Here is a 43,920-nt window from a genome sequence, read left to right on the forward strand (position 1 = left end):
CTTTTGGTTGACCCCGTAGCGCTTCGCCAGCGCCCTCAGGCTCTCTTGACTATGCTGTATCGCTCGACGGACCGCCTCTGTCGTCGTGGCGCTCCCATGAAGAACCTGGCCCATAGCGCATCCCTTGATTCGGAGGACAAGGATGCCCCATCAAAATCTGGGATCAAACATTTAGGCCTTGCCTACGCGACTGGAAAGGTAGCGAGATTGCCGGCGTAGGATCGCATCTGCCGACGCCGGTCCTGGTATTTTCCGCGGTAGTTGAACAGCGCCAGGAGCTGCATCTCAAGGAGCCATTGCGAGGCATCCCAGGCGTCGAAGATGTCCATGCCGTAATTGAAGGGCGACGAATGCGTGACACCGTTCCGAAATTCGGTCAGCAATGAGAATCCGTCGCGAGCCGGCTGCCCCTTCCTGGCTTTCAAGCGTTTGCGAAGGAGTTCGGATTGATCGGCCGGATCGCCCTCGATTTTGAGCAGGCGCGTACAGGCTCTGATTTGTTCGGCAAGACTGACATTGCGCAACATCCAAACGCTCCACCCCCCGCGGGTCCCCAGAACATAGGCTGCGAGCGTTTCCAGGCCGGCCGCCGACATGATGATCGCCGTTTCCACTGAATCGTAGCGGGATAGGTTGGCTATCTGGTAGTAGGCCAGCGCCCGCCCAAAGCCGCGCTTAGCCTCCGGAGTCTGAAAGATGGTCATGTAGCTGGTAAACAGCGCAGGCATGTCGTCGGTCATCGCCCAATGAAACCAGTTTTTCGGCGCCTCCAGCTTGTCGGCCCGGGTAAATCCCAGACATCGGAACCCGTTGTGAGCAGCATTGCGAACTTGGCCGTATCCAACCCGCGTCCCTTTTATGAATCCGAGGAAGGAGCATATTTGACCGAGGAATTCATAAACCTTAGCGGCCTTCAGGGGCTTGCCATCCAGGGAGCGAAGCAGCGCCCTGTGCGAAATAGTTCGCATCAGCGGCAGTCGGACACCCCCACCGCCGAGGGCGAGGAAGTGGTCAAATGGCTGGACGGTCACTGCCAGATTGTCGAAATCCAGCGTGATCCCAACCTTCTTAGGGTGGATTGCCGGACCGCACAGAATGACGGCCTCCGCCAATCCCTTGGATTTTCCGGCGATATCCAGAGGCGATAATTGCGACGTCGCTGAGAATTCTTCATGCCCGACAAAGTGATACTTATGGGAAAGCATCAGGAACTCAGCTACCGTACCACCTTCGAAGGTGACCTTGAGATCCTGATCAATCCTGACCATCCCGGGCCTGAGAGGCCCTGTCCATCTGAGTTGGAGGTCAAGGTGTTCATCGAGCCGCAGCGAAACATCCCTGAACTCACAGGGCTTGCCGTCAAGATGGATAGCAACAACCGTGTCGGCGAGTTCAATAGGACCATGCGGTTTCCCCTCATAGAAGGAGCCTGGAGATTCTGCCGTCACTGGCCCCTCCTTGACAGACTCGGGGAGAGCGAGGCTGCCTCACTGTCAGGTTCCATTTGTCGCTTCATATCGGCACTTTCGAACACAAGGCCTATAAACGTCGTGCGCTCATAAAATCGAAGTAGCCAGGCCGATTCCATTCCGGGAGTGTCGTCGACCCGCCCGTAGCGATAGTCGAGAACGTCTGGCTCCGCGTGCGCACTCTTAAGCCCTATGGCGAGGTTGTCAGGTACATCGACTGTCAGCACGTTGACGAACACCTGGTCGTCCGCGACGGCTGACCTGAGGCCATGATAGTGACTCAAGCCCCGAATAATTTTGCGGAGCGTGCGCAGGATCCTCGGGTCCCGTCCCGGATAGACCATGTAGCGATTCTCGCCCACGTGGGGGGCCGGCCGCATCAATGCAGCCATGTCCAGCGCCCGGCGCCGCCCATCGACCTGTTTGAGACTGCGCGTGATCGCGCCATCCCAGAGCTCTCCTGAACCGCCTCGTTCGCGTCCCCGGCAATGGTGACGACGTTGCGGAAATGCGCGTCATCGTCCGACGTGCCGTTGTTGCAGCTCGCGCAGGCCGGGATAACGATGCGCTGCACGCGGCTATCGGCCTTCGAATCCGGATAAAGCCGCGCGGCACCACGTGTTCCCGCGTGACCAGTCGCAGGTCTCCGCACAGCGCACAGCGAGCCGGGCGCCTTTTGCCCATGTGTCAGCTCCTCGGTGCCTCCTTGGTCATTCCGTCTTGGCTCAAGATCGAATCAGTAGCCGCCGCAGACCCCCAAGCACATGGTCACACAGATCATGTTAACGGCACAATCTGGTCCCCTCCCCTAGCTCTACCTGGCGGCGTGCAAACCGGCCCACCAGGTCCGGCTGGGAGAGCGTTCGCCAATCCCCGTTATTGGGAACAAAGCCGCGATGGCGTTGAGCCCTAGCGAGATCTTCGGTGCCGCACGGGTGGCTTGGGGGTCGGTGTCGTGGTTGAGGCCAGTGGCGTGCTGCGTCTTCAATGGCATTCCGGTGGATGGTCTGCCCGGAGCGAGTGACGGTTTGTGTGTAGACGCGGCCGCCTTGTCCCGATCCTGCCCGCTCCATTCGCTGCGCTCCCGTGTTGGGGACAAGCCATCCCTGGACGTCGCCCCCTTTGGAACCGTCCTCCGGGACAGAAACCAACCAACCAAAGGAGAATGATCATGAAAACCGACAGCAACACCCCAAAGGCCAAGAAGACCGAGTCGAAATCCCCGACCTACCTGGCCTACACCGTGCGCGACGCCCGGGAAGTGGGCCAGAAGGGCTTCTGGACGCGCATCGGCGCCTTCTTCGCCCACGAAGACGTGGAGGTCGCAGACAACGGTGTCGGCATGACGCCAGAAGTCCTGCGCAAAGCAAAGACGCCCTTCTTTTCGACCCGTGCCGGGAATCACGTCGGCCTCGGCCTCACCGGCTGTTCCCAGATGGTCGCCACACTCAATGGGAGGCTTTTCATCGATAGCAAACCCGGAGCGGGCACTGTCGTCAAGGTCCGCATTCCAATCGGTGGATAATGATTGGCCTCATGGGGCGCCGGCGGCTCAGAAGAGCTCAGAGTCTAACGCCCAGTTTTAATGAGGCAGGTTGTGTTAGTAACATAGATCTGTATGACCGAGACTTAAAATATCTACTGCTGAAATACTGATCGGTTGCATCTTGGACTATGATCAAAAAGACTTTTAGGTAGTAGATTCAGATCTTGCAATACGCAAAAATAATAACTTTGACCGAAGAAAGCGGCGTAATATTATTTGGAACTTTCATCTTAAGTTTCGATGAAGTCATCAGTTTGCAGTAAACAATATACCGTGCGCCAATGCCGTACAGCGTTGGCTAAATGGACTTTCGATGACGTTCTTTCTGGCCGCTGTTATACTGGACAAAGGCGCGCTGGCGGTTCGCCGCTGACAGTTTGAAGGGTTGCCCCACTCTCACCCAGCTGCCTCCGGAAACGCGAACCGTTGCGGGCTCCTAGATAAGCCTCCTCGGTCGCTCCATCGCGGTAATAGGCCGAGCCAAACCAGCTTTAAGCCCCTCGGTCACGACCGTCTCGCTCTTGGCGAAGTGACGAACACGGAAGATGTGTATCGGAGGTGGGTTGGCTCACCATCGCAAGCTGCCATGGCAGGCCGAATGTCCGCGAGGGGCCGGACCGCATTCATGTCGCTGACAGCCTCTCACGATTGAATTCCTCCTCAGCCTGCAGCTCGGCCAGCCACGCACGTCCGACAGCCTGGCGTCAAAGAAGCTTATCACGAGCCCCCCAAGAAGCGTAAGGAACCGCTGGCAGCCCGCTCGACCATACCAGCGGCGCTCCCTAGGGCATCAACCCAGGTTTCGGTATCCAACTGGCAATAGTCCTGCAAGAAACGCAGCGACCGTAGGTGCTGCACTGCCACAAGCCACCGCAGGGAATTGCCTAGCTCGGCGTCGCCTTTCGCCCGACCATAACCAGTGAGGAACGCTCGCCACAACTCGGCGGCGCCGTCGGCCGGGTGCCAGTTCCAGCCACCAGCCGACGATGGCCAGATCGAGCCACTGTGGGCCAAGGCAACAATCATCAAAGTCGAACATCACAATTCGGTCGACAGTCCTGTGCAGGTTGGCCAGCCGAAAATCGCCGTGGCAGAACCCTGCAGGCCCGTCCGCCCGGTTCATCCCTTGACCCCGCAGATCGGCCACTGCAGCCGTCAGCCGGCGCGCTCAGTGGCGAAGCCCTCGCCAATCCGGGCGATGGTCCTATCAACCTCCTCCTCGGCCACCAGCTCGCGTCGGCGCGAGCGCGGCCAGCTGCGTCTGCTCATGCAGGTCGGCCAATGCCGCGCCGGCAGGACGTGCGCGCACCGGCTCGCCCGCCGCCACCTGAAACACGGCCATTGGCCGGGTGCCGGACCCCGGCACCTCCAGCTGCGTCAGCAGTTGCCCCTTCTGATTAGCCACGGCCCTTGCCACGTCCAGTCGATCGGTGGCCACTACCGCATCGAGCACCGCAAGCTCGGCCGCTATCTCGGCCTTGGACCGACCTTCGCGCCGGTACAGGCGAACATAGGCCACTGGCGCTCCGCCCGGCCCTGCAGCAAGCGTCCAGTTGACGCCACGCACGACCGTGCGGACCTCGGCCGAAAGGCGGTAGTCCGCCTCCAAAGCGGCCGCAACGACCCGTTCCACTACTGCCCTATCGTCGGTCGCCATCATCATGTCACTTGCCGCACAAATCGTTCCAGCCACAGGAAGAACGCCAGCGGCGCGCAGGGCGCTTCCGCGACCCCGTCGAATAATTCAACAGGACGACGTACTTCGTTGCAGTCGCATGCTTCATTTGTGCGATATGTACGCCATTGGCGAATGAGACTTTCGCACCGGGCCAGCGGGGCGCTCGACCAGGATGCTTCTTCGTGGCGGGCGGTCGTTGCAGTGAGTTTCAGGAGTGCCTGGCCCAGTTCTTCATCGGCTTCCGTAAGGCGATGGTGAAGGCGATGATAGTCCGTCCAGGTTGGGGTCCGATATGACTCGACCCATCGTGATGGCTGCTGAACATCGCGCGTGAGTGTCCATTGCCGAGCACCGACGCGGCTGTGCACATAGCGGCGCTTCTGCATGATTTCCAGGAATTGATCTACGTCTTGCTCAAGGATCGCGTATTCGGTGGTGACAAGAATGGACCCGCTCCTTGGTTTCAGATCAAGCGCGACCGCCGGCGCGCAGAAGCCACCCGACGGCTCGAGCTCCGACGCGGAACGGTTGCTGATCGGCAGTTTGAACCCGAGTGCTGCGACGGCCAGCGTTGCTAGAGCGGACCAAGCCATCGCCGAGGGCAGCGAGTAGTTTTGGACGATAACGCCCCAAAACCAGCTGCCGGCGGCGATGCCGCCGTAGGTGAACGCGCTATAGATCGAGATCGTTCGGCCAACGATCCAGCGTGTTGCCAGTTGCACGTTCACGCCAAGTCCTGACCATGCCGTTACCCATCCTGCACCGCCAACGGCAAGGCAGACCGTTGTGACTGCAAGGGAGGACGTGAGCGCAAGGGAAACCTCACATATGGCGCATGCGATACAGGCAAGAACCACCAGCCATTCCTGGGTCAGTGTCCGCCTGAGCGTCGGGTTCATCAGTCCGGCCGCAAGTGCGCCGGCGCCAAAGCCGCCCATCATAATACCGTAGCCGACCGGACCGCCCCTCAAGATGTCGCGGGCAAGCAGCGGCAGCAGCGCCAATGTGGAGGTGCTTGCAAAGCCAAACAGGGTGCCGCGGACGATCATGACCATGCGGCGGCTATAATTGTCCGCAATGGCGCCAACGAACACTGCCAGAAAGAACGCCGGCAACGTCGACGAGGCCTGGACCAGCGCAACCAGGACGTCCGAGCTGGAGACCGTGGCCATGAGCCAGCCAAGCGCCACCGTTTGCATCAGCCAGCCCAGGCTCGAAAGCTGCGAAGCCAGAAAGATCGAACGAAATGTCGGGTTCTTTAGGGGCGCCAGCAACCCTGTGGATGCATTTTCGTCGGTCGAAGGCATGACGATCAGTCTCTTCTCGACAAGGAGATCAAGCTCCGGTCGCGGGGCATCCGATTCCAAGTAGTGTTTGGGCAGTTCGGGTTCGCTTTTAACGTCGCTTGTTGCGGCTCGAAAATGGACCAGAGGAGAAAATCGTGTGAACGCCACGCAGGCCGATCGCGCCTGTTTTCGATCGGCGTCACTTCCTCAAAAACGGCTGAAACGCGCGTGAAGCGAGCGGCGCATCATTGATGCGAAGCTTCGCGAAGCTACGGGACGGTCACAGCTTCGAAGCCGGTGGAAATGCACCTCAGGTCGGGCCGGGAATCCGAACCGACGGCGCTCCCGCGCAGTTCGGCGCGACAGCCCTGGTGCTGACGACCGGGAATCCAAAAGACGCAAAGCTCAGTTGGTCCGGGCTTCGCTCTGGGGACAGCAGATTGCAAAGCCCCCGGGGCCGCGAACAGCACGTGACGGTGCCTCGATTGCGAAGCCGGACCTCCATTTTTGGCCGGCGAGCCGTGAACCGGCCGTTTCGTAGCGTCGGTCTTGTGATTGCGGCATTGCCATTGTCCTCTTTCAGCCGGCTGACCCTCCTGACCGCCGGCCGTTGATGATCATCCCTCTGGAGAATGGCTGTGTGAGCGTGGCGGTCTGAGCCGCCTTAACGCTGGGCACCGCTTCCCAACGGCACTAACTGGGCTGCGGAGTTTATAGCCAGATGTGAGCTGGCGGGGCGACTAGCTCCATTGTTCCTTCTGAGCTTTCGACTGCCATCCTACCTCGCAATGCGCGTCGCAAATACGACAGAAGACCCACAATAATCCGGTTTAGGCGAAGGGCTTTTCAGCGGGTCTCAAAAAAGGGAAACGGCAGTCCTTCCCGCCGTGAATGGTGCTCTTTCAGACGAACTCACGGACGCGACATAAAGGGCACAGGCTGAACTTGCCTGTCGGAGGCGGTGCTTGTCGATCGCTCGATCGAAAGTGTCAGACGAGGAGGACATTCACCGACCTGCAGAGCGGCAAGGCGCTCGCCCAGTTCCCTGTCAGCCACGGTCAGCCGATGGTTCAGACGAAGATAATCCGTCCAGGCGGAATGTCTCGGTCCACAGCGCCGGATTCAGAAGGTTTCGCTGGAGCGTCCAGTTGCGCGCACCGGCACGGCTCTGGACGCGCCGCCTTTGCCGCGTGCAATGCAGGAAAGCCTCGATGTTGGCCTCGGGAATCGAATACTCCAGCTTGACCACGATCGGACCACTCCTCGGCCTGACAGTGAGTGCCAGTTCCGGTGGAGTGAAGTCGGAAGCGCCCTGATCCGATTCTTCCCAAAGTCTAATGGGCAATATCTTTCCCGCTGCTGCGACCAGCAGCAACGCCACTGCAGCGCCTTCCAAGGCCCAGGTGATGGAATAGTTCTGCGCAACCGCACCCCAGACCCAACTGCCGGCTGCCATGCCGCCATAGGTCAAAGCGTAGTAGATCGATAGAGTGCGACCAACGACCCACCTGGGGCTTGCCAGCTGCACGCACACGTCGGTTCCGGTCCAGGTCACAACCCAGCCTCCGCCGCCGATGGCGAGCGCGATCGCCGCGACAGCCACCGATGAGGTGAGAGCAAGCAAAAGGCAGCAGGTTGCGCAGCCTATGCACGCGAGCGCGATCAACATTTCTTGCGAAGCGATGCGCCTCAGATAGTCATTGCTAAGACCTGCAACAAAGGCGCCAGCGCCGAAGCCGGCCAATAGGACGCCGTAAACAATGGGGCCGCCCGCGAGCTTGTCGCGGACCAAAAGCGGGAGCAGAGCAAGAATCGAGATGCTTGACAGCCCGAACAGGGTTGCACGCGCAATCGCCACTCTGATCTCCGACGAAATTGCCGTGAAGCGCATGCCATCATGGATGGCAGTCGTCATCCGCTCGCGGGGCAGAGGCGAAGAGCGCACCCGCCATTTCGAGCGCAGGACAGCGCTCAACGGGACCAGGTCGCTCAGCGCCGCAAAGGCGAAAGCCGTGAGAGGTCCCAGCAACGCCAAAATCACACCGCCCAGCGCCGGTCCTATGCTTCGAACAACATTGTAACCCACCGACATCAGCGTCACTGCAGCCGGTATATCGCGCTTTTCCAGGATGTCCCCGACGGAGGCATGCCAGGCTGGATCATTCAAGGCGAAACCGCATCCGGCCAAGAAGCTGAGTCCCAGGATCAGCCATGGATTGGCAAAGCCGAGCCCCACCGAGACAGCCAGCGTCATGGATGCCAGTGCGATCAGGCAGTGTCCGGCAAGCATCACCCCGCGACGGCTAAAACTGTCGGCAATAGCTCCAGCAAGGATCGACAAGAAGAAGGCCGGCAGTGTCGACGCAGCCTGAACGAGCGCGACCATCAGGTCGGAGGCTGAAGTCGTCGCCATGAGCCAGCTGATAGCCACGCTCTGAACGAGCCAGCCGAGGCTGGAAATCTGCGTGGCAGTCCAGATCGAACGAAAGACCGGGTTCTGAAGAGGCATCAGTGTGGCTGCCGCGAAGGGCGAGGAATTTTCGGGCCGCATGACCTCTCACCTCCATCAAATGCTTCTTCGCTCACCTGCTGACAGCTGGGCCTTTGGGCACAGCTGCGTCACAACCAAGTTCCGTTATCGCGCTCTCAAACAGAGATATTGCATCACCAAGCTGATGCGCGATGGGGCGCCGAATTGGGTGTAAGCTGCGTCGGGGTCGCAGCCCGAAGGGCTGTTCAGTTCTGCCTTGCGACTTTCAGCGTTGGATCGTGCTACAGCCACGAAGGCCGGCTTGTCAAACCGCCCGGAGCGAACCACCCTAGGCTTTCCAGCGTCAGTTTAATGCCGGCCGGTCCGCCACTAGAACGCGGCCAACAGGGCGCCCAGTTTTGATGTCCTATCAATAACGTCCCTCATAATATGCGAAACACAAACGCCTCTTGGTGACAGGTAGGATGGTCGAGACGGAAACGATCGGTGAAGCCTGTTGCCGTTGCGCTAGAACCGGAGTGACATGCAGGAGAGCCACGCGTCGAGCTTCCCAACCTCCGACATGCCCTCGCCGCGCGGCTTGCCAGGTCGCGAATATACATGCTTCCGACCCCCGTGGTGATTTTGGAACATCGTCCGGCTTTGACCCCCGCCACCCGGGACACGATTCCAACGGATCCGTCTTCCCGCGCCTTCCAAGCCATTTGGAACGGCCACCGTTGGCCTGCCAGTACACAGACGCAATCAGCGCATGCCTTTACACGAGCAGGCTTGGCACCTATCCCTCCCGCTCTCGTGGGACCGTCTGGCGAGCAGAGGGCGACGCCGCCGGTTCACTCTCGTTCAGAGAACAACTCCTTACAACCGGTTGTCACCATCCAGTTCGCCCGATCGAGATGGCTTCGCGCTGCTTTCCGCGCGCGCACCGGTTCTTCCGCCGGATCGATGCCGAGGATGAGCTGCGCCATCTCCTCATAGCTGGCATTGTCGCCGGATGCATCCAAGAACCTCAAGTAGGTCGTGAAGTGCTCGCGGTCATAGGTAGTCAGGCTTTCGGACCACGGCACTTCTTCTTGTAGACCTCGTTCAACCTATGGATACTGCATGGTAATCGGGCTCCCGGAAATAGGTCGAAGATTTCGCTACGAGAGACTACCCGAACCGGAAGGAAACATCGTCCCTAAGATGACATTCCGATCATCATCCGCCAGTGTCCGCTCGAAGCTGTCAGCGCTCCTTTTGCATATGCAACTTCAGGTTAGGGCCGAATCGCAAAGAGCTCAAGACCGTTCGGCTGGCCAGCGGCGTGTGCTCCAAATTGGCAATGGAAGCGAACAGCGTTTCCCTTGGACGCCGAAGAACAGCATCTAATACTTTCATCGTGAGACCGGTAATTTGTCTGGGGTCAGGCGGCGCGCAGGAGAGGCGGTTTGGGCTTGAATAGTGGTGGCACGTTCGGCTCTGGCAGTCGGAACGGTGCCCGCAATTGATCGCGAAGCTCACCGTTCAGATCTGCCGTCCGGACCTGCATGAGCATGTGAGCGCCGTGGAGCGACCAGCGCATCCGCTGTTTCTTGACCATCCGCTTGCCCACGAGTGAATTCACCGCTGACTCAGCCAGGGTCGTTGCGACCCGGAGCCCGGCACGGTAGCGTTTGCCATAGTTGACGATCGCGCCGCGGTTCGATCTGACATAGGTCAGGAGCTGGGAGCCGAGGCTGTGAAGACGGGCGATCGAGAACTCGCCGTCTCCTTGCGAAGCCTTCAGTCTCGCCAGGAATTGCCCCAGGTCGCGGATCGCGCGATCAACCCGCCCATGCCACAGACGCCACTTCACCGCTTTGATGTCCCGGCCGATGGTGGGAAGCGCTTCAGAGAGACCGGACCGGGATCGCACGAAGTGATCGGCGATCTGCTGCATCGGCTGGATCTTGATGGCGATGTGGAACCAGTCGATGATGTGGGCCGTCGGCTTTGGCATGGCGCGGGGCAGCCGCTTCAGGATTTCGGCGCCATCCGAGATCACGGTGACGTCGCCAAAGCCGCAATATCCTTCTTGCTGAAGCGCATGGAGCGCTCGATCCCGGATTGCCCGTTGGTCGGTGCTGCTGGTCGCGAAATAGCGACCGCCGCCTTCGCCACGCCCGCCGCGGCCGCATCTGGCTACGACGAGTTCGAAGTTTCGCGCTGAATTGGAATCGGCGCTGCGAACATGCGCCGTATCGATGCTGATGACGAACTCTTTGCGGCGATCGCCGGGAAGCTGCATTTCAAGCTGGCGTCGTTCGCCCGTTTGCGCCCTTGCGGCGCAATTCTTCCTCTGCAACTTGATCGTCGAGCCGTTCGCCAATCCTGATGGTTCGCTTGCGCACGGTGGCATGCGTCTCGGTCGGCTCGACGGGCAGGAATTCGGGAAGCACTCTCGCCGCCTGCCGGTATGGCATCATGCTGCCCAGCCGCGCCGTCAGTTCCATCAACTCGGATGTCGCTCGATCCGGGCAGATCTCCCGCAGCGGCGCAAAGGCAACGACCGTGCCTGGGTAACAATCCCGACACAGCATCCAGCGAGGATTGCGCACCTCCACGATGCCAAAGACAGTCCGGATCCGTCGCGTCGTGTAGTCCTTAACCGGCCGAAACCTGTGGCAATCCGGGCAGACTCGGCGAAAAAGGGAATACGTTTCCGCCTCGGGGTTCACGACAGCCCTCTACAGCGCCGTCATGATCGTCTTACCGTCCTCGATCGACAGGCCAAGGTCGCCGACAGACAGACGTTCCCAGCTCTTGTCGATATGGACCGCCTTCCGGCAAACGTCACCGAACTCGTTCCTGCCCTCGATCGTGATCGTCCATTCTACCGCCATCGCTTTCCCCCCGAACAAAGCGACGCTCATGGACTACGCGGACCTAACAATCCGTATCCGACCCCAGACAAATTACCGGTCTCCTCCACTATCATCGAGATGAACGGTGAGAGCTATCGTAAGCGAGCTGCCGTCGCCCGCGGCGCCGGCACGCAAAACGCCAAGGACGAACCCGAGAACCCGCCCAATCGTTCATCGTAATGGCCGCTGACGACAATTACTCGCCGCAGATCGGCGGCCGAGGCCGCCCGTCACAATGCCCCAGCGACAACTACAACTCCGATAATTGTCGCTGGCCAGTTGCCAGACAACCCACCCGGTGATACCTAAATCACACCACTCGGCGCCGCCCTTCCACCGGCCTTCATAATCGCCGCCGACCGGTCTCCCTAATCGTCGCGCTACATATCCGCCTCATCTGGGAGCAGTCAGGCGATGCAATGCGCGCTCTCACGTTGATTGCCGCGCCGCACAGCGGGTTGGATCGGCCCAATCGCCCTTCCTGGGCTTGTTTCATCCAGATGAACAAGTGGTTCGCGTTCATGTCGTGACGCCGCGCCACAACCGACACCGGATCACCGGACTCCTGCACCTCACGCACGATCGCCAGCTTCTGCTCGACCGTCCAGGAGCGGCGCGTCCGCTGTCGGCCCGCACCCGGCGGCAGCGGCACAGCCGCAGGCGTGCTCGCTTCCACCGTCGACGGCTGCTCCATAGCCAGATACTTCATTCGCCAAGCGTCCACTTAAATCTAAGCGGACACTAATGCCTCAAGGTAGGTGTCAGTAGGCGGCCTTCGTCGCATGCGTACGATATCGTCAAGGCCCAGCCGATCGGGCGATCGGCCAAAATAGCGGCTAAACTTTGCGACTGCATAAAGGTAGGATTGCTGCGTGGCCGGAGATAGATTGCGGACTGTCATGTCCTCGATCATCCGGCGACGCAGAGGGCTCATCTCAGCCATCTGGATCTCCTGTCTGAAGGATGGGTTTGCAACACCCAAATCCTCTCAGACAGGAGGCGTCTCTCAAAGCGGGCACCAATTGCCGCGACTAGCGGCTTAGTTCAATCCGCACAAGGGTGAAGGGATGATCCCGACCGACAATCTGACTGAGCTATTGACTCGTTTTGACACGAGGAATCCAGAGGCCGACCGAGATTGTCGATGCGCCGCATGCGCGCATGCGCGTATCACCAAGCTGGCGTTGGCCGAAAAGGTCGGCCAGTCGCCGACACAGTGCTGGGCATAGTTTCGGGCTATCACCCCAGCTTGGCCCTCCGTTTGATCCCGTTGCCACGCTGCTGCGGCGGCGGCACCTGGTCAAAGGCTCGCTCGAACGCCAGATCGGCACCGTCTGAAACGCCGCGTCTTCCACTCAGTCGTCGATCCCCAAGTCGCTATTAATCGCTTCGCGGCGAGCATTATCAGCAGCCAAAGCCCTTCACTTGGACCGCCGATCCCAACAACACCATTCAAGCGCGGGCACCAAGCGGAAGATTCCATCTACTGGAGCGCGTCGTACCTACTTGCGTTAGCTTTCGATTCAGACCGAGTCGCTTTCATCACGGGCTCAGCCTAATAACGCCGATATCGTTCTCGATGGTGATCTTCGTCCCAAATGGGTTCGAGAGCTTCTGTAGACGCTTTAGAATGGCCTTTGCCTGTGACTCGGTTGCCAGCCGCGGGATACCGCGGTTGGCAAATCTCTTGGAGAAGCCAAGTTCAATTGGATAGAGCCGCAACTCAGCGAGCTGGTTTTGCTCAAACCGACTCACGGCGATCACGCTCTCATAGTAGATCGGTACTCCGTAAGCGCCAACAAAGCCGTCGGGCGTCGGGTATCCTTTTGCCTCCTCGTCGACGGTCACCTCGGCATCCGTGTCGACGAGCGGGTCCTTGCCATAGGCATCGAACATGTCGAGTCCCACGGGCGTCCGCAGGTCATCGTACAAGAAGTTCCCAAGGCTATAAAAGATAGGCCGACCGTTGTAAATTTCGATACCTCGAACCAGATGGGGACCGTGTCCAATGTATGCGTCGGCTCCGGCATCTATCATCTCACGCGCAAAAGATTGCTCATAATCCGATGGTTCCTGGCTAACCAACTCACTCCAGTGAGGCTCGTGACCATGGTTGGTGATGATGCAGAAATCTGAGAACTGCTTGCCTCGGCGTACATTTCGCCGAATAGTGGCGACATCGCGCGTGTCGGCTTCGTAGCTAAAGCTGGGCTTATCCGCTGCTTTGAAGGTCTGTCCAAGGAGCACGACCTGACTTTGGTTTCTTTCACCAACGTTATGGCCGGGCAAGACATCACGGACCCGCCTCACGCATTCAAGCACGTCCGAAGGAACCGCGATATTTTGTGTCAAACGAAGGGCGTTAACTCCTGGTCTGCCAGGTGCCTCGCCAGCAGGATCGCATGCTCGAGACATTGGCGTGAAGGTTGTGGCAAGCGACACCAACGCCACCCGACCTCTGGCGGTCTCCAGGAAGCGAGAGGCGCCGGCTTGTGAAAGATTCTCCCCCACACCCGCATGAACTATGCCGTTCTCGTCGAGCACACGGCTTGTTTCTCTCATGCCTTCGACACCCCAATCAAGCGAATGGTTATTTGCGCGGCTCACCAGATTGAAACCCATCGACCTCAAATCTGGGCCTAACTCCGGCACACTGATGTGATACGCGCCGCCGTATTCAGCCTGCGGACTTCCTTTGAACGACCGGATGTCGAAGATGAGCGTTTCCATGTTGCCGAAGGTGGCATCGGCATCACCAAGGATTTTGACGATGTCGTCAAAGCCAGGATGATTGCCTTTGGTCAGCGGCCGCGACGCGATGAGGTCGCCAACTGCTACCATCGTGAAGCCGTCCGCAACGTTCGTTGCAATCGACCCAACCGTATCGTAGTTGCTGCCCTGCTGGACCGGATGAGAACCGCTCTCGTGTGAAGATTTCTCCATAGGCTTCTCCTTTAACTTTTATGGATGACATCACGGGGCATGGCCCCTAACGGGTAAAATCTTAGGTGAGGCAACGAATCTGCGCGGTAACAATTTCCTTGGGGCAAGGCGACACGTCAGCGTCCTGTAGGGTCTTGAGGACGTCGTCAAAGCCGGGATGTTGGTATTTTGCTCAGGACGCGACACGATAAGGTCGCCCATGGCAACCAACGTGAAGCCACCGTACAGTAACCTCCTTTTCCTCAAATGGATTGAGGGCGAAGAAACCCGTCCTTGGCTCAGCCAATCTCTGAGAAACAGCACAGCTGCGCCATTTGCCGGAAGTTTGTGCACGCGCAAGCTACTCGCGCATCATCCGCCCTAGTGCTGACATTTGCGGGTTGGTGATTATGTCGCCGGCCACGGAGGACGCGACGGGATGTGACGCAAAGCGGGCGACCACCATCTCCGCAGCCGGTGCAATATAAAGACGCTGCCCGTGGATGCCCCGAGCTTCCACGGCGCCCAGTTCGTTATGTGTGACCCACCACTGGCTGCGATAAGAGTAGCCATCTGGGAGCTTGGCGGGGTGGTTGCCCTTTTGCAGGTCCTGCATGGCGGCCGCGGGAATGAGTTGTTTACCGTTCCACTCGCCTTCGCGCCGCATCAACTCGCCGAAGCGCGCGAAGTCGCGCAGGCTCGTGCTTAATCCGCCGCCCGCCATTGGCATGCCGGCGCTATCGACGATGACATAGGCGTCGTCTTCGCAACCAAGCGGTGCCCACAGGCGCTCCTGTAATAGCTGCGCGAACGACTGCCCCGTTACGCGCGCCATCGCCCACGCCAGTACTTCGGTGTTGACGGTTAGATAATCACAGGTACCGCCATGCGCGCCCTTCTTGCGCACGCTTTGCAGATAGTCGCACAAGGTCTGCGGCCCGTCATGATCGGCCAATTTCGGCCGAAAGCCGCATGCGCGCGCATATCCCCACAAGTCTGAGTTCTCGTCGGCATAGTCCTCAGTGTGAGCCAGACCAGTCTGCATGTCCATCACCTGACGCAGCATGGCGTCTTCCCAGGCCGATCCTTGCATTTCGGGCAGTAGTGCGGGATCGCCTTGCTGTCATCGAGAACACCCTCGTGCACGAACGCTGCCGCGAGCGTCCCCGCGTATGACTTTGTAACTGAATGACCCGAGTGAGGCAGATGCCGCTCGAGCGCGCCGAAGTAGCGCTCGTAAACGATGCGTCCACGATGCAATACCAGGATGCCATCGGCGTAAGTATCAAACAGCGCCTCTTCGAAGCCGCGCGAGCGGCCGTTTGCGTCTGTAAACGCCAACGAGTCAATCTCGCTCGTCCTGTCAAGGCGATCCATATTCGAAGGCGCGCCGGGCCCGCGCCGTACGTTCACCGTGGCCGTCAGCTCGCGCATATGTGACAGCGACCACCGGATCTGTGGGAAGGTGCGAAAGCAGTCACTCTCGAATGTGATGCGCTTATCGGCGGGCGGCGGCGCACCACGCATCCAGCCGAGTTCGCACGGATCGGACGCGTGGCCGTCAAGATAGCGTTGCCCATCGAATTCAAGCGTGCCCATTTAAACAGCCTCCTTCCATCAGTTATTGGGGCGGCGCCAAACCTTCGGCACCGGAACATTCTCGCTTCCAGTCCAGTTTTGGACGCGGAGTAACAAACCATTGGCTTGTCACGTTTGAGCAGTGGTCCCACATCGCGCCGCCAAGTTGCTCGATCATCAAGAGGCGGACCGGTCTGAAAATGTTGCGATATCCTTCTACGAATTCGATCGGCGGCATTAGGATCGCGTTGCCGTCTGCATTAATGCGACTGGCTCGGCAATGAGCGTACCATGCTGGCCTTCCATTTCTATTTCCCAGTAATCGCGGAGGTTGGCATAACCGAACTGGCGACCCGGAGCGCTCGCACGGGCGAGTTCCATGATCCGCCCCTGATCAGACGCAACGCGATGCGCGATATGCTCCACGACGTCGTGGTCATGCGAGATGAAGACGAAGGCGACTAGAAGAATCTCGCTTGCACGAAGACGTCAAGTGCTGACATCGCTTCGTCGGCGATATGCGGAGGGTTAAGCGACAGGGCGCGTGCAATGTCGAGCCGCTGCCGCTGACCGCCCGATGGTTCGGACGGGAGCCTGTGCATCGTGTTCGGCGCATGGCTTGAAATGTCCTGTGATAGTACCGCCTGGGTGACCAGACGAAATGAAACTGGGCGCATTGGCCGGCCGGTCGGCGACGTGCGCTTCGTCGTGATTAAAAGTTCCGCCCCGGCGCAGCAACTAGTGACATCCGATTTCACGGTCGTACGGTCACGCGACGGGATTCTCGTGCTCGCGTCCACTACGCCAATCTTGATTGGTGAGCCTATAAAGAACTTGTCGTCGCAGGGGATCATCGACTGCCCTGAGAGGGTGGTCGAAGTCGTCCCGCGGATCATGAGACATGCCTATTCGCTCCATAACCCGTCGCGATGCAATGTTTTCCACTGCAGCATTCGCTACGATCTGATTCAACTCAAGATCTTCTAAGCCGAACGCGACTATGGCAGCGGCCGCCTCAGTTGCATATCCATGCCCCCAGTGATCCGGGTGTACCCGCCAAGAGATCTCAACCGCCGGTGTGAAATGCGCTTGATAGCCTACGTTGATCAACCCGCAGAAGCCGATGAACCCGGTAGCCTCCAAACGCTCCAAAGCAAAAAGGCCATAGCCATGTCGTTTGAAGTACTCTCGTTCGGCCTCTATCCAAGCGTCAATCTTTTGTCGATCAGAAAATCTCGCCAGGTACTTTCCAACTCGTGGATCGCCAACTAGCTGAGCGATCAGTTCGACATCTTCATCTCTCCATTCCCGCAGAAGCAGGCGTTCTGTTCGCAGTTCCATTATTGGCTTCCCATTGCGACGGAGGGGTTATACGGCGCTGCTGTTGAACAGCTTGATGGCAGCCGCGCGAATAGCGTTGGATCCCCGCTTGCGGATCGGCCTCGGACTCTGGCTGGGAACACAGGCGTGGGCGTGTTCAAATCAATCATCTATGGCACCGAGGAATGCCACAAGGTTGTCGCCAAGCTCGGCGCTTGGATAGCCGCCTTCCTGCAGCATGGCGACAGGCCCGCCGAAGCAGTTGATGGTGCTGGCAGCTTTTCGAAACCCGTCCGTGCTGACGTCTAACACACTGAGAGGATCGCCGCGATAGGCATCGAGGCCTAGCGATATCAAGAGGACGTCAGGTCCGAAGTCGCTTATCTTCTGCATGCCCGCCGCTATTGCTTCCACGAAAGCCGCATCGTCGCTGCCATGCATCAGCGGGATATTGACGTTGAAGCCTTCGCCGGCGCCGCAGCCAATTTCGTCTGTATAACCGCTGAAGAACACCGGAAAGCTATCCGGATCGGCGTGAACTGATACCGTCAGAACATCAGGACGTTCATAAAAAATTTGCTGTGTTCCGTTCCCGTGGTGGATATCGATGTCGAGAATCGCGATGCGATCGGCTCCGTTCAGCCGTAGCGATTCTGCGAGCGTCGCAACATTGTTTAGATAGCAAAAACCCCAAGCCATTTCCGTACAAGCGTGATGGCCCGGTGGGCGGCAAAGTCCATACGTCCGACGCTGGCCGCTCGCAATCAGGTCACCAACATTGAGGGCGATATCGATGCTAGATCGCGCCGCTGACCAAGTCCCGCGGCCGATGGGGCAAGCTGTGTCGGCCTGGTGGAATCCAGCACGCGCGACGATGTGACTGGCGTAGCGTGATGCAAAGCGGTTCGGGTGGGTGTTGGGCACAATTTCGGGGGCGGCGTGGGGCAGCGCAAGCCATTCATTAATGCCATTCTCAAGAAAGTCGAGATAACGGGCAGTGTGAACCCGCGCTAGTACCGAACCGTCCTTGTGTTTCGCTTCGAGCGCCTCATGGCCAGCAGCAGTTGCTGATGTGAGCAAGATATCAGCGCGCTCCGGCCGCTCGGGGCTGGGTACAAGCTTTCCGCGATGAATGAATGTTTGCGGGTCGTGACTGCGATGGCCTTCCGAGTAGACGATTTTCATTATGCAGCTCTCTTGAGGTCTAAACCGTCGCGCCCAAGACCCAAGGCGCGAACTCGGCTGCACCAAAGTCGAACTCCTCGCTCTTCGTGCGTTCCCCTGAAGCGACGCGCAGGATCAGATCAAAGATTCGCTTGCCGCATTCCTCGACGCTCTCGCCTCCGCTCAGGATCTCGCCGCAGTTGACATCCATATCGTCTTTCATTCGCTCGTACATAGCAGTGTTGGAAGCCAGTTTGATTGAAGGTGTAGGCTTACAGCCAAACACGCTTCCACGCCCTGTCGTAAAGCAGATCAGATTTGCGCCGCCTGCAACCTGGCCGGTCGCCGACACGGGGTCGTAACCAGGGGTGTCCATGAAAACCAGGCCTGGGCCCTTGACACTTTCGCCATATTTGACAACGTCGACTAAATTCGTTGTACCGCCTTTTGCCATTGCTCCCAATGACTTCTCAACGATGGTGCTGATCCCGCCAGCCATATTTCCGGGGGAGCGGTTGTCGTTCATGACTGCGCCTTCGCGCTTGAAGTAAGTATCCCACCACTCCATCAGAGCGATGAGCTTCTCGCCCACTTCGCGCGACTCGGCCCGACGCGTAAGCAGATGCTCGGCGCCATAGGTTTCAGGTGTTTCTGACAGGATGACCGTGCCGCCGTGGCGCACCAGAATGTCGCTCGCCGCTCCCAGAGCCGGGTTCGCCGTCACGCCCGACAGACCGTCCGAACCGCCACATTGCAGTCCGACGATGAGTTCGCTCGCTGGAATAGGTTGCCGTGATACGTGGTTAGATTCCTGGAGCACATCTCGCACGAACTCGACTGCGGCTTCCGTGGTCCTCCTGGCGCCGCCCATGGTCTGGATGTCCATGCTACGGACCCGGCCTGCCAAATGCTGGTCTTCAAGCAGGCCACCGATTTGATTGACTTCGCAGCCAAGCCCTAAAACGATCACATGACTGAAATTAACGTGCCGAGCGTAACCGCCCAGCGTGCGGCGCAGCACGTTTAAGGGCTCGCCCCCTGTCATGCCGCACCCTGTCTTATGGGTGAGCGCAACCACACCATCCACGTTCGAGAATTCAGCCAACGGGTCAATGCCCATGAAAGGATTTCTCTTGAAGACATCGGCTACAACATTTGCGACGTGACTGCTACAATTCACGCTGCTAAGCACTCCCACGTAGTTGCGTGTTGCGGCCCGACCATCCGAGCGACGAATTCCCAAGAATGTCGCTGGAGTCTCGACATAATCGGTCTGGCGAGCAGCCGCGCCGAAGGCATAATCTTTTTCGAACTCACCGAGCGCCATGTTTTGCAGGTGAACATGCAGCCCGGGCTCTATGTCTTTCGTGGCAAAGCCGATGATCTGACCGTAGCGCAGGATTGGCTCGCGCGATCTGATCGTCCTGATTGAGATTTTATGTCCCGCGGGGACAGCGCTCTTCGCGACTATAGCCCCATCTACGGTCTGCCCCGGCGTGATCGCACGTCGCGCGATCGCGATATTGTCGTTGGTGTTCAGAACAAGTACCGAACTTTGCTCGGATAGTATCATCACGTCGGCCTGCATCGTTGCGTGCTGCCCCTTCGTAGGCGGGGATTCGAACCATTCTGCGAGCCCTTTGATACTCTCGGGCCTTAGTCGAGACGTACGCTCGTGGTCTCCATCAAGCGAATATCACCTTATTCTCGGTCGGTTAAGCTGCTCGGGAATAACGCTCGCTCAAAGAGGCAATCGTCTGATTGATGATCGACACCACCCGCTCACGCTCTTCCCCGACCAACGGCAGTCGCGGCGCGCGTGTCCATTCTGGCGCTCCGCAGACAAGATGCTCGGCCAGCTTGATGTACTGCACTAGTTTTACGCTGGTATCCAAGTGGAAGGCAGGTGTCATGATGCGATACAATTCGCGGGCCTCCGCAAACTTCTCGGTGCGACCCAGATCGAAGATGCGGACGCACTCCTCAGGCCAGGCATTCGTCATGCCGGAAACCCAACCCGTGACGCCCAACGCTAGGCTCTCGAGGATCAGGTCGTCCACGCCGCAAAAGACCGCGAAACGATCGCCGAACGCGTTATAGAGGTCTGTAACGCGGCGAATATCACCGGTCTCCTCCTTAATACAAACGATCTGATCAACGTCCTCAAGCGTTCGCAGAATCTCTGGGGTCACATCGACCCCGTAGGCAATCGGATTATTGTAAATCATGATCGGGAGATCGCAGCCGGCTGCGAGGTTGCGATACCACGCGGAGGTTTCACGCGCGTCTGATTTGTACGCAATACTCGGGAAGGCCATCAATCCTTCTGCACCAAAGCTCTGAAATTTTCTCGCTGTCTGAACAGCCGAATCTGAGGAGATTTCGGCAAGGCCCGAGAGCAACGGCACACGCCCATCCACAACTTCTCGAGCAGCTCGGATAACCCTCTCCTTTTCATCGACTGTCAGAGAGGCATTCTCCCCCAACATAGGAAGAACAATAATACCGGAGACGCCACTTCGGATCAGTCGGTCAATGCTGCTTTGTGTTGCGGGAAGATCTAAATCACCTCTCTCATTCAGCTTAGTCGTCACTGCCGGAAAAACGCCAGTCCAGTTCGCCATCACTTCCAACCTTTTCGCTAAGCCCTGATCGAGGGCCCTTAAAAGCTACGATATTCTTCCTAGAACACTGTTCTAATAGTGTATTTGGCTAATGTCAACTGATCGGATGGAAACTTATCGATCAATTACGGTGAGGTGAGGCGGCCGCGTATGAGATCCGCCGCCCGTTCAGCGACAGCAATCGCGCTAGCGTTCATTCCGCCTGATAATGGTCGCGGGAATACTGAATTGTCGACAACCCTCAGCCCGGATACGCCGCGTACCCGCAGCGACGTGTCCGTTACGCTGCTCTCATCTGAGCCCATTCGGCACGTCCCAGTATAGTGGGCGGCGGTGGTTCCAACGCGTCGTGCGAAGTCCAGAAGCTCTTCTTCGGTGATCACGCTGGGGCCCGGCACCGTTTCTCCAATGCTCCATCTCTTCAGGGCGTCCATCTCAAATACCTGCCGAGCGGTGCGTAATCCGACCAGAAGCCGTGGCCAGTCAGTCGGCGCACTGAGATAGTTTGGACTGATAGCCGGCGGCTCTTGCGGATTTGAGTTTCGAGCCAGCACGGTACCCGCACTGTCGGGACAGGTAACGAACACTCCGATCGTCATCCCGCCTTCGCGCTCCAGAATTCCTGGACTAGACGGTGAGAAACTCACCGGCGCAAACATGAGTTGTAGGTCGTCGAATATCGCCTTTGGTGAGCTCCTGCAAAACAACGAGGCCATACTTGCGCCTAGCGTGAGGAGCCCGCTATTCTTGACGAGATAATTCACTGTTTCTTTCGCAATGGTCAGGGCATTATTCATCTCATTGATGGTCAGGATTCCACTCGTACGGTGAGACATTCTGACAATGAATTGGTCACGGAAGTTTTGGCCAACTGCCGGCAAGGCGTGAACGACAGGGACACCAATCTGCCTGAGATGCTCCGGGCTTCCAATCCCGCTCAGCTGTAGCAACTGCGGTGAGCGGAGGGTGCCACATGAGACGATCAGCTCGCGCCGTATCCTTACACGTCTGACGCGGCCGTTCTGCACGAACTCAAGGCCGTCCACCTGCTTTCCGGCGAAGAGAATCCGAGCGCAGATCGCGTTTGTCTCGATCCGTAGGTTGCGCGCCTTTTTTTGAGCTGGCCGAAGATATGCTGACGCGGTGCTGGCCCTGAAACGTCCGTTGCGATTCTGTTGGAAGAGACTCGCCCCAGTTCTATCTGGGGCATTCATGTCGACAACCTTGCTATATCCGGCCTGAGTCGCAGCCTCGACAAAATCCCGTGCAAGCGGGTGTATCGTACGGAACGAAGCGACCTTTACGGGACCGAAGCTGCCGCGAAATTGAGACCCATCGCCTTCGAAGCTCTCTGCCTTTCTGAAATATGGAAGTAATCCTGCATAATCCCAACCGTGGCATCCAAACTCACTTGCCCACCAGTCATATTCAGCCGCCTGCCCTCGCGTAAATAAGATGCCATTGATAGAGCTACTTCCCCCTAATCCTCTTCCTGCGGGAGCAGCAATACGTCTGCCGAATATATGTGGGCTAGCCTCGGTTTCGTACATCCAGTTGAAACGGCGATCTTTGAGCAGATAGAAATATCCAGCAGGAATGTGTATGAACGGATTCCAGTCGCGGGGCCCTGCCTCCAACAACAATACGGAATTGTCATCTTCGGATAAGCGACTTGCGACGACGCTCCCGGCGGACCCGGCCCCGGCAACGCAATAGTCGGTCTCAAAATCCCATGCCGTAGCCATTACAGTCCTGTGATCATCTGCTAACGACGCTGCGCTGACGATGGACATGCCAGGTACAATCCGCTTCGCACGCACTCAGTTCCGGATACATCCGTTGGATCGGCCGGCCGCAGAAAGGGGCTTCAGCCAGCTGCCAAGTGTTTCACGACGGTTTGCCTTTGCCGCCCTAACCCGTCTGCGCCGAGCTCGACAACGTCACCAACCTTAAGAAACGTCGGCGGCTTCATGCCCAGTCCCACGCCATGGGGTGTGCCGGTTGTAATGACGTCACCAGGTTCAAGCGCCATAAACTTCGAGATGTATGAAATGAGGTGCTTGAACGGGAAGATCATTTTTGCGGTCGATCCAGATTGTCGCTGCTCCCCATTTACCGACAGCCAGAGCTTGATATTCTGCGGATCCATTATTTCATCCGGGGTGACCAGCCAGGGACCTAGTGGCCCGAAACTCGGGGCAGACTTCCCTTTGATCCACTGCCCTCCTCGATGGATCTGGAATTCACGCTCCGAAACGTCGTGGCATAGGAGATATCCAGCGACCACGGAAAGCGAATGTTCTTCCGGTATTTCGAACGCGCGATCTCCGATAACCACAGCCACTTCTACTTCCCAGTCGAGCCTCTGCGAGTCTCGGGGCATCACGATATCGTCGTCTGGACCGACAATGCATGATGGTGCCTTTGAAAAGATGACGGGCTCGGCGGGGATTGGCGTGTCCGTTTCCAGAGCGTGATCGGTGTAATTCAGTCCAACCGCGATGAAATGACGAACATGTGCGACAGGCGGTCCCAAACGAACACCCTGGTCCACCACTGGTAGGGCAGAGGGATCCAGCGCGCGTAATTCGGCGAGTCCTTTTCGGGTTAATGTCAGTCGGTCGATGTCAGCAACGATACCACTCAAGTCACGGATTATCCCGCGGGCATCTATCAGCCCTGGGCGCTCTGAGCCTGGGGCTCCATATCTCAGAAGTTTCATGTAGGCATCCCGTCATTAGCCAGCCGAACTATCAGTCTTCAGTCTGGTATATTCGTGCAGGTATCGACCCACCTGTGGATCTCGTACAGCATCGTGGGCAAGGATCGCCCGAACCGGTTCCTTCAAAGCATCGAGTGCGCACGCCTCAAGGAGAATAAACCAGTTGGGAGGTGGGTCGTAATCGCTCCTTCCCTCATGCTCGGCAGTGCGAACCCCGGTTGCATCTTCATCTGCTTTGCCGAGGTGGACGCCTGTGATTAGGGGGTATTCCAAGAAGCCATTGATCAAGCGTGTCAAATTCTCGGCTATTTCGCCTTCGCGACCAGCCGACGATTTGAAGCGCACTGTAGCGAGTACCCCGCCGGGTCCTGGCCCCTTCGAGCTCAGCACTCTGGCCAGCCCGCGAGAGGTATTCAGGAAGTGGGAAGTGGCCTTTCGCGTCCATACCGTCGGGTTGTTAAGTCTTTGGGCATATTCTGGCCCGGTAATCACCTCGAACTCTTCCACCTCATACAGGGTGAAAAATTCTGGATGGGTATCGTCGTCAGCCGCCCGGTATCGCCGTCCGCGCAAAAAGCCCGGGATAGCTGTGCGTTCTGGCATGTGCTCATGAATATGCCATTGATAAAAATTGAGGCGCCCTTCATCCGCAATTCCATTCCAAATGGCTATTATGCCATTACCACAAAGCATTGTTTTCTCCAGAATCCTGTAAAGGGCTGAACGTCACTGAGACAGAGGCGAACCCTTCGAATAGCGCCTGCACAACGTCGCCCGGCCTCGCCGTATGAAAGCCTGTGAAACTGCCCGTGGTGACGACATCGCCCGCTTTGAGATGCTCACCGCGTGTCAGAAGGTCATTTGCAAGCATTGTCAGCAAGCTAATGAGGTTGCCGTCTGAATGACCGCCCTTTGTGCGGGAGACCGTATGCCCGTTGATAGTCAGTTGCGCCGAGAGATCACGAAACGAAACGCTCTGCCAATCGTTTTTGAAGCTGCCGACCACGAGGGCGCCATTCGACAAGAGATCCGCGACCATGGCGTTGCGGGGTATAGGCGCAGGCAAGTCCCATCGAGTGTCGACGACCTCTATTGCGGCGCAAGCGCCGTCGATCGCGTCGAAGACAGCCGCTTCGCTGATACCCGAAGCGCCTGCTGCCGGCTGCCTGGAAAACCTAAATGCAATCTCGCACTCTACACCGCCATGTCCGTACACAGCTGGCGTGAGGATGGCCGGGCTCCGGGCGAAACGGCGATGTACAATCGGAGCCGAAATAACGTCTCCGTCGGCTAGGGCGGCCACCTTCCAGCCGACAACAGGCGGTTGCAACTTGGCGACTTCGCTTTGCATGCGCAATGCTTGCACCCGCGTCAGGGCTAGCAGGTCGGGTAGCGGCGCAGATACTCGGCCACCGGTACTATGCGCAGTCACCAGGCTGTGGGTGAGTTGATCGGACAATTTGCTTGCAAGCTCTGACATGACATACTAATTGGAACAATGTTCTATCAGGAATTATCTGCTTCTGCGGTGAGGGTCAACCGGGTTGCAGGGGTATTTTTTGAAGTTTAGACTTTGGAGGTGAAAATGGGCCGGCGGGATAATGGGACGAAGGGCGAAATTACGGCGGACGTGATTGTAGTCGGTGGTGGGGGATCGGGACTCTTTGCGGCTATCGAGGCTGCGGAGATGGGAAGCCGCGTGCTCGTGCTTGAGAAGAACCCTAGCCCGGGTGGCACCACCAATTGGGCAATCGGTTCACTCTCGTCCAGCGCTTCACCCATGCAGGCAGCCATCGGCGTAACCGATACACCGGACGCTCATTTCGAGGACATGGCTCTTTTTCATGGCAAGCTTTTGCTCCGTGACAATCCCGAGTTGCGCCAAGCCTTCGTCGACAACGTACCCGAAACGTTGCGGAAACTTTTGAATATGGGAGTTGTCTTTTTCGGGCCGATGCCGGAACCCCCTCACCGCGTTCCGCGGATGCACAACGTCCTGCCTAACTCGCGCGCGTATGCCCATGCGCTATATCGCAGGACTCGCCAACTGGGGGTCGACGTCCGGTTCAACCATCGCGTTCGGCGCCTTATTACTGACCAAGGGAAGATCATCGGGCTGGAAGCCGACGCAAATGGCTCATCGCAGCGTTTCTTGGCCCGGCGCGGCGTTGTACTTGCGGGCGGCGATTTCAGCGCCAACAGCGAAATGAAAAGGGAATATGCGGGTGATGTGATCGCTCAGGTTGACGCGCTGGTGAAAACGAGCACCGGAGACGCAATCCAACTGGGGCTCGATGTCGGCGGCGAAATCGTGAATGGCGATATCGTGAGCGGTCCCCAGCTCAGATTTGTGCCCCCAAAAACCAATGTGATGACCATGCTGCCACCCAGTCGCTTCCTCGCATTAACGATGCGGTGGGCAATGGCGAAATTGCCCCCTTCTCTGATCCGCCCCTTTATCATGATGTTCCTGACAACTGTTCTTGAGCCGCAACGCAAATTATACGAAAGCGGCGCGATTCTGGTGAACAAGGATGGTGTGAGGTTCACCGATGAATGTGGAGAACCACATCTAGTGGTTCCTCTGCAGAAGGGCAAAGAAGCCCACATAATCTTGGACGGCCAATTAGCAAAAGCATTCAGCGCGTGGCCAAACTACATCTCGACGGCGCCAGGTGTCGCTTATGCCTATCTCCCTGACTATAGGCGCAACCGGAAAGACATCTATCACAGCGCGAACTCGCTTGTTGCACTAGCAAAAAAAATTGCCGTCTCGCCAACAGCGCTCGAAAAATCGGTAGCAGATTACAATCGCAGCCCACGGCAAGGATGCCGCGGGTTGCTCGAGCCGCCGTTCATAGCACTGGGTCCGGTCCGGAGCTGGGTCTTAACTGAGGGGGGGTTACGCATTTCGCCGAAAATGGAGGTGCTTTCGGAGGGTGGGCGACCAATCCCGGGGCTATTCGCGGCCGGAGCAACAGGCCAAGGAGGCATTATCCTCGAAGGCCACGGTCACCATCTGGGCTGGGCGTTCACCTCAGGCCGGCTGGCGGGCCGTGGCGCAGCTCTCCGCGACCCTATCTGACCTTCTATCCGAGACGCACTGCCGGTCAATCCGCACTGAAATTTACGGCTGAGGAAAACGCATGACACAGCCCAACAGAAATTCAGCAACTGCTTGTAATGGTCCGGTCCAAAGCTGGGTCTTACTGAGGTGGTCTACGGATTTCGCCGAAATGAAGATGCTTTCGGCCGGTGGGCGACGAATCTCGGGGCTGTTCGCGCCGGCAACAGGCCAAAGAGGCACCATCCTCCAAGGCTAACAGAGACGGTGTCGGCTTGGCAATCACCTCGGCCCGGCTGGTTTGCATATCGCACGTGCGAAAACGTTACCTGGGTGTAAGCATCGACATTGTCTCGAAAGATCCACAAATCGTTGCCATAGCTGGCGGCTGTAGAGATTAATGGTGCTGGTCATTTGCTCTCCTTTGCGTTGTTGCAAGGACGGCAGAATACTATGCCGAGCGAGCGCGGCCGTTCTTATCGAAGTCCCGTGGCTTACGCAGCTTAATCGGCATTGGACTAACCCGCTCCGCGACCGCGGAGCGGCAAGGGTGTGTGCCGACCGCGTGATCTGATGGCGTCGTCTGTCGCGCTGGTGATGTGTCCACAACAAGCTCCGACTGCGTCAGCATGGGGTGGCTGCTTGCAGCCCATTCCATCGGACAAAGGAGCTTGTCATGACCCAACTCCGCTAGCGCATGAGCGAAGACATGGAGGTGCGCAACTTCGCGCTCAACACCCAGCTGTCGTATCTGCAACAGGTGTCGCTATTCGCCCTCCACTTCAGCAAGTCGCCGGACTTGCTCGAGCGAGAGGATCTTCGGACCTATCAGGTCTATCTGACCAACGAGAAGAAGCTGTCGCCCGGCTCAATCCACACCGCCATTGCGGCGCTGCGCTTTCTCTACAGTGTGACGCTCGAAAGGGACTGGGCGCCTGAAGAGGTCCTGCCGGTTCCCAAGAAGCCGCAGAAGTTGCCGATCATCCTCAGTCCTGAGGAAGTTCAGCGGTTCCTCGGTTGCGTCCTCGACGTCAAACACCACGCCATACTGACCACCTGCTATGCCGCCGGCTTGCGCATCTCGGAAGCAGTGCACCTGAAGCCTACGAACATCGACAGCCAGAGAATGGTCATCCGCATCGAGCAGGGCAAAGGTCAGGAGGACCGCTATGTGATGCTGTCGCCAAGCTGCTCGAGATTCTGCGCGACTATTGGAAGATGCGGCGGCCAAAGGTGTGGCTCTTCCCCGGCGATCGCGCCGGCCAGCCGATCACCAGGGATGCGGTGGGACAAGCCTGCGCGAAAGCGCGCGACCTCTCCGGATTGTCCAAACCGGTCACGCCACACAATTTGCGGCACGCCTTCGCCGTGCATCTGTTGGAGGCCGGCGCCGACGTGCGCACCATTCAACTGCTGCTCGGTCACCGCAGCCTCGCGACCACCGCCCATTACCTGCGGATTGCCACCAACAAGGTCTGCGCCACATCGAGTCCCTTCGAGCTCTTGCCGCGTCCGGCGCCCACCGTGCCGCCGCCCGCCAAGCTGCAATACTTCTGAGCGGCGCGGCAATGGCCCGCTCGGGGCCGGAAGTGGCGGATATCTTCCGCTGCTACGGCGAAGCCTATCCCGCCCAGCATGATGCGTCGCTGTCGACCGCCCAGCGCCGCGTCATGACGGCGATCGAACTGTGTCGGACCGCCGCGCTCGGCGGGCACGTCGAAGCATGCGATCAATGCGGCCACCGGCGCATCGCCTTCAACAGCTGCCGCGACAGGCATTGCCCCCGCTGCCAATCGCTGGCCCGCGCACAATGGCTGGAGGATCGTCGCGCCGAGCTTCTCGACACCCAGTACTTTCACGTCGTCTTCACGCTGCCGGAGCCCATTGCCGCCATTGCCTATCAGAACAAGGCACTCGCCTACGGCCTGCTCTTCCGCGCCACCGCCGAGACCCTGCGCATCATCGCCGGCGATCCCAAGCACCTGGGCGCCGAGATCGGTTTCTTCGCCGTGCTGCACACCTGGGGCCAGAACCTGCTTCATCATCCGCATCTGCACTGCGTCGTCACCGGCGGAGGCTTGTCTCGCGCCGGCCATCGGTGGATCGCCTGCAAGCCCGGCTTCCTCTTGCCCGTCCGGGTTCTCTCGCGGCTGTTCCGACGATTGTTTCTGGAACATCTTCGGAAAGCCTTCGACGCCGGCCGGTTGAAGTTCTTCTCTGGATTGCAGCACCTGAGCGAGCGCGACGCTTCCTGCGTTATTTGGTGCCGCTACGAAGGGCTGAGTGGGTCGTCTTTGCCAAGGCGCCCTTCGCCGGACCGGAGCAGGTCCTCGACTACGACGGCCGCTATACGCACCGCGTCGCCATTTCCAACAATCGCCTCATCGACATCGAGGACAACGCCGTGCGTTTCCGCTGGAAAGACTAACGGCACGGCAATCGGCAGAAGGTCATGACCGTTGCGTCCGACGAGTTCATTCGCCGCTTCTTGTTGCACGTCCTGCCCGAGGGCTTCCATCGCATCCGCTACTACGGTTTTCTGGCAATCGCTACCGGGCGCAAAAGCTCGCCCACTGCCGCGACCTGCTCGGCATGCCGGTTCCCGAGCCGTCGGACAGCCGACCCGCAAAGGACTATCGCGACCGCTACGAGGATCTCACCGGTCATTCCCTCAGGCAATGCCCCGCCTGTCGTCAAGGACAGATGATCATCATCGAAATCTTCGACGGTGCCACTGGACCCCCGCCATACTGGGATACGTCATGAAAGAACCGATCCGCTTTCGCCGTCACCGCATCGCACGAGCCGTTCGGCCAGAAAACCGAACCGGTCCCGCGAAGGTGCGCGCCGTCACCCCCGGCTGCCTCTGCCGGCAGGGGGCGACGCCGGTCCTCACTTTGCCGAAACCCATATCCGTGCCGCTTCGGCGCACGCGACCCCTTCCAATCGCGGCGTCCACGACCGCATCCGCGCCCGCGCCATGCCTGTTCATGGGCACGGCGTCAATTGAATGCCCATAGCGGCCACCCGTGCCGGCGGCTTAGTCCAACACGTTTTTAGCTCACCGTCGCGATCCACCTCAGCGCGCTTTCGCCACCCGCCGTTCTGCGTGCTCCTCCGCATTATGGGGACCTCGTGATTATGCAGAGCGTTTTTAGCTTGGCGTTGCGGCTTGATCGGCGGATTTTCGCCGTTTTCGGATCGGCTTGCTTTGCATTATTCCGTGCCGAACCTCTGCGGGTCGACCAACAGAGGACCAGCCAATGCCGGATAGCCGTCACGAACTATTGCCGCACTCAATTCCTCGCTTCTCAGTCAGCGATACAGCCCGGTCGTGGCGAGGAGCTACTGCACCTACGCATCTGGGTTTCTCGATTATCTGGGGCAGCGGGGTATCTTGATCGCGGACGTGATCGACGTGCAGGTAGAGCAATACCTGCAGCACGCAATCGTAATGTTCGAAAAGGAGCGTTGTCGACGTCCCAGCGCGCGTTGGCACGAGGTTCCGCGCTCCGGAACTCATGCCCTGTTGCGGCTTGCTCACGGTCAATGGCCACCAGCTATCGAGCCTATCTGCGCGGGCGATGTGGCCCGATTTGCAACTTGCGACGAATACGAAATTTGGCTGCGTGAGGAACGCGGGTTGGCTTGCTCCAGCGTCGCAGCGTTGATGTGGGAAGCACGGAACTTCCTTGCCTGGCAGACCGATAGCGGCATCGACGGGTGGACGGGCCTCAGCATTAATGACGTTGACCGCTATATGGATTTGCGCGCGCCGAAACTGACGCGCTGCTCACTGAAGGCTGTAGCAGAGCGGCTTCGCTCGCTGCTGCGTTATCTCCACATCACAGGTCGCGTCACGATGGACCTGTCAGGGCACGTCATAGCCCCGACGCTTTATGCATACGAAGGAATACCGTCAGTTCTGGACCGCGGCCAGATAGCCGCTGTGCTGGAGAGTGCCAAGAAGGACAAGACATCGGCGGGGTTGCGAGACCATGCGATCCTGCAACTCCTTGCAGCCTACGGTCTACGGTCTGGAGAGATCCGCCATCCACGGATCGAGGACATCGATTGACGAACGGAAGCCATCCATGTTCGACACTACAAGACGCGAGCCACCACATTCCTGCCCCTGCTTGAGCCGGTCGGCGAAGCGGTGCTCGCCTATCTGCGTTCCGGACGGCCCGTGACCGATGCCAGGGAGATCTTCATCCGCACGCGCGCGCCCTATCGCAAGCTCGACAAGCTTTACAGCGTGGTTCGCCGGCGGCTCCGTGACGCTGGCGTCCAACCGCCTGGTAAGGGTGGACCTCATATCTTCCGTCATGCGCACGCGGTCGAAATGCTGCGGGCCGCGCCGCAGCGGTGCCTCAAAAGGTCATCGGCGACCTCCTGGGACACCGTTCGACAGGATCGACGGCTCCCTACCTCAAGCTTGCTACCGAGGACCTCAGGACTATCGCGCTTGACGTGCCGGGCATGGAGGTGCTGGCATGACCGCCCGCTGGCCCGATCCCGACCGCGCGAACATCGGCCGCTATGTCGCGAGCCTTGATCTGCGCAGCATGAAAAGCCGAACCTGTTATCGGCAGGTCTTGCATGGCTTCCAGGATGTCGCCGAACGTTACGAGGCACTCGGTCAAGAAGTGCTGCTGGCCTGGCTACGAGAATCAGCCATTCGCCGGGCGGCATCCACGCTCTTGCACCGCACCCGCATCATTGACCGGTTCCTCGAACGCCTGGTGGAAATCGGCGCGATCGAACGCAATCCCGTCGCCGCTCTGAGCGATGAGTGCAATATCAAGCAGAGCATGCCGATCTGGCGGGCATTGGCGTCGCGGGATCCGGAACAGGCTCTTGCCGAACTGCGCCAGCCTAGGCCGTTCGGCAGCGTACTGAGAAAATGATGGCCGAGCATGTCGCGATGATGCGGCGCAGAGGATACAAATACACTTCGCAGCCCCTGTTGCTCTTGCGTCGACCGGTTCCTGCAGTCGCATCCGGGACCGGAAACCGAACCGCTGAGCGCCATGATCGATCGATGGGCGGCAACGAATGGCACGCGTTACCACGCGTAGGAATGCGAAAAGCTCAAGCGCGTCTTGGCGAAAATCCTTCGTCACCGCGACCCGTCGATGCCTGAGCGGCGACCGGACCCGAGACCGAGGAAGCAGGCCGCCAGGCAATGGCGAAAGCCCCATATCTACTCGCCTGCCGACATGCGACGGATGCTCGACGTCGCACGTGCGTATCCGTCGCCACGGGTGCCGCTTCGACCGCGGAGCATGTACACGATCCTGCTGCTGGCTTATTGCGCAGGCTTACGGCGCGGCGAGCTTGCCCGTCTCGATCTTGGTGACGTCGACCTGCAGGACGGTACGATAACCATCCGGCAGACCAAAGTTCTTCAAGACCCGGATTCTGCCGCTACCCGACAGCGTTGTAGTCGAGCTTCGGGCCTACATCGATGCGCGGCGGCGTGCCGGTGGATCACGGGGCGCGCGCTCCGGCCTGTTCTGGCACGAGCGAGGCGACGGCCATTACACGCCGGAAATGATCACCTGGCTGCTTGCCGACGGATCGAAGAGCTCGGACTTGGGCGTGGCGAAGAAGTTCTTCATCAGCTGGAATGCTGACACTGGTACTGCCATCCCTGGACGCCATTCTGTTTGTTAAGCCGCTATGCGGCTCTGATTGGTTTCCCTGGGTTTCGGCGCGCAATTTTAATTTTGACCCTGAGGCGGGGAATCGGCGTGCAATTTGACAGTCTGGACGTGCAACATGCCCGAAGGTTGTGTCCAACTTTCGGGGTCAGTTCACATCAGCCGGGCCTCCTTCCATTTGCACGGCTCGGACGACTTTCAGCGCGCCTCGGAAGCTGCAGACTTCGTGCCAACGCGGGCGAGTTCCTAAATCAGTTCGCCGTTTCCTCTTTAGTACGCGGCCAACTTTCGTTTTCTGAAATCCTTGATGATTTCTCTCGCCGCGTTATGGCCTGGTACGCCTGTAACACCTCCGCCGGGATGCGAGCCGGATCCACACATGTAAAGATTGCGCAGCGGACCCCGATATTGAGCGTATCCGGCGGCTGGGCGCAGAGCCCAGAGTTGGTCGAGTTGAAGTGCTCCATGGAAGATGTCGCCCCCCACGAGCCCGAATTCGCGCTCAAGATCGAGAGGACTGAGCACCTGGCGGCCCAGGATGCTTGAGGTGAAGTTAGGTGCATATCGGTTCACCGTCGCTATTATGTGGTCGGCCACGATCTCTCTGACATCGTCCCATGTCTGACCGTCCGCAAGCTGAGGATTGAAGTGCTGGCAGAACAGGCTTGCAACATGTCGACCTTCCGGCGCGAGACTATCGTCGCATAGGCTCGGAATTATCATGGACACCAGCGGATCCTTGGACCAGGCACCCCTTTTTGCGTCGTCATATGCCCGCTCAAGATAATCAAGCGACGGGCAGATATGGATCCCACCGTTCAGCGGCTGGGCAACATGCGAAATCCGATCCAAACCGTGGAAACGCGGGAGTTCCGACAAGGCCACATTCATCCGGAAGGTACCTGAACGGCACCGCCACCCCTCCATCTGGCGGAGGAAATCAGAATCGAGCGCGGAGCGATCGATCAGCTTCAGGTACAGTAACTTCGGCCCCACGTTGGCGGCGACGGCCTTCGCCCGCACGATGCTTCCATCGCTGAGCACAACACCACGCGCAATACCCTTCTCTACGATAACTTCGCGAACCGGCGAGTTGACTCGAATCTCAGCCCCTGTCGCTTCAGCCGAGCGGGCCATTGCTTGCGTTATAACGCCCATACCGCCCCGCGCGTGCCCCCAGACGCCCTTCTTGCCGTGCGTCTCTCCAATCACGTGGTGGATTAGAACATAGGCGGAGCCCGGGTGATATGGGCTGACCATATTGCCTACAATACTATCCCAGCTCAGATGACCCTTTAACGGATCCCCTTCGAACCACTCGTCCAGGTAGTCGCCGATACTCATCGTCATCAGATCAATGAAGCTCCGCTGCTTCGTCCGGTCCAGTTTCCGGAAGCGATTGCCCATTTTAATTACCGACAATAAGTCACCAAAGCCACCAGCGAGGTTGGGCGGTGTCTCCAACAACGTGTCTCGGATAACGTCCGCGGCCGATTGGAGTTCTTCGTGAAATGCACGATAACGTTCGGCATCCTGGGCAGAAAAGCGCCTGATTTCGCGTTCTGTATCTTCAATCTTCGGCGAGATAAACATTGAGTCGCCGGCTGGCAGCGGCAGAAATGTCGTTCCAGTCCTTTCGATAATGTCTAACCCGTATTCGTTAAGTTGGAGGTCCTTAATAACCTTTGGATGGAGGAGGCCCACGACGTACGAGCAGACGGAGTTGCGAAAACCAGGATGAAACTCTTCGGTCACGGCCGCGCCGCCTACTATACCGCGCCGTTCGAGCACTACCGTCTTAATGCCCGCACGGGAGAGATACCCGGCTGTTGCCAACCCGTTGTGCCCGCCGCCAATTACAACTACATCGTACTCAGCCTGGCTTGCCATGACGTAGAAACTCCTTACTGCATGTAACGTCGTTCTATCTAGAACGACGTAACAAATTTCGCCAGCCGTGTCCATCTGCGCATCCTAGATAACTTCAAGCGCCTCGCTTGAACGCAGGAGTCCAGGGTGCTAGAATGACGTTCTTGATGGAACGGAGCCACCTAGTGAGAGTTGTCAATTCCCTCGTCGAGCGGTGTTTTGCTGTCATCGAACTGCTTGCAAATGAAGCTTCAGCAATGCGCTTGGGCGAGATAGCGGAGAAACTGGACCTCCAGAAAAGCGCCGCTCACCGGATGCTAAACGTGTTATGCGAAATCGGCTGGGTAGAACAGGAGCAAGTTACGGGTTTCTACAAGCTGTCTCTGCGTCTTGCTATTCTAGGACAGCGGTTCTTAACAGCGACGCGGCTTACCGACGTTTGCCAGCCCGTGCTTGAGGAGCTTGCCACAGATAGCTCCGAGCTCGTCAGAATGGCGGTTGTTCAGGGAGAGACGTTGACCTGGATATCACAAGTTCAAGGTGCCAAGAATGGACTAAAATATCAGCCGGAAATGGTCGCTCGCGTTCGCTTGGCGACCACCGCAAACGGAAAGGCATATCTCTCAACATTGAACTCCAAGGACGCGCTTCGCATTGCTATCAGCGGCGGCGACGAGGGCCAAAACGGCACGATTTCGTCAGTGGAAGATTTCATGGAAGAGTTAAAGCTTACCCGAAAACGCGGCTGGGCAATCTCTGATGAGGAGGCTGAATCTGGTGTGGTCGCAATTGCGGCACCGATCTCCTTAACTGGAGGAGCCACAGTCGGCACAGTGAGCGTCGCTGGCCCTAGCTCGCGACTGGCCGTGGAACACCACGAGAAAACGGCGGCGGCCGTTGTGAGGGCCGCCGCTAAGCTCGCTGAACTATGGCCCCTTAGACAACTGGGTAACCAAACAGAATAGGTTCAGACAGCGCAGTTCAAACCCGCGTGGCTAAAATCGATAAACGCCGAGCTTCTCGAATGTTGAGTAAATACGGTTCGCATATTCGGTGAACTGCGGATATTCACCGAGATGCGCTGGCCGCGGACGCGGCAGGTCTATCACGATCTCATCGACGATCCGCCCCGGCGACTGCGACATGACAAGGACTCTATCGGACAGCCCAATTGCTTCATCAATTGAGTGGGTTATGAACATTACGGTCATTCGCTTTTCCAGCCACAACAGCTCTAGATCGTGCCTAATCTGAGTGCGACTGATCGCGTCAAGCGCGCCAAACGGCTCGTCCATAAGAAGCATCGACGGCTGATGCACCAATGCACGCGCGATCGAGACACGCTGGCGCATTCCACCAGACAACTGCGCAGGATAGCGATCCTGAGCGCCCTTCAAACCCAATTTCGTGAATAGCACTTCGGCATCCTCACGAACCCGCTGTTTGTTGAGGCCGCGTATCTGCTGCTGCAGCATGACATTGGCCATCGCAGTGCGAAACTCGAGCAGCAGATGATTCTGGAACACGATTCCGATGTCGGTAATTGGTCCAGCAAGCGGCTTGTCGTCTATCGCGACCGTTCCGGACGAGCGCTGAAGCAAGCCAGCTACCATGAGCATGGTGGTGCTCTTGCCACAGCCCGACGGACCAATTACACTGACAAATTCGCCTCTTTTGAGATGCAAGTCGATCGGCCCCACCGCCGGGACTGTTCCTCCAGGAACATGAAATACTTTTGTAAGCCCGGTTGCTGTAATTGAGGCGCCTGTGCCGGCAGCATCTTCCATAGCGGTTTTCAGTTTCACAACGTGCATGAACCGTCCCCTGTTTTGTAACATTGGGTTTTGCTTTGATCAGCGTTTGATGCGGGTCCAGGGTGTGAAAACATGCTCAAGGGCCGCGAGTGCATAAAAAAAGATGAGACCCTGAACCGTGACAGCAACGATCGACGCAAACATTCCTTCGAGATCCATGAAGGTAGACGCCTGGATAATCAGATACCCAAGCCCGCGCGTTGCGCCAATGAATTCGGCCAAGAGCTCCCCGCCTACGGCGTAAACGCTGGCAATTTTCATGCCCGAGAATATGAAAGGGAGTGCCGCTGGCACCTGCACACGTATGAAGGTCTGCCAACGAGTAGCGCCCATCGAGCGGGTGATATCGTACAGTTGAGGATTTATGGCCCGCAGACCCGAAACGGTGTCGACCAGGATTGGAAAGAAGGTCAACAGTGCTGTCAACCCAACCTTCGAACCTACCCCTATCCCAAACCAGACGATCAACACCGGGGCGATGATGGTTTTCGGTATCATCTCGGAAAATGCCAACACTGGGTATAGCCCGCGCTCAAGCGCGGGGAAGGTTGCAATGAGCAGGGCCAAGGGGATAGCTACGAACGCCGCCAACGCGAAGCCTTGTATGACCATCGAGGCTGTGAAACCAAAGTGCGTCCACATCTCGGGCCAATCGTGGAGCAGTCTGCTGATGATGGCTGTCGGCGTGGGCAGGAGAAATTCGGGAATTGAGAAAAGCCGGCTGGCGTATTCCCAAGTGAGACCAAAGAGAGCTATCGTCACCACCGGCAGAAACCAAGTCATCACAGGGTCAGCCAGAGCCCATATTCGCATCGTGGTGAGCCGGGGCACGAGTGAGTTCATCTGCGTTCCTTATCACAACCGCCGTGGCTGATGTGAGCGTCCGCGCGTCTACGCGGACGCTCGTGTTGTATTGCTAGGGGCACGATGGTGCGTTGGCCGGGAGATAATCACGGGTATAGTATTCAGCGATCGGCTTTGTCGTTGGTAGCTCAAGGTACTTGGTCAAAAGCTCGTAGTTCAAATTCCAGTTTGCCTCTGGCACGTCACCCAAAGTTTTAGCGCCCTGGATACAGAGTGCGGGGATGATAAGCGTTTTCGCCGACCACAGAATCGCGTCCTTACTATTAGCTTTAGGGTACATTTCAAGGAGAGCATCCGCTGCGGCATCCGGATCTTGGCGGGCAGCATCCCATCCTTTGAGCGTGGCATCGAGGAACCGCTTGTAGAGATCGGGATTTGCCTCCAGCTTGTCCTGTCGTGCAATCAGGCTGAGACCGATGGTAGGAACACCATTGTCACGGTACATGATGGCGGTGGTATCGATTCCACGGTCCCGAAGCGGAGCACTAATGCTGCCGGGATCGGACAGAACCACGTCAACTTGCTTTTCGGTTAGGAGTCCGATGAATGCCGCCCCGTCAACATTGATGACCTCCAAATCGGACCGTTCAAGGCCGTTGGCCTTTAGAAGCGGCTCCAAAAGCGCTGCCTGCGAACATCCGTTGCATACGGCTATTTTCTTGCCTTTCATGTCTTTCATAGAGGTGATGCCCGCCTCCTTGAGAGAGATCGCAGCGGAAGTGTTACCCTCAAGAATAGGCGCGATTATCCTAAAGTTTGCTCCTTTCGCGGCGACGCTCAAGGCAGCAGGAGCATCAGCATAGCCGACATCAGTTTGACCGGTCGCCACAAGTTGGGAGGTGATCGAGGATCCCCTGCCCTCTTCGAACTCAATGTCGATGCCGGCCTTCTCGTAAAATCCAAGCTTCTTCGCCAGGATGAACCCGAGGTCGCCCTCGTCGGCAGTCCAGTTAAAAGTCAGTTTCATCTTATCAGCCGCAACCGATAGCGAGCTGCTTGATCCCAACGAAATCGCAGCGATCAACAGAACTCGGCCAGCTTTCTTCAGAATACGTCCATGCGCATAGTTCATTTCATTCCCCTTTTTTATCAGCTTTAAGGTCTTTCCAAGTGGCGCACCCAAGGCATCAACGCACTTTCGGCGTAACGAATTCCGTAGTTGAGAACTATTCCAACCAACGCAGCGCAGAATAGCAGCGCGAATACCAAGGGTATATCGCTCACGCGTACAGCGCGCAGGACCAAATACCCTATACCGTTGTTTGATCCTATGTATTCAGCGATAATAACCGACGTGACCGACAGAACGATGCTTACCTTGACTCCTGAAAAAATGTGAGGCAAGGCCGCAGGCAGCCGGATCAGGAAGAGCGTTTGCCACCAGCTGGCACCCATGGAGCGGGAGATATAGAAAATATCCCGGTCGACCGATTTGAAACCGGCAAGGCTGTCGACCAAAATGGGGAATACTACGAACATAACCGTCAGCGTGATGGCCGAGGTGTGCCCGAAACCCAACCAGATTATTAGAAGCGGCAAGAACGCGATTTTGGGCGCGATTTGGAAAAGCAAGATCAGAGGATACAAGCTACGCTCGAGAAAGGGACTCACTGAAATGATGAAGGCCAGTGGGATCGCTACTGCTGCGCCGATTGTAAAACCGATGCCGATCAACAACAAGCTATCCAGCAAGTTGGGCCAAATAAATCCGCTTTCATGAATTATCCGCGCAAATATCTGTGAGGGCCTCGGCACCAAATAGTCAGAAATTCCTACCACATCTAAAGACACTTCCCAGATAACGAACAGGGCAGCGAACCATAAAATTGGCGTCATCCACGGCAGTGAGGTGACGCTGCTCCGTCGCGAAAGGGAGTCATCAGTGGTTAGACCGTGCACCATCTTAAGCAACCTAGAGGCTTAGTTGTTCGGACCTGTTAACTCTTAGCCTTATGTCGGCCGAGCCGATATAGGTGGAACGATGTTCCATCTGTAACTCTCTCGCTGTTCGCTGTCAACGAGAATCTCAGATCGATTTGGTGCGCTTGGCACCCGTGCGGATTCCGACGATTTACCCGGACGGCATACCGGGTCGCGCGTACTCCTCCGGTGAATGCCGCCTTGTAGGCTGAGGGCGAACGTCGGAAGTCCTAGGGATAATCCTAGGAGTAGCTCTATGACGATGCCGCGGGTTGAGGTGATCACGTCGGTTGAGAGGCGCCGGCGCTGGTCGCTGGAGAAGAAGGAGCGTCTGGTCGCGGCCTCCTTCGAACCTGGAACCTCGACCTCGGAAGTCGCGCGATCGGCAGGCATTCACGTCAGCCAGCTCTTTCGATGGCGCAAGGACCTGCGCGATAGGGTCGATGCCGCTTCATCGCAATTGATCCCGTCGAGATCGCTGCTGCTGTTGCCGCGCCAGCTGTTGAGGCGCCGACGCCATCGGTGTCTCCCGGTCGACGTCGCCGTAAGAGCGGCATCATCGAGATCGAGCTTGGCGGTGGGCAGCGGGTCCGGGTAGATCGTGATGTCGATGTCGATGTCGATGTCGATGTCGAGGCGCTGCGGCGCGTTCTGGACTCGCTTGGGTCCAGATGATTCCGGTTCCAAGCGGCGTGCGGGTGTGGCTGGCGACCGGCCACACCGACATGACATGAGGAAGGGCTTTCCGGGCTTGGCGCTGGTGGTGCAGGAGACGCTGAAGCGTGATCCGCACAATGGTCACCTGTTCGTCTTCCGCGGCCGGCGCGGCGATCTGATCAAAAACGCTCTGCATTATCCGTTGCACAAGATAAGGCACATGCGCGGCGCAAGTTCTTCGTGCTCGCGGACATCGCCGCCAATGCGCGTCGGGGAAAGACCGCGCCGCCGATCTCGCCGATCGCCTTCGAAGCCGTCAAACGCATTGATCTCCTGTTCGACATCGAGCGCGATATCAATGGACTGGCCGCAGAACAGCGCCTCGCCGTCAGGTCAGATAGGAGGGCGCTGCTCGTCGCCGAACTGGAAGACTGGATGCGCGGCGAGCGAGCAAAACTCTCGCGCCACGCCCCGGTCGCCCAGGCGATCGACTACATGCTCAAACGCTGGTCCGGCTTCACGCGCTTCCTTGATGACGGGCGCGTCTGCCTGACGAACAATGCTGCCGAGCGGGCGCCGCAAGGCGTGGCTCTTCGCCGGTTCGGACCGTGGCGCCGAGCGCGCTGCCGTCATGTACACCCTGATTGGCACGGCAAAGCTCAACGACGTCGATCCTCAGGCCTGGCTCGCCGACGTGCTCGCCCGCATCGCCGACACGCCGCAGAGCCGGCTGTCCGAACTCCTGCCGTGGAACTGGACGGCGCAATCTGCAAGATTGGCGGCATGAGCCACGCCGATCGTATCGCCCGCATCAGGATCCAGCTCGATGACTGGCAGCCCGCCATCTGGCGGCGCGCCGAGGTGCCGCTGACGGCAACGCTCAACGCCTTGCACGACGTCATTCAAGCGGCCGTGCGGTTCGACGACTATCACCTGTTCGAGTTCCGGGCCGACGGAAAGCGCTACGCTATCCCCGATCCCGAATGGGATAGCCTGCGCGACAAAACCTACTCGGCGAAGACCACGCGGCTCGGCACGCTGGTCGATCGCGGCATCACGCAATTGGCCTACACCTACGACTTCGGCGACGACTGGCGGCACACGGTCACAATCGAGGAGATCGCCAGCGCCGATCCAGCTGCCGAGTATCCCCGTTACATTTGACGGCGCAGGCCGCGCTCCGCCCGAGGACCATGTCGGCGGCATCCCCGACTTCGAACTGTTCCTCGACGCCATCGCCGATCCAAAGCACGAGCAGCATCGCGAACTCAAACGCTGGCACGGCCGCCCGTTCGATCCCGAACATGCCGCTGATGAGGAAATCCAACCCCGGATCGGAAAGCTCGCCAGACGCCGTGCTCTCGGCAAGGCCGGCTTCGAGAAGAGCCGCAGCCAGACACGCTGAAGATCGCGAGGGGCCGCGGCCCTCACCGGAGGCTTACGGTCGCGCAGGATTGCTAACCTGCGCTTCGGCGGACAGTTCGTATGCATACGACGAAGGCCGCCTACTGACGCGTACCTTGAGGCGTTAGTGTCCGCTTAGATTAAGTGGACGCTTGGCGAATGAAGTATCTGGCTATGGAGCAGCCGTCGACGGTGGAAGCGAGCACGTCCGCGGCTCTGCCACTGCCGCCAGGTGCGAGCCGACAGCGGACGCGCCGTAAGCGGTGCGCCAAGGCACCTTGCAAAGGCTGATAAACATGGAGCTTTCGCGCCATGACATTGGAACATGCGAGGGGCGATATGGTCGCCGAGATCAGCGGCGGCGCGCCGGCCGAAGATTGTGCAGCGCTGCCCGGGCGCGTGCGGCAACGAAGGCTGTGGAGTTGCACCGAGAAGCGCGCGTTGGTCGACCTGGCGAGCGCGGCGGGGTCGTCGGTGACCGAGGTCGCGGAGGCGTTCGGCGTAGCTCCGTCACAGCTTTATGCCTGGCGCAAGCAGATGGCCGGCGGCGAACTCGAGGCCGATCGGGCGATGGCAACTTTCCCGCGGATCGAAGTGAACGATCTGCCCGAGGTCGAGCGTCGTCCCGTCGCCGATTGCCCGGACTCGGCCGGCAGGATCGTCGTGGCCTTTCCGAACGGCGCGCGATTGCGGATCGACGGGACCATCGATCCGACGGCGCTGCGTATCGTACTGGCGGAGTTGACCAGGTGATCACGTTGGTGCCGACCGACCGGATTTACTTGTGCTGCGGTGAGACCGATATGCGCCGCGGGATCAACAGCCTGGCGCGGATGGTGCAGCAGGTGCTCGCGCTCAACCCGCATTCCGGCGCGATCTTCTGCTTCCGTGGACGCAAGGGTCATATCATCAAGATTTTGGCGCATGACGACCAGGGGTTTTGCCTTTTTACAAACGCCTTTCCGATGGGTGTTTCGCCTGGCCAACCACCAAGGATCAGGTGACCGTGTCGCTCACCAAGGCACAGCTTTCGCTACTTTTGGACGGGATCGATTGGCGCCGGCCGAACAAGATTTATCGACCGCGTCTGGCCGGCTAACTTCGGTCGTTTCTTATTGATTTTGTATAGATTTTGCTTCCGTAGACGAGGTCTTTCGGGTATGTAATTTGGGTGTCGGAACAAGCTCCCTCCATCGCTGATTTCATCGCTCGGATCGCCTTTCTGGAGGCGGCCGTTTCCGCCCGTGACACCGCCATTGCCGAACGGGATGAGCAACTGCGAAGAGAGCGCGCCGAGGCCGCGCTTCGCATCCAGCGCCTGCAGCTGCGGATCGATCGCTTCAACCGCAAGGCCTTCGGCCGCTCGTCCGAGAAGCTAGGCCAGATGCGGCTCGAACTCGAAGATCTCGAGACCGATTTCGCCGCCAACGTGCCCGACATCGAGCTGCCCATCGTTGCTGACACCGACAAGGTCCGGGTGTTGCCGGTGCGCAAGCTCAACCCCAACCTGCCGCGCAATCGGATCGTTCGCGAGCCCTCTTGCGCATGCTGCCCGGGCTGCGGTGGCGACATGCGCGCCATGGGCGAAGATAGCGAGGAGATGCTCGATCTGGCCGCCCAGGCCTGGCAGGTGATCGAGACCATTAGACCCAAGTACAGCTGCCGGACCTGCGATAAAATCATCCAGGCGCCGGCGCCAGCCAGGGCCATTGCACGCGGCAAGCTCAGCTATGCCGCACTTGCCCATATCATGATGGCGAAGTGGGGTTATTATCTGCCCTACTACCGTCAGGTACAGATGATGGCCGCCAAGGGTGTCGATATCGAGCGATCCACGCTTGCGCGCAGCGCCGGCTACGCCGTCGCCTTGCTCGATCCGATCTACAACCGCATCCGTGAGATCGGCCTTACTCGCAGCAAGATTCACACCGACGACACGCGGCTTCCGATCCTGGCGCCCAGCACCGGCAAGACACACAAGGGCGCGCACTGGGTCTACGTCGCCGACGACCGCAACTCGGGTTCGCAGGAGCCGCCGATCGCCTGGTATCGCGCCACCATGGGCCGCGCCGGCGAGAGCGTGATGACCGAGCTCGCCGGATTTGCCGGCACCCTCCAGGCCGACGGATTCAGTGGCTACAATCAGCTCTACAAGGGCGGCGCCATTCGAGAAGCTGCCTGCCTGGCCCATCTGCGTCGCAAGATATTCGACGTTCACGAAAGCCAGCCGACCGAGCTCAGCACGACGGCGATGGCCGGTATCCAGGCGATCTACCAGATCGAGGAAGAGATACGGGGGCTGCCGCCCGCCGAGCGATTGGCCGCACGACGAAGGCGAACCCGACCACTGGTACGCGCGCTGCGACGATTGTCGGGCTCGAGCTGGCCATCTTAGAGGAAGCGATTGAACGCGCGCCATCGCTGGAGGCCTGGATGGCCGTCAAGACCAACCCCCGCCCGCTGGTGCGGACGCGATGTCGGCGCTGGATGGCTTCGTAACGGCGGCGGTCACCGGGCCGCGGTTCGCGGACCCGCAAGACTGGATGTGCCCGCTCATGGGGTTGCGGCGCGACGTCGTGGCCAAAGGCTCTGCAGCCGATCACGCCGTGTTTGCCAGCGTCGCCAGGATCCACAACCGGATCAACGAGACGCTCTTCGACAGACCGCAGGATTATGCGCCCCGATTCGCCACCAAGCCCACCGGCGGCATCGACCCGCGAACGTGGTGCCAGGGATTTTACGCGGCCATCAATCTCAACAGCAAAAATGGAAATCGCTACTCGACCTCAACAACCCCAACCACGGCCTGCTGCTGCCGATCCTGATCTACTGCGTCGACAAAAAGGGCAGGCCCGTCCTCGGCAAGCCCAGGCCGGGGCCTGAGACCGCGCGCTTCATCGGTAAGCGATGTTCTCAGGCCACTGCGCTGAGTTCGTGAGCCTGGATGTAGGCCCATGGCAAGAGGTCGTCGATCTGG

The 43,920-nt window shown here is 58.6% G+C and carries 34 protein-coding genes and 14 pseudogenes; 18 read left to right on the plus strand and 30 right to left on the minus strand.

Annotated elements, in window-relative coordinates:
- The 4 genes and pseudogenes from AC0L2U_RS31620 to AC0L2U_RS31635 all read right to left on the minus strand — a co-directional run.
- Positions 1 to 114, minus strand: a pseudogene (locus AC0L2U_RS31620) (IS481 family transposase); the annotation flags it as partial.
- A 68-nt stretch (positions 115 to 182) separates the two neighbouring features.
- The gene (locus tag AC0L2U_RS31625; protein ID WP_473603272.1) at positions 183 to 1,448 is read right to left on the minus strand and encodes a hypothetical protein; all 1,266 of its coding nucleotides are present in this window, start codon (positions 1,446 to 1,448) and stop codon (positions 183 to 185) included.
- Positions 1,445 to 1,861: a hypothetical protein gene (locus tag AC0L2U_RS31630; RefSeq protein WP_473603273.1), complete on the minus strand. Its 417-nt coding sequence runs from the start codon at positions 1,859 to 1,861 to the stop codon at positions 1,445 to 1,447. Before AC0L2U_RS31630 ends, AC0L2U_RS31625 begins: the two co-directional genes overlap by 4 nt.
- A complete protein-coding gene (locus AC0L2U_RS31635; protein ID WP_473603274.1) occupies positions 1,849 to 2,043 on the minus strand; it encodes a hypothetical protein in 195 nt (64 codons plus the stop codon). The genes AC0L2U_RS31630 and AC0L2U_RS31635 overlap by 13 nt, the downstream gene beginning before the upstream one ends.
- A gap of 597 nt (positions 2,044 to 2,640) precedes the next feature.
- Between AC0L2U_RS31635 and AC0L2U_RS31640 the strand changes: the two genes are divergently transcribed.
- A complete protein-coding gene (locus tag AC0L2U_RS31640) occupies positions 2,641 to 2,994 on the plus strand; it encodes an ATP-binding protein (protein WP_473603275.1) in 354 nt (117 codons plus the stop codon).
- Between the two features lie 811 nt (positions 2,995 to 3,805).
- Here AC0L2U_RS31640 and AC0L2U_RS31645 read toward each other — a convergent pair.
- The 8 genes and pseudogenes from AC0L2U_RS31645 to AC0L2U_RS31680 all read right to left on the minus strand — a co-directional run.
- Complete coding sequence (locus AC0L2U_RS31645; protein ID WP_473603276.1) at positions 3,806 to 4,138, minus strand: phosphotransferase; 333 nt, start codon at positions 4,136 to 4,138, stop codon at positions 3,806 to 3,808.
- A gap of 84 nt (positions 4,139 to 4,222) precedes the next feature.
- On the minus strand, positions 4,223 to 4,678 hold the full coding sequence (locus AC0L2U_RS31650; protein WP_473603277.1) for a hypothetical protein: 456 nt from the start codon (positions 4,676 to 4,678) through the stop codon (positions 4,223 to 4,225).
- 117 nt (positions 4,679 to 4,795) lie between these two features.
- A pseudogene (locus tag AC0L2U_RS31655) lies at positions 4,796 to 6,000 on the minus strand (MFS transporter).
- 891 nt (positions 6,001 to 6,891) lie between these two features.
- Positions 6,892 to 8,530, minus strand: a pseudogene (locus tag AC0L2U_RS31660) (MFS transporter).
- 773 nt (positions 8,531 to 9,303) lie between these two features.
- Positions 9,304 to 9,537 carry a methyltransferase domain-containing protein gene (locus AC0L2U_RS31665; protein WP_473603278.1) on the minus strand — a complete coding sequence of 78 codons (234 nt, stop codon included), beginning with the start codon at positions 9,535 to 9,537 and terminating at the stop codon, positions 9,304 to 9,306.
- A 338-nt stretch (positions 9,538 to 9,875) separates the two neighbouring features.
- Positions 9,876 to 11,334 (minus strand): annotated as a pseudogene (locus AC0L2U_RS31670) (ISKra4 family transposase).
- A 364-nt stretch (positions 11,335 to 11,698) separates the two neighbouring features.
- Positions 11,699 to 12,064: a transposase gene (locus tag AC0L2U_RS31675; RefSeq protein ID WP_473603279.1), complete on the minus strand. Its 366-nt coding sequence runs from the start codon at positions 12,062 to 12,064 to the stop codon at positions 11,699 to 11,701.
- Positions 12,065 to 12,145: 81 nt separating this feature from the next.
- Positions 12,146 to 12,298, minus strand: a pseudogene (locus AC0L2U_RS31680) (phage integrase N-terminal SAM-like domain-containing protein); the annotation flags it as partial.
- 382 nt (positions 12,299 to 12,680) lie between these two features.
- Between AC0L2U_RS31680 and AC0L2U_RS31685 the strand changes: the two are divergent.
- Positions 12,681 to 12,839, plus strand: a pseudogene (locus tag AC0L2U_RS31685) (IS630 family transposase); the annotation flags it as partial.
- A gap of 58 nt (positions 12,840 to 12,897) precedes the next feature.
- Here AC0L2U_RS31685 and AC0L2U_RS31690 read toward each other — a convergent pair.
- The 12 genes and pseudogenes from AC0L2U_RS31690 to AC0L2U_RS31745 all read right to left on the minus strand — a co-directional run bounded on the left by AC0L2U_RS31690 (position 12,898) and on the right by AC0L2U_RS31745 (position 25,036).
- Complete coding sequence (locus AC0L2U_RS31690) at positions 12,898 to 14,298, minus strand: CapA family protein (RefSeq protein WP_473603280.1); 1,401 nt, start codon at positions 14,296 to 14,298, stop codon at positions 12,898 to 12,900.
- A 340-nt stretch (positions 14,299 to 14,638) separates the two neighbouring features.
- The gene (locus AC0L2U_RS31695) at positions 14,639 to 15,343 is read right to left on the minus strand and encodes a serine hydrolase domain-containing protein (RefSeq protein WP_473603281.1); all 705 of its coding nucleotides are present in this window, start codon (positions 15,341 to 15,343) and stop codon (positions 14,639 to 14,641) included.
- Positions 15,328 to 15,876, minus strand: a complete 549-nt coding sequence (locus AC0L2U_RS31700) for a hypothetical protein (RefSeq protein WP_473603282.1) — start codon at positions 15,874 to 15,876, stop codon at positions 15,328 to 15,330. Before AC0L2U_RS31700 ends, AC0L2U_RS31695 begins: the two co-directional genes overlap by 16 nt.
- 336 nt (positions 15,877 to 16,212) lie before the next feature.
- Positions 16,213 to 16,469: pseudogene (locus AC0L2U_RS31705) on the minus strand (oligopeptide ABC transporter ATP-binding protein); the annotation flags it as partial.
- Between the two features lie 154 nt (positions 16,470 to 16,623).
- Complete coding sequence (locus AC0L2U_RS31710) at positions 16,624 to 17,196, minus strand: GNAT family N-acetyltransferase (protein WP_473603283.1); 573 nt, start codon at positions 17,194 to 17,196, stop codon at positions 16,624 to 16,626.
- Positions 17,197 to 17,337: 141 nt separating this feature from the next.
- Positions 17,338 to 18,360 carry a histone deacetylase family protein gene (locus tag AC0L2U_RS31715; RefSeq protein ID WP_473603284.1) on the minus strand — a complete coding sequence of 341 codons (1,023 nt, stop codon included), beginning with the start codon at positions 18,358 to 18,360 and terminating at the stop codon, positions 17,338 to 17,340.
- A 19-nt stretch (positions 18,361 to 18,379) separates the two neighbouring features.
- A complete protein-coding gene (locus AC0L2U_RS31720) occupies positions 18,380 to 19,912 on the minus strand; it encodes a UxaA family hydrolase (protein ID WP_473603300.1) in 1,533 nt (510 codons plus the stop codon).
- A gap of 142 nt (positions 19,913 to 20,054) precedes the next feature.
- Entirely contained in the window at positions 20,055 to 20,963 is a 909-nt protein-coding gene (locus AC0L2U_RS31725) for a dihydrodipicolinate synthase family protein (RefSeq protein ID WP_292386869.1), read from the minus strand.
- Between the two features lie 125 nt (positions 20,964 to 21,088).
- Positions 21,089 to 22,756, minus strand: a complete 1,668-nt coding sequence (locus AC0L2U_RS31730) for a GMC family oxidoreductase (protein ID WP_473603285.1) — start codon at positions 22,754 to 22,756, stop codon at positions 21,089 to 21,091.
- Between the two features lie 74 nt (positions 22,757 to 22,830).
- Positions 22,831 to 23,685 (minus strand): fumarylacetoacetate hydrolase family protein, encoded by an 855-nt coding sequence (locus AC0L2U_RS31735; RefSeq protein ID WP_473603286.1) that lies wholly within the window; start codon positions 23,683 to 23,685, stop codon positions 22,831 to 22,833.
- Between the two features lie 15 nt (positions 23,686 to 23,700).
- On the minus strand, positions 23,701 to 24,378 hold the full coding sequence (locus tag AC0L2U_RS31740; RefSeq protein WP_292386875.1) for a hypothetical protein: 678 nt from the start codon (positions 24,376 to 24,378) through the stop codon (positions 23,701 to 23,703).
- Complete coding sequence (locus AC0L2U_RS31745) at positions 24,365 to 25,036, minus strand: 2-keto-4-pentenoate hydratase (protein WP_473603288.1); 672 nt, start codon at positions 25,034 to 25,036, stop codon at positions 24,365 to 24,367. The genes AC0L2U_RS31740 and AC0L2U_RS31745 overlap by 14 nt, the downstream gene beginning before the upstream one ends.
- A gap of 234 nt (positions 25,037 to 25,270) precedes the next feature.
- Here AC0L2U_RS31745 and AC0L2U_RS31750 point away from each other — a divergent pair, with 234 nt between their 5' ends.
- From AC0L2U_RS31750 to AC0L2U_RS31775, 6 genes and pseudogenes are all read left to right on the plus strand, one after another.
- Positions 25,271 to 26,770 carry an FAD-dependent oxidoreductase gene (locus AC0L2U_RS31750; RefSeq protein ID WP_473603289.1) on the plus strand — a complete coding sequence of 500 codons (1,500 nt, stop codon included), beginning with the start codon at positions 25,271 to 25,273 and terminating at the stop codon, positions 26,768 to 26,770.
- A gap of 688 nt (positions 26,771 to 27,458) precedes the next feature.
- A pseudogene (locus AC0L2U_RS31755) lies at positions 27,459 to 28,306 on the plus strand (site-specific integrase).
- An 11-nt stretch (positions 28,307 to 28,317) separates the two neighbouring features.
- Positions 28,318 to 29,456: pseudogene (locus tag AC0L2U_RS31760) on the plus strand (IS91 family transposase).
- Positions 29,457 to 30,146: 690 nt separating this feature from the next.
- Positions 30,147 to 30,827, plus strand: coding sequence for a tyrosine-type recombinase/integrase (locus AC0L2U_RS31765; protein ID WP_473603290.1), 681 nt, complete (start codon positions 30,147 to 30,149; stop codon positions 30,825 to 30,827).
- Between the two features lie 418 nt (positions 30,828 to 31,245).
- Positions 31,246 to 31,659: a hypothetical protein gene (locus AC0L2U_RS31770; RefSeq protein WP_473603291.1), complete on the plus strand. Its 414-nt coding sequence runs from the start codon at positions 31,246 to 31,248 to the stop codon at positions 31,657 to 31,659.
- A gap of 378 nt (positions 31,660 to 32,037) precedes the next feature.
- Positions 32,038 to 32,100, plus strand: a pseudogene (locus AC0L2U_RS31775) (tyrosine-type recombinase/integrase); the annotation flags it as partial.
- A 585-nt stretch (positions 32,101 to 32,685) separates the two neighbouring features.
- Here the strand turns inward: AC0L2U_RS31775 and AC0L2U_RS31780 are convergent.
- Positions 32,686 to 34,305 (minus strand): phytoene desaturase family protein, encoded by a 1,620-nt coding sequence (locus AC0L2U_RS31780; protein WP_473603292.1) that lies wholly within the window; start codon positions 34,303 to 34,305, stop codon positions 32,686 to 32,688.
- Between the two features lie 134 nt (positions 34,306 to 34,439).
- On the opposite strand from AC0L2U_RS31780, the gene AC0L2U_RS31785 reads away from it, so the two are divergent.
- Positions 34,440 to 35,249, plus strand: a complete 810-nt coding sequence (locus AC0L2U_RS31785; RefSeq protein ID WP_292386885.1) for an IclR family transcriptional regulator — start codon at positions 34,440 to 34,442, stop codon at positions 35,247 to 35,249.
- Between the two features lie 30 nt (positions 35,250 to 35,279).
- On the opposite strand, the gene AC0L2U_RS31790 is transcribed toward AC0L2U_RS31785, so the two are convergent.
- The 4 genes from AC0L2U_RS31790 to AC0L2U_RS31805 all read right to left on the minus strand — a co-directional run bounded on the left by AC0L2U_RS31790 (position 35,280) and on the right by AC0L2U_RS31805 (position 38,864).
- Positions 35,280 to 36,098 carry an ABC transporter ATP-binding protein gene (locus tag AC0L2U_RS31790; RefSeq protein WP_292386886.1) on the minus strand — a complete coding sequence of 273 codons (819 nt, stop codon included), beginning with the start codon at positions 36,096 to 36,098 and terminating at the stop codon, positions 35,280 to 35,282.
- Positions 36,099 to 36,137: 39 nt separating this feature from the next.
- Positions 36,138 to 36,941 carry an ABC transporter permease gene (locus AC0L2U_RS31795; protein WP_473603293.1) on the minus strand — a complete coding sequence of 268 codons (804 nt, stop codon included), beginning with the start codon at positions 36,939 to 36,941 and terminating at the stop codon, positions 36,138 to 36,140.
- Positions 36,942 to 37,014: 73 nt separating this feature from the next.
- Positions 37,015 to 38,034, minus strand: a complete 1,020-nt coding sequence (locus tag AC0L2U_RS31800; protein WP_473603294.1) for an ABC transporter substrate-binding protein — start codon at positions 38,032 to 38,034, stop codon at positions 37,015 to 37,017.
- A 23-nt stretch (positions 38,035 to 38,057) separates the two neighbouring features.
- On the minus strand, positions 38,058 to 38,864 hold the full coding sequence (locus tag AC0L2U_RS31805) for an ABC transporter permease (RefSeq protein ID WP_473603295.1): 807 nt from the start codon (positions 38,862 to 38,864) through the stop codon (positions 38,058 to 38,060).
- Between the two features lie 280 nt (positions 38,865 to 39,144).
- Here AC0L2U_RS31805 and AC0L2U_RS31810 point away from each other — a divergent pair.
- Positions 39,145 to 39,270: pseudogene (locus AC0L2U_RS31810) on the plus strand (transposase); the annotation flags it as partial.
- A 5-nt stretch (positions 39,271 to 39,275) separates the two neighbouring features.
- Here AC0L2U_RS31810 and AC0L2U_RS31815 read toward each other — a convergent pair.
- Positions 39,276 to 39,569: a hypothetical protein gene (locus AC0L2U_RS31815; RefSeq protein ID WP_473603302.1), complete on the minus strand. Its 294-nt coding sequence runs from the start codon at positions 39,567 to 39,569 to the stop codon at positions 39,276 to 39,278.
- Between the two features lie 43 nt (positions 39,570 to 39,612).
- Here AC0L2U_RS31815 and AC0L2U_RS31820 point away from each other — a divergent pair.
- From AC0L2U_RS31820 to AC0L2U_RS31855, 8 genes and pseudogenes are all read left to right on the plus strand, one after another.
- Positions 39,613 to 39,666, plus strand: a pseudogene (locus AC0L2U_RS31820) (hypothetical protein); the annotation flags it as partial.
- 89 nt (positions 39,667 to 39,755) lie between these two features.
- Positions 39,756 to 40,326, plus strand: a pseudogene (locus AC0L2U_RS31825) (IS66 family transposase); the annotation flags it as partial.
- Entirely contained in the window at positions 40,323 to 40,703 is a 381-nt protein-coding gene (locus AC0L2U_RS31830) for a plasmid pRiA4b ORF-3 family protein (protein ID WP_473603296.1), read from the plus strand. The pseudogene AC0L2U_RS31825 and the gene AC0L2U_RS31830, both read left to right, overlap by 4 nt.
- Positions 40,704 to 40,743: 40 nt before the next feature.
- Positions 40,744 to 40,944, plus strand: coding sequence for an IS1096 element passenger TnpR family protein (locus AC0L2U_RS31835; protein WP_473603301.1), 201 nt, complete (start codon positions 40,744 to 40,746; stop codon positions 40,942 to 40,944).
- 338 nt (positions 40,945 to 41,282) lie between these two features.
- Positions 41,283 to 41,696 (plus strand): IS66-like element accessory protein TnpA, encoded by a 414-nt coding sequence (tnpA, locus tag AC0L2U_RS31840; protein ID WP_473603297.1) that lies wholly within the window; start codon positions 41,283 to 41,285, stop codon positions 41,694 to 41,696.
- A gap of 80 nt (positions 41,697 to 41,776) precedes the next feature.
- Positions 41,777 to 42,042 (plus strand): annotated as a pseudogene (gene tnpB / locus AC0L2U_RS31845) (IS66 family insertion sequence element accessory protein TnpB).
- Between the two features lie 72 nt (positions 42,043 to 42,114).
- Complete coding sequence (gene tnpC / locus AC0L2U_RS31850; RefSeq protein WP_473603298.1) at positions 42,115 to 43,338, plus strand: IS66 family transposase; 1,224 nt, start codon at positions 42,115 to 42,117, stop codon at positions 43,336 to 43,338.
- Between the two features lie 79 nt (positions 43,339 to 43,417).
- Entirely contained in the window at positions 43,418 to 43,768 is a 351-nt protein-coding gene (locus tag AC0L2U_RS31855; protein WP_473603299.1) for a UPF0149 family protein, read from the plus strand.
- Positions 43,769 to 43,920: the final 152 nt, after the last annotated feature.

This window comes from Mesorhizobium sp. WSM4808 (assembly GCF_055811675.1).

Excerpts from the sequence above, each read along its gene's own strand:
- AC0L2U_RS31855 (WP_473603299.1), top strand. The coding sequence starts at position 43,418 with ATGTCGGCGCTGGATGGCTTCGTAACGGCGGCGGTCACCGGGCCGCGG.
- AC0L2U_RS31750 (WP_473603289.1), top strand. The coding sequence starts at position 25,271 with ATGGGCCGGCGGGATAATGGGACGAAGGGCGAAATTACGGCGGACGTG.
- AC0L2U_RS31830 (WP_473603296.1), top strand. The coding sequence starts at position 40,323 with ATGAGCCACGCCGATCGTATCGCCCGCATCAGGATCCAGCTCGATGAC.
- AC0L2U_RS31630 (WP_473603273.1), bottom strand. The coding sequence starts at position 1,861 with ATGGCTGCATTGATGCGGCCGGCCCCCCACGTGGGCGAGAATCGCTAC.
- AC0L2U_RS31725 (WP_292386869.1), bottom strand. The coding sequence starts at position 20,963 with ATGGCGAACTGGACTGGCGTTTTTCCGGCAGTGACGACTAAGCTGAAT.
- AC0L2U_RS31700 (WP_473603282.1), bottom strand. The coding sequence starts at position 15,876 with ATGGGCACGCTTGAATTCGATGGGCAACGCTATCTTGACGGCCACGCG.
- AC0L2U_RS31650 (WP_473603277.1), bottom strand. The coding sequence starts at position 4,678 with ATGATGATGGCGACCGACGATAGGGCAGTAGTGGAACGGGTCGTTGCG.
- tnpA (WP_473603297.1), top strand. The coding sequence starts at position 41,283 with ATGGTCGCCGAGATCAGCGGCGGCGCGCCGGCCGAAGATTGTGCAGCG.
- AC0L2U_RS31695 (WP_473603281.1), bottom strand. The coding sequence starts at position 15,343 with ATGCTGCGTCAGGTGATGGACATGCAGACTGGTCTGGCTCACACTGAG.
- AC0L2U_RS31770 (WP_473603291.1), top strand. The coding sequence starts at position 31,246 with ATGACCGCCCGCTGGCCCGATCCCGACCGCGCGAACATCGGCCGCTAT.
- AC0L2U_RS31720 (WP_473603300.1), bottom strand. The coding sequence starts at position 19,912 with ATGATACTATCCGAGCAAAGTTCGGTACTTGTTCTGAACACCAACGAC.
- AC0L2U_RS31690 (WP_473603280.1), bottom strand. The coding sequence starts at position 14,298 with ATGGAGAAATCTTCACACGAGAGCGGTTCTCATCCGGTCCAGCAGGGC.
- AC0L2U_RS31715 (WP_473603284.1), bottom strand. The coding sequence starts at position 18,360 with ATGAAAATCGTCTACTCGGAAGGCCATCGCAGTCACGACCCGCAAACA.
- AC0L2U_RS31805 (WP_473603295.1), bottom strand. The coding sequence starts at position 38,864 with ATGGTGCACGGTCTAACCACTGATGACTCCCTTTCGCGACGGAGCAGC.
- AC0L2U_RS31785 (WP_292386885.1), top strand. The coding sequence starts at position 34,440 with ATGACGTTCTTGATGGAACGGAGCCACCTAGTGAGAGTTGTCAATTCC.
- AC0L2U_RS31735 (WP_473603286.1), bottom strand. The coding sequence starts at position 23,685 with ATGAAACTTCTGAGATATGGAGCCCCAGGCTCAGAGCGCCCAGGGCTG.
- AC0L2U_RS31675 (WP_473603279.1), bottom strand. The coding sequence starts at position 12,064 with ATGAAGTATCTGGCTATGGAGCAGCCGTCGACGGTGGAAGCGAGCACG.
- AC0L2U_RS31800 (WP_473603294.1), bottom strand. The coding sequence starts at position 38,034 with ATGAACTATGCGCATGGACGTATTCTGAAGAAAGCTGGCCGAGTTCTG.
- AC0L2U_RS31795 (WP_473603293.1), bottom strand. The coding sequence starts at position 36,941 with ATGAACTCACTCGTGCCCCGGCTCACCACGATGCGAATATGGGCTCTG.
- AC0L2U_RS31745 (WP_473603288.1), bottom strand. The coding sequence starts at position 25,036 with ATGCAAAGCGAAGTCGCCAAGTTGCAACCGCCTGTTGTCGGCTGGAAG.
- AC0L2U_RS31640 (WP_473603275.1), top strand. The coding sequence starts at position 2,641 with ATGAAAACCGACAGCAACACCCCAAAGGCCAAGAAGACCGAGTCGAAA.
- AC0L2U_RS31710 (WP_473603283.1), bottom strand. The coding sequence starts at position 17,196 with ATGGAACTGCGAACAGAACGCCTGCTTCTGCGGGAATGGAGAGATGAA.
- AC0L2U_RS31790 (WP_292386886.1), bottom strand. The coding sequence starts at position 36,098 with ATGCACGTTGTGAAACTGAAAACCGCTATGGAAGATGCTGCCGGCACA.
- AC0L2U_RS31740 (WP_292386875.1), bottom strand. The coding sequence starts at position 24,378 with ATGCTTTGTGGTAATGGCATAATAGCCATTTGGAATGGAATTGCGGAT.
- AC0L2U_RS31645 (WP_473603276.1), bottom strand. The coding sequence starts at position 4,138 with ATGAACCGGGCGGACGGGCCTGCAGGGTTCTGCCACGGCGATTTTCGG.
- AC0L2U_RS31730 (WP_473603285.1), bottom strand. The coding sequence starts at position 22,756 with ATGTCCATCGTCAGCGCAGCGTCGTTAGCAGATGATCACAGGACTGTA.
- AC0L2U_RS31780 (WP_473603292.1), bottom strand. The coding sequence starts at position 34,305 with ATGGCAAGCCAGGCTGAGTACGATGTAGTTGTAATTGGCGGCGGGCAC.